This window comes from Actinacidiphila epipremni, from assembly GCF_012034175.1.
In the GTDB taxonomy this organism is placed as follows: domain Bacteria; phylum Actinomycetota; class Actinomycetes; order Streptomycetales; family Streptomycetaceae; genus Actinacidiphila; species Actinacidiphila epipremni.
This window is the reverse complement of the sequence record NZ_JAATEJ010000007.1, coordinates 55,044-112,376: the sequence shown is the minus strand read 5'-3', so window position 1 is coordinate 112,376 and position 57,333 is coordinate 55,044. Positions and strand designations below refer to the sequence as shown.

The window sequence follows — 57,333 nt, the reverse complement described above, 5'->3', positions numbered from 1 at the left end:
AGACCGCGCAGGTCAGGGACCGGTCGGACCTTTTCGGCTTGACGAGCGTGGATTACGCTGCGTAACCTCACAGTGAGTCACCGAGATTACGTCCGGGGAGCTATATGTCCAGCGATTACGCCAAACAGCTCGGAGCGAAGCTCCGCGCCATCCGCACCCAGCAGGGGCTCTCCCTGCACGGTGTCGAGGAGAAGTCCCAGGGCCGCTGGAAGGCAGTGGTCGTGGGCTCCTACGAGCGCGGCGACCGTGCCGTGACCGTGCAGCGCCTGGCCGAACTCGCCGACTTCTACGGCGTGCCGGTGCAGGAGCTGCTGCCGGGCTCGACGCCTGGTGGTGCGGCGGAGCCGCCGCCGAAACTCGTTCTCGACCTGGAGCGGCTGTCGCAGGTGCCGCCGGAGAAGGCGGGGCCGTTGCAGCGGTATGCCGCGACGATCCAGAGCCAGCGGGGCGACTACAACGGCAAGGTGCTGTCGATCCGGCAGGACGATCTGCGCACGCTCGCGGTGATCTACGATCAGTCGCCGTCCGTTCTGACGGAGCAGCTCATCGGTTGGGGTGTGCTCGACGCGGATGCACGGCGTGCGGTCCAGCACGAAGAGGGCTGACGCCCGGGCCTGAGCAGAAACGTCCCGCCGCGCTGCCCCTCCGGGGGGGTGGTCCTGTCGTCGTGGGACCTTCCGGGGGTGGTGGGCTGGTCGCGCAGTTCCCCGCGCCCCTCGCCGGCGGTGGTCGGTGGGGGCGGGGGCCACTCCGGGGGCACCTCCTCGGAATGCGCGTTCCCCCTCCCACCACCCCGGCACCCCCCTACCAGCGCATTCCTGCGGGGGCACCCCCGGATCGTCCCCCTTGTGCTGCACGGCGACTTCCCGCCCGGTGGTGCATCCCACAGAGGGACTACGGCTCGCCGCCAACACCAACCTCGCCCCGCCGCCCATCCACCCGGACGGCTCCCCTCCGCCGGCAGCCTTGCCCAGCGGGCGAGCAAAAGCCGACCGTCCACCCGCACGGGCGGTTCGCCGCCGATGGCGATGTAGCCCCACGGGAGGACGGAGAGCCGATCTCCTATCTGCACGGGTGGTGCGGGTGGGAAACACCCCGCGCCGCAAGGCGCGGGGTGTTTCCCACCGGCGGGTCGCCGCCGACGGCGGTGCAGCCCCGCAGGGGAGGGCGGGGGGGCCGCAGGCGCGGGGGCTACGTCGGGGTGTAACCCGCGGAGCGCGTCGTGAAGGTCGCGCGGCCTTGCGTGCGGCTGCGGAGGGTACCGGCGTAGCCGAAGAGCTCGGACAGGGGGACGCTCGCCGTCAGGGCGGTCGCGCCCGGGAGGGAGCGCTGCGCGCTGACGCGGGCCCGCCGCGAGGCGAGGTCGGCGAGCACGGAGCCCACCGTGGCGTCCGGGGTGGTGACCGTGACCTCGGCCACCGGCTCCAGCAGCACCATCTCGCAGGCCCGCAGCGCCGCCCGCAGGGCATCCCGGCCGGCGATGCGGAAGGCGAGCTCCGAGGAGTCCTTGGAGTGCGTCGCCCCATCGGTGAGGGTGACCCGCAGGCCCGTCACGGGGTGGCCGCCGAGCGGTCCCTCCAGCAGCGCGTCGGCGCAGCCGAGACCCACCGCCGCCGCGTACTCGCGCGGCACCCGGCCCCCGGTCACGGCGGACGTGAACACGAACTCCTCCTCTCCCTCGTAGGGCGCCACGTCGATCACGACGTGCGCGAACTGCCCGGCGCCGCCGTCCTGCTTGACGTGCCGGTGGACGTAACCGGTGACGCCGCGCCGTACGGTCTCGCGGTACGCGACCTGCGGGCGGCCGACCGCCACCTCGATGCCGTGGTCGCGGCGGACCTTCTCCACCGCGACCTCCAGGTGCAGCTCGCCCATGCCGGCGAGCACCAGCTGCCCGGTCTCCGGGTCGGTGCGCAGGCCCAGCGAGGGGTCCTCCTCGGTGAGCCGGGTGAGCGCGGCGACCAGCCGCTCGGTGTCGGCACTGCGCGCCGGCTCGACGGCGGCCGAGATGACCGGCGCGGGCGCCGCCGGCGGCTCCAGTACCAGCGGGGCGCCGGGCGCGCACAGCGTGGCGCCGGGCCGGGCGGCCTTGGGTCCGACGACGGCGACGATGTCGCCGGCGACGGCCTGCTCGACCTCGGCGTGCCGGTCGGCCTGCACGCGCAGGATGCGCCCTGCGCGCTCGGTGCGCCGCGAGGTCGCGTCCAGCATGCTGTCCCCCTTCCGCAGGGTCCCGGAGTAGATGCGCAGGAACGTCAGCCGCCCGGTGGCCGTCGCGGTGACCTTGAAGACCAGCCCCGCGAAGGGCGCCGCCGGGTCGGCGGGCCGCTCGTCGCCGGACAGCCCCCGTACCGGCGGGACGTCCAGCGGCGAGGGCAGGTAGGCCGTCACCGCGTCGAGCAGCGGCTCGATGCCGCGGTTGCGGTAGGCCGAGCCGCACAGCACGACCACCGCCTCGCCGCCGCGGGTGAGGTCGCGCAGCACGCCGGTGAGCGCCTGGGGGCTCAGCGGCCGGCCGGCGCAGAATTCCTCCAGCGCGACCGGGTGCAGCTCCGCCGCGGCCTCCTCCAGCTGCCGGCGCCGCCGCGCGGCCTCGGCGGCCAGCTCGGCCGGAATCCCGGTCTCGGTGTACGTGTCGCCGTCGGCCCAGGTCAGGGCGCGCATGCCGACCAGGTCGACCACGCCGGTGAAACCGTCCTCGCGCCCGATCGGCAGCTGCACCACGAGCGGCACGGTGTGCAGCTTGCGGCGCAGGGAGTCGGCCGCGGTGTCGAGGTCGGCGCCGGCCCGGTCCAGCTTGTTGACGAACGCGATGCGCGGCACGCCGTAGCGGTCGGCCTGCCGCCACACCGACTCGCTCTGCGGTTCCACGCCGGCGACGGCGTCGAAGACGGCGACCGCGCCGTCCAGGACGCGCAGCGAGCGCTCGACCTCGTCGGCGAAGTCGACATGGCCCGGGGTGTCGATCAGGTTGACGCGGTGGCCGCGCCAGTCGCAGCTGACGGAGGCGGCGAAGATGGTGATGCCACGGTCGCGCTCCTGCGGGTCAAAGTCGGTGACGGTGGTGCCGTCGTGGACCTCACCGCGCTTGTGGGTGGCGCCGGTGAGGTAGAGGATCCGCTCGGTGACGGTGGTCTTGCCGGCGTCCACATGGGCGAGGATGCCGAGGTTGCGTACGTCGGCGAGCGGGTTGGCGGTGGTGGTGGTCGTCCGGTGGTCGCGGGTGCGGGTGCTGCGCACGGCCCTGGGCCTTTCGGGTGATCCGGGAAAGGGCGGGCGCGATTGCCCGGGCGCACCGTGCCCCGGCGTCGCGGGGCGCACCGCTCCCCCGGCATCTGGCCGCGGTGCGGCGGGACGGCGTATGGGGTGGCGGGCGAGGTGCGTCAGGGAGTCCGGGGCCGGCCGCGCAGCCGGCGCCGGAGCCGCGGAGACACCAGGATCACCCGGTGCCGCGACGCGGGGATGACGGCGACGCTGCGACTGCGCATGGCCGTCCCTCCCCCGGTTCGTCAACGGGCGCGCCGCTCACTGCCGTTCTGTCATCCGCCAGCAGCCGGCGCGCGATTCCAGGCGTGAGCGTAGCCCTCGCCAGGGCGTCCCCGCATCGGATTTCCCGCATCGGACTTCCCACGCTGCACCGCCGCTGCTGCTGCACCGCCGCGTGGCCGTCGCACCACCGCTGCCGCCGTAGCCGCCGCACCGCCGCTGTGGCCGTCGCATCACCGCTGCCGCCGCGACCGCTGTAGCCGCCGCACCGCCGCCGCCGTGGCCCCCGCCCCGCTCACAGCGCGTAGAGCCGGGAGATCACCTCGGGCAGCAGGCGTTCCGTCAGCGGCGCGGGGAGCGCCTGGAGGACGGCCAGCACCGGCGCCATCCGCAGCGGCAGGACGCCGTCCGCGGCGACGCCGGCGACCTCCAGCGCGAAGGCGACCTCCTCGGGGGTGAGGGTCGCCGGGTCCAGGGTCGCGGCGGCCTGGGCGATGGCCGGGTCGGGGGTCGCCGGGCCGAGGGTGCGGGCGCGGGCCACCGCGGCGGCGAGTTCGGTGAGCAGTTCGGCGATACGGGCCGGGTCCGCGACGGCCGCGGTCACCGTCAGGTGCAGGTTCGCCGGTGACGGGCCGTACGCGGGCTGCGGCTGGAGGTACCAGCCGCGCAGCCGCATCTCGTCGGCGACCACGAAGGGGTCAAGGCCCTCGCCGTCCGCGGCGACCGCGACCAGCGAGGCGTCGGGGCGGCCCAGCACCCGCAGGCCGTCGATCCGGCCGATCCCCTCGACGAGGGCGCCGGTCGCCTCGTGCACCCGCCGCGCCAGCTCCACGTAACCCGCCGTGCCGACCTTCTGCAGCACCGCCCACGCCGCGGCGAGCGGCCCCGCGGACTTGGTGCCCTGGAGGGTGGCGTTGACGACCGGGTAGCCGGGCCAGGAGCGGTGCGCGAACCAGCCGTGCCGGCGCAGCTCGGCGTCCCGGAAGAGCAGCACGGACGCGCCCTTGGGCGTGTAGCCGTACTTGTGCAGGTCCACCGACAGCGAGGTGACGCCGGGCACGGCCAGGTCGAAGGGCGGCGGCGCGGAGATGCCGTCGGCGAGCCGGCGGTGGCCGAGGTACCAGCCGCCGATGCAGGCGTCGACGTGGCAGAGCACTCCGCGCTCGGCGGCGGCAGCCGCGATCTGCTCCACCGGGTCGATGACGCCGTGCGCGTACGAGGGCGCGGAGCCGACGACCAGCGCGGTGCGCGGCCCGATCGCGGCGGCGACGTCGGCGGGGTCGGGGCGGAAGGTCGCGGGGTCGACGGGGACGGTGACCGGGGTGAGGCCGAAGAGGGCGGCGGCCTTGTGGAAGGCGGGGTGCGCGGTCTGCGCCAGGACGATCTCGGGCGCGTCCACGCCGCGGGTGCGGGCGGCGTGCCCGCGGGCGGTGAGCACCGCGAGCAGGCAGCTCTCGGTGCCGCCGCTGGTGAAGGTGCCGGCGGTGCCGGGGCCGCCGCCGAGCAGCCGGGCGGCCTGGCCGACGATGTCGTTCTCCAGCGCCACGACGCTGGGGAAGGCCGTCATGTCCAGGCCGTTGACGCCCGCGAAGGCGGCGTGCGCGCGGGCCGCCAGCTCGTCGAGGCCGGCGAGCCCCGCGTCGTAGACGTAGGCCATGGTGCGCCCGCCGTGCACCGGCAGGTCGGCGGCCCGCAGCCGGTCCAGGTGGGCCAGGATCATGTCGTCGCCGCCGCTGCCCGCCGCTTCGTCCATGCGCGGGAATCTAGGCCACTGCCCGTGGCATACGCCAGGCCCGAAGCAGAATATTGTTCACCTTCTGCTGTCGGGCCTGGTCGGGGGCCTGCGGGAGCGCCTGCGGGGGGGTGCTGTGTCCGCTAGCGCGGCAGGGTGGGCTTGAGCTCCATGAGCTTGCCCAGCAGGCCGTTGACGAAGGACGGCGACTCGTCGGTGGAGAACTCCTTGGCCAGCTCCACCGCCTCGTCCAGCACGACCGCGTCCGGGACGTCGTCCTCCCAGATCAGCTCGTACGCGCCGAGCCGCAGCACATTGCGGTCGACGGCCGGCATCCGGTCCAGCGACCAGCCCACCGAGTGCCGCGACAGCAGCTCGTCGATCGGCTCGGCGTGCGCCGCGTACCCCTCGACCAGCTGTGTCGTGTACTCGGTGACCTGCGGCTGCCGGTCGTCGGTGCGGGCGAGCCGGATCCAGTCCGCCATGACGGTCACCGGGTCGGCGCCCCGCTGCTCCGCCTCGAAGAGGATCTGGAAGGCCCGCTTGCGGGCCCGGTTCCGGGCAGCCACGGTTAGCTGTTCACCCGGCCGAGGTAGTCGCCCGTACGGGTGTCGACCTTGACCTTCTCACCCGTGGTGATGAAGAGCGGCACACCGATCTCGTGGCCGGTCTCCAGCCGGGCCGGCTTGGAGCCGCCGGTGGAGCGGTCGCCCTGCACACCGGGCTCGGTGTACTCGATGACCAGCTCGACGGCCGCGGGCAGCTCGACGTACAGCGGCGCGCCCTCGTACATCGCGACGACGGCCTCGAAGCCCTCCAGGAGGTACTTGGCGGCGTCGCCGACGACCTCGGGGGTGATGGTGATCTGGTCGTACGTCTCGGTGTCCATGAAGACGAAGTCGGCGCCGTCCTTGTAGGAGAACTGCATGCCGCGCTTGTCGACGTTGGCGGTCTCCACCTTCACGCCCGCGTTGAAGGTCTTGTCGACGACCTTCCCGGAGAGCACGTGCTTCAGCTTCGTGCGCACGAAGGCGGGGCCCTTGCCGGGCTTGACGTGCTGGAACTCGACTACGGTCCAGAGCTGACCGCCGTCCAGCTTGAGCACGAGGCCGTTCTTGAGGTCGTTCGTGGTGGCCACGGTTGCGGATCTCCTGAATGTGCTGCTTCGGGGACCGCGGAAGCCGCCGCGCCCGTCACAGGGCGAGGAGTTCCTTGGTCGTGATGGTGAGTAGCTCGGGCCCGCCGTCCGCCACGGGACGTACGACGAGTGTGTCGTCGATGCGGACACCGCCGCGGCCCGGAAGGTGGACCCCCGGCTCGACGGTGACCGGCACGCAAGCGTCCAGTTTACCCATGGCCGCAGGTGACAACTGAGGGTCCTCGTCGATTTCCAGGCCCACCCCGTGCCCCGACCACTGTGCCACGCCCTCGCCGTGCCCGGCGGCCAGCAGCGGGCCGCGGGTCGCCCCGTCCACGTCCCGGCAGGCCACCCCGGGTGCCAGCGCCTCCCGGCCGGCCCGCTGGGCGTTGAAGACCAGATCGTACAGGTCGATCTGCCAGCCGGCCGGCGCGGTGCCGATCACGAAGGTGCGGCCCACCTCGCAGCGGTAGCCGCGGTAGCACGCGCCGAGCCGCACGGTGAGGAAGTCGCCCTCCTCCACCCGCCGGTCGGTGGGGATGTGCCGGGCGGTGCCCGAGTGCGGTCCGGTGCCGACCGAGGTGGGGAAGGCGGCGCAGTCGGCGCCGTGGTCGACCAGCCGCCGCTCCAGCTCCAGCGCCAGGTGCCGCTCGGTGCGGCCGACCAGGATCGACTCCAGCAGCTCGCCGAGGGCCTGGTCGGCGATCTCCGCGGCGATCCGCAGCGCCGCGATCTCGTGCTCGTCCTTGACCAGCCGCAGCTGCTCCACGGCCCCGCCGAGGTCCGACATGGGCATGCCGTCGGTGACCGAGCGGATCGCGCGGTGCCGGGCGACGGTCAGATGGTGCTCCTCGACGGCGAGCGAGCCGGCGTGGCTCTCGCGCGCCAGGGTCGCCGCCGCCACCGCGGCGTCGCCGTCGGGCGCCGGGAGCACGGTGGAGCGCAGGTCGTCGGGCGCCGTCTGCGGGCCCGCCCCGCCGCGCTGGCCGCCGTCGTCGTCCGGCGGCGGTCGCAGGTGCACCAGGATGTCGTCGCCCCCGGGCCCGACCAGCAGCGCGGAGCCGGGCGGCGCGCAGCCGGTCAGGTACCGTACGTTCGCCGGTCGCGTGACCAGCGCGGCACCCACGCCTGCCGCCGCGCACCGCTCGCGCAGCCGGTCCCTGCGGGTCGCATGCACCTCCGCCATGCGGCGAGCCTAAGTCGACATCCGCCGGGCCGCTTCTTTTCGCCGCCCGTCGGAGGCGCAGCCGGCCGGGACCGCCGGGGGCGCGGCCCGCTACCAGGTCGGGGGCCCCTGGAGGCTGCGCAGCACCACCCGGTCCAGGGCCGCGGCGGCGGCGGCGACATCGAGCTGGGAGTTGTCGATGATCGGCAGCCCCGAGCCGTACCAGCCGGCCATCCGGCCGTGGATGCGGGCGACCTCCTCGTCCGAGAGCCGGCGGTTGCCGGTGCGCTCGGCGTTGCGGGTCAGCACGACCTCCAGGCCCGGCAGCAGCACGACCGGGACCAGCCCGGGACCCACATGCCGCTTCCAGCCGCCGAGGCCGACCGCGGGGCGGTCGGGGAAGACGGCGTCGTCGATGATGCAGGACACCCCGTTGGCCAGGAAGTTCCGGGCGGCGAAGCCGCACGTGCGGCGGGCCAGCCGGTACTGCGCCTCGGAGCGCTCGTTCCAGCCCGCCTGGGGGTCGGCGAAGCCCGAGCGCACCCATTCGCGGACGTCGTCCAGGCTGATGTGGGCGGTCGGGGCGGTACGGTGCTCGGCCCAGTGCCGGGCGATGGTCGTCTTGCCCGCGCCCGCGGCCCCGATGAGCAGGACCGCGACCGGGCCGTGGACGCCGCCGCCGAGCGAGCCGCCCCCGTCCGGCGCCTCCCGCTGCACCGGCGCGGCTGCCGGCAGCGGGAAGTGCCCGGTGACGCCGGCGGCCGGGGGCGTCGGTCCCCCGCCGGGCTGCGGCGACCCCACAGCGTGCTGCATGTCGGCCGACTCCATCTTCTCCGGTTGCGCGCCCGCGCCTGCCGCGCGGGCTGACACGGAACGCTACCCTGCCCGGGGCCTGCTCAGCGGGAGCTTGTGTCCTCTTGGCTGCTGCCCTCGGCGATCGCCTGCAAGGCCAGGAGGTACGAGGTGAGGCCGAAGCCGGCGATCGTGCCGGTGGCGACCGGCGCGACGACCGACTCGTGGCGGAAGGCCTCACGGGCGTACGGGTTGGAGATGTGGACCTCGATCAGCGGTGCGGTGCGCTGCGCCGCCGCGTCGCGCAGGCCGTAGGAGTAGTGGGTGAAGGCGCCGGGGTTGAGGACGACCGGGGTGCGGGCGTCGGCGGCCTCGTGGAGCCAGCCGATGAGCTCGCCCTCGTCGTTGGTCTCGCGCACCTCCACCTCGAAGCCGAGCTTCGCGCCGAAGCTCTGGCACTGGTCGACGAGGCCGCCGTAGGAGGTGGAGCCGTAGACGTCGGGCTCGCGGGAGCCGAGCCGGCCGAGGTTGGGGCCGTTGAGGACCAGCACCCGGCGGCTCACGCGGAGACCTCCCCGTAGGCGGCGAGCAGGACGGCCGGGTCGGGGCCCTCCAGGACGGCGGGCTTGGCCAGCCCGTCCAGGACGATGAAGCGCAGCAGGTCGCCGCGGGACTTCTTGTCGACCTTCATGGTCTCCAGCAGCCGCGGCCACTGGTCGCCGCGGTAGGTCAGCGGCAGCCCGACCGCGCCGAGCACCGCCTTGTGCCGGTCGGCGGTGGCGTCGTCGAGCCGCCCGGCGAGCCGGCCGAGCTCGGCGGCGAAGACCATGCCGACGGACACGGCCGCGCCGTGCCGCCAGCTGTAGCGCTCGTTCTTCTCGATCGCGTGGCCGAGGGTGTGGCCGTAGTTGAGGATCTCCCGCAGCCCGGACTCCTTGAGGTCGCTGGAGACCACCTCGGCCTTGACCCGGATCGCCCGCTCGACCAGTTCCGCGGTGTGCGGGTAGCCGGGGCTGCGGGCGCCCTGCGGGTCGGCCTCGATGAGGTCGAGGATGGCCGGGTCGGCGATGAAGCCGGCCTTGATGATCTCGGCGAGCCCGCTGACGTAGTCGTGGACGGGCAGCGAGTCCAGCGCGGCGAGGTCGCACAGCACGCCGGCCGGCGGGTGGAAGGCGCCGACGAGGTTCTTGCCCTCGGCGGTGTTGATGCCGGTCTTGCCGCCGACGGCCGCGTCGACCATGCCGAGCACGGTGGTGGGCACGGCGATCCAGCGCACCCCGCGCAGCCAGGTCGCCGCGACGAAGCCGGCGAGGTCGGTGGTGGCGCCGCCGCCGACGCCGACGACGACGTCGGTGCGGGTGAAGCCGGTCTGCCCCAGCGCCTTCCAGCAGTAGGCGGCGACCTCGGCGGTCTTGGCCTCCTCGGCGTTGGGCAGCTGGATGGTGATGGCCTCGTAGCCCTGCTCGGCCAGGTCCTCGCGCAGCGCCTCACCGGTGCCGGCCAGCGCCTCGGGGTGCAGCACGGCGACCCTCTTGGCCTTCTCGCCGATGAGCCCGGGCAGTTCGCCGAGCAGCTGGCGGCCGATCAGCACGTCGTACGGCGCGGTGCCGGCGCTGCCGGCGATGGCGATACGGACCGGGGGCGCGGCCGGGTCGGCGGCCGGTGCGGCGGCGTGCGCGGCTGTCTGCTCGGGTGCGGGGGTGTCGCTCATGCGTCCTTCAGCTGGAGTGCGTCGAGGATGGCGTCGGCCACGTCCTCGGGGGTGCGGTCGTCGGTGCCGACGACGGCCCTGGCGACCTCGGTGTAGAGCGGGCGGCGGGCCTCCATCAGCTCGCGCCAGCTCTGCCGCGGGTTGACGGCGAGCAGCGGGCGGGGCGCGTCCAGGCCCACCCGGTGGACGGCGGCATGCAGGCCGACCTCCAGGAAGACCACCGGCATCCCGGCGAGCAGCGCGCGGGTGCCGTCGTCCATGACGGCGCCGCCGCCGAGTGAGAGCACCCCGTCGTGGCCGGCGAGCGCATCGCGTACGGCGGCCCGCTCCAGCGCGCGGAAGTGCGGTTCGCCCTGGTCGATGAAGATGTCCGGGATGGGCTTGCCGGCGCCCGCCTCGATGTCGGCGTCGGTGTCGCGGTAGCCGACGCCGAGCCGGTCGGCGAGGATCCGGCCCACGGTGGTCTTGCCCGCGCCGGGCGGGCCGACCAGGACCACGGCCGGGGCGGTCACCGGACCACCAGGTGGTCGAGGTAGTCCTGGACGTTGCGGCGGGTCTGGGCGACCGAGTCGCCGCCGAACTTCTCGGCGACGGCGTCGGCGAGCACGAGCGCGACCATGGCCTCGGCGACGATGCCGGCGGCCGGCACCGCGCACACGTCGGAGCGCTGGTGGTGGGCCTGCGCGACCTCGCCGGTGCTGACGTCGATGGTGGCCAGCGCCCGCGGCACGGTCGCGATGGGCTTCATCGCGGCGCGCACCCGCAGCAGTTCGCCGGTGCTCATGCCGCCCTCGGTGCCGCCGGAGCGGCCGGTGGCGCGGCGGATGCCGTCCGGGCCGGGCACGATCTCGTCGTGCGCCCGGGAGCCGGGGACGCGGGCGAGGTCAAAGCCGTCGCCGACCTCGACGCCCTTGATCGCCTGGATGCCCATGAGCGCGCCGGCGAGCCGGGCGTCGAGCCGGCGGTCCCAGTGGACGTGGCTGCCCAGGCCCACCGGCACCCCGTAGGCCAGCACCTCGACGACGCCGCCGAGGGTGTCGCCGTCCTTGTGGGCCTGGTCGATCTCCTCGACCATCGCCTCGCTCGCGGCGGCGTCCAGGCAGCGAACCGGGTCGGCGTCCAGCCGCGCCTGGTCGGCGGGCACCGGCAGCACGCCGTAGGGCGCCTTGGCCGCGGCGAGCTCGACGACGTGGGAGACGATCTCGATGCCGGTGGTCTCCTTGAGGTAGGAGCGGGCGACGGCGCCGAGTGCGACGCGGGCCGCGGTCTCCCGGGCGCTGGCGCGCTCCAGCACCGGACGGGCCTCGGGCAGGTCGTACTTCTGCATGCCGGCGAGGTCGGCGTGGCCGGGGCGGGGCCGGGTCAGCGGGGCGTTGCGGGCGAGGCCGGCGAGCACGTCGGGGTCGACCGGGTCGGCGGCCATGACCTGCTCCCACTTGGGCCACTCGGTGTTGCCGACCATGATGGCGACCGGGCTGCCCATGGTCAGTCCGTGCCGCACCCCGCCGAGGAAGGTGACCTCGTCGCGCTCGAACTTCATCCGCGCGCCGCGCCCGTAGCCGAGCCGCCGCCGGGCGAGCGCGTCGGCCACCAGGTCGGTGGTCACCGGCACCCCGGAGGGCAGCCCCTCCAGCGTCGCCACGAGTGCGGGTCCGTGCGACTCCCCCGCGGTCAGCCAGCGCAACCTGCTCAACGGTGCTCCTAAAGAAAACGCCTGCCGTCTCTGGTCCCGATCCTCCCACGTTCCCCGCCGCGCCCGGACCGCCGTCCAGGTCCCGGACGCGGGGCCGCGCGGTCAGCGGGCGGCGAGGGCCGCCTCGCCGGCCGCGCGCATCGCGGCCAGCGGGACGCCGGTGCGGCCGGTGAACTGCTCGATCTGCAGGACGGCCTGGTGCACGAGCAGGTCGAGGCCGCCGAGGACCGGGCCGCCGCGGGCGGACCAGGCGGCGGCCAGCGGCGTCGGCCAGGGGTGGTAGAGGACGTCGAAGAGGGCGCCGGGCCGGTCGGGGACGGCGGCGGCGAGGTGGTCGGCGGCGCCGGCCGGGGTGGTGGCGACCACCAGCGGCTCGTGCAGCGCGCGCCCCGCGTCGGCCCAGTCGGCGGTGCGGACGGCGACGCCGAGGCGCTCGCCCCACTGCCGCATCTGCGCGGCGCGCTCGGGCCCGCGGACGTACGCCGTCACCTCGCCGGTGCAGATCCGGGCGAGCGCGGCGAGCGCGGAGGAGGCGGTGGCGCCGGCGCCGAGGACGGCAGCCGACGGCACGGTGGTGATGCCGCGTTCGTGCAGCGCCGCGAGCAGCCCGGGGATGTCGGTGTTGTCGCCGCGGCGCCGGCCGTCCGCGCCGAAGACCACGGTGTTGACGGCCTCGACGGACGCGGCGGTCGGCGTGATGTCGTCGAGCAGCGGGATCACCGCGCGCTTGAGCGGCATCGTCAGCGACAGCCCCGCCCACGCGGCCCGGTCCAGGCCGTGCAGGAAGCCGGGCAGCGCGGCCTCGTCCACCTCGAAGCGGTCGTAGCTCCAGCCGGGCAGGCCCATCGCCGCGTAGGCGGCGCGGTGCAGCACGGGTGAGAGCGAGTGCGCGATGGGCGCCCCGAGCACGGCCGCCCGGTGGGCGGCGGCCGGTGGTGCGGTGGGGTTCACTCGTTCTTGACCTTCTCGAACTGCGCGGAGGTCTCCATGAACTGCGTGGTCTTGCCGTCCTTGGAGATGAAGAAGTACCAGTCGCCCGGGTCCGGGTCCATTGCGGCCTTGAGCGCGACCTCGCCGGGGTTGCCGATCGGGCCGGGCGGCAGGCCCTTGTTGGTGTACGTGTTGTACGGGCTGTCCAGCGAGTAGATCTCCTTGGTGGAGATCTTCTCCTGGGAGGTGTTCTTGACGTAGTTGTACGTCGAGTCGAACTGGAGCTTGAAGTTGGTCTGCTGCTTGTTGTCGGGCTTGAGCCGGTCGTAGATGACCTTGGCCATCTTGCGGAAGTCGTCGTCGCTCTTGCCCTCGGCCTGGACGAGGCTGGCGACGGTGAGCAGCTGGTAGGGCCCGGTGAGGTTCTGCTTCTTCGCCTCGGCCACCAGGTCGAACTTCGCGAACTCCTCGTTGGCCTGGCCGACCATCTGCTTGAGCACGTCCTCGGGCTTCATGCCCTTGGCGACGCTGTAGCGGGACGGGTAGAGGAAGCCCTCCAGCGGGTCCAGGACGTTGTGCCCGCTGACGGCCCAGTCGGGCAGGCCCAGCGTCTTGTACTTCGTCTTGGCGATGTTCTCGGTGGTGCCGGCCTTGAGGCCGAGCTTGCCGTCGATGGCGGCGTAGATCTGCTTGTCGCGCATGCCCTCGGCGATGATCATCGCGTTCTGCGACTTGGGGTCGAGCATCATCGCGACGGCGGCGTCCGCGGACATCTCCTTGTTGAGCGCGTAGACGCCGGCCTGGATGCTCTGGCCCTTGGGGTTCTTGTTCGCGGCGGTGGTGAAGGCCTCGACGCTCTTGACCACGCCGGCGTCCTTGAGCAGGTTGCCCATGATGGTCAGGGTCGCGCCCTTGGGGATGGTGACCTGGACGGTGGCGCCGGTGCCCTGGCCGGAGTAGTCGGGGGCGGGGCCGAAGTGGTCCTGGTAGACGCCGTAGCCGAAGTAGACACCGCCGCCGAGGCCGCCGAGCAGCACCGCGGCCACCACGAAGCAGGCGCAGCCGCTGCGGCGCTTGCGGGGGGCCTGCTGGCTGCGGCCGGAGCGGCGCCCGGAGCTCTCGTGCGCGGCGGGGGCGTCGTCGTCATCGTCGTCGTCGCGGCCGGCGAAGAAGGCGTGCTCGCGCGGGTCGCCCTCGTCGTCGGCGTCCCAATCACCGGTGGAGGGAGCGGAGGGGCCGGTGGGAGCGGCCGGGGCGGCGGGGGCGGTACGCGGGCGGGTGCCGGGCGCCTGGCCCTGCCCGGGGGCGGGCATCGGCCGGCCGCCCTGCTGCGGGTACTGGCCGGTCTGGTGCTGGGGCTGCTGGGGCTGCTGCGGTTGCTGGGGGTAGCCGCCCTGGCCGTAGTAGCCCTGCTGCTGGTGCTGTCCTGTGGCGTAGGGGTCCTGCGGGGCGTGGCCGCCGTACGGGTCCTGGCCGCCGTAGCCGCCGGTCTGGTGCGAGCCGGTGTCGTACGTCCCGTGCGAGCCGGTGTCGTAGCCGTCGTAGCCGCCCTGCTGCGGATAGCCCTGCTGCTGCGGGTACTGGCCGGTGTGCTGCTGGGGGTGCTGCGGGTAGCCCTGCTGGGGGTACTGCTGCGGGTACTGGCCCGTGCCGTGCGGGTGCGGGTACTGCTGCTGGTGCTGGCCGGTGGCGTACGGGTCCTGCCACTCGCCGCCGTACTGCTGCTGCGGCTGCTGTGGCTGCTGGTAGCCCTGACCCTGGCTCGCGTCGTACGTGTCGCCGAAGAGCGGGTCGTCCGGGTGCCACGGTTCGGAGCCTGAGCCCCGGCCATAGTCAGTCATCGGTCCCCTTGGTACGCGGTCGGCGGCGGTTCTGCCGACCTTGCGAAACGGGCGGCGCCATCAGGCGCCGCCGTGTCGCGCGGAACGTTACCGTATCGCGATCAGACCGAGGATTGGACGCCCTCCCCGGGAGCTTTACCCGACAGCCGTTCGGCCTCCAGGGCGCTCTGCAGAATGATGACGGCCGCCGCCTGGTCGACTACGGAGCGTCCCTTCTTGGCCCGTACGCCCGACGCGCGCAGGCCCTGCGCGGCGGTCACGGTGGTCATCCGCTCGTCCACCAGCCGTACCGGCACCGGTGCGATGACTTTGGCCACACCCTGCGCGAAGCCGCGCACCTTGGCCGCGGCCGGCCCCTCGGTCCCGTTGAGGGAGCGGGGCAGGCCGACGACGACCTCGATCGGCTCGTACTCGGCGACGATCTGCGCCAGCCGGCGCAGCGCGGCCGGCACGTCGCGGCCCGGCACCGTCTCGACGGGGGTGGCCAGGATGCCGTCCGGGTCGCAGGAGGCGACGCCGATCCTGGCGTCGCCGACGTCGACGCCGAGCCGGCGGCCACGCCGCATGGCGGGCCGGGGCGGCTCGGCGCCCTCGTCGCGGGTGTCCGGCACGCTCACGCCTTCTCGGCGACGAGCCGGCGCACGGCCTCGACGGCCTCCGGCACGGCGGCCGGGTTCTGGCCGCCGCCCTGGGCGACGTCGTCCTTGCCGCCGCCGCCGCCGCCGAGGGCCTTGGCGGCGGTCCGCACCAGCTCGCCGGCCTTGGCGCCGCGCTCACGGGCGGCCTCGTTGGTGGCGATCACGGTCAGCGGGCGGCCGTTCGCGACGGTGAACAGCGCCACGACGGCCGGCCGGCCGCCGGTGATGCGCTGCCGCACGTCCAGCACCAGCTTGCGCAGGTCGTCGGCGCCGGTGCCGTCCGGGACCGTTCCCGTCACCAGGGCGACGCCCTTGACGTCCTCGGCGCTCTCGGCGAGGCCCGCGGCGGCCTGGAGCACCTTCTCGGCGCGGAAGCGCTCGATCTCCTTCTCGGCGTCCTTGAGCCGGGCGAGCATGCCGGAGATCCGCTCGGGCAGCTCGTCGGGCCGGCCCTTGACCAGCTCGGTGAGCTGGGCGACGACGGTGTGCTCGCGGGCCAGGAAGTGGTACGCGTCCACGCCGACCAGGGCCTCGACGCGGCGCACGCCGGAGCCGATGGAGGACTCGCCGAGCAGCTTGACCAGGCCCAGCTGGGCGGTGTTGTGGACGTGCGTGCCGCCGCACAGCTCCTTGGAGTAGTCGCCGATGGTGACGACCCGGACCTGCTCGCCGTACTTCTCGCCGAACTCGGCGATGGCGCCCTGCCGCTTGGCCTCGGCGATCGGCAGGACCTCGGCGGTGACGTCGAGTTCGCGGGCGAGCACCTCGTTGATCTTCTGCTCGACGTCGGTCAGCACGGTGCCGGGCACGGCGGTCGGCGAGCCGAAGTCGAAGCGGAAGCGGCCCGGGGAGTTCTCCGAGCCGGCCTGGGCGGCGGTCGGGCCGAGGGCGTCGCGCAGCGCCTGGTGGGTCAGGTGGGTGGCGCTGTGGGCGCGGGCGATGGCGCGGCGGCGGGTGAGGTCGATCTGGGCGTGCGCGGTGGCGCCCACGGTGACCTCGCCGACCTGGACGACGCCCTTGTGGACGGTGACGCCGGGCACCGGCTGCTGCACGTCGCGGACCTCGACGACGGCGCCGCCCTCGACCCGGATCCGGCCGGTGTCGGCGAGCTGGCCGCCGCCTTCGGCGTAGAAGGGGGTGCGGTCGAGGACCACCTCGACGTCGTCGCCCTCGCTCGCGGCCGGCGACGGCAGGCCGTCGACGAGCAGGCCGACGACGCTGGCCTCGTTCTCGTCGAGGGTGTAGCCGGTGAACAGGGTGCCGCCGGTGCGGTCGGCGACCTCGCGGTAGGCGGACAGGTCCGCGTGGCCGGTCTTCTTGGCGCGGGCGTCGGCCTTGGCGCGGTCGCGCTGCTCCTTCATCAGCCGGCGGAAGCCGTCCTCGTCCACGGACAGGCCCTGCTCGGCGGCCATCTCCAGGGTGAGGTCGATGGGGAAGCCCCAGGTGTCGTGCAGCAGGAACGCCTGGTCGCCGGCCAGCACCTTGCCGCCGGCGGCCTTGGTCTCGGTCACGGCGGTGTCGAGGATGTTGGTGCCGGCCCTCAGCGTCTTGAGGAAGGCGACCTCCTCGGCGAGCGCGACGGTCTCGATGCGCCCCCGGTCGGTGACCAGCTCCGGATACTGCTCGCCCATGGTGCGGATGACCACGTCGACCAGCTCGCCGACGACCGGCTCGTGGGCGCCGAGCATGCGCATGTTGCGGATGGCGCGGCGCATGATGCGGCGCAGTACGTAGCCGCGGCCCTCGTTGCCGGGGGTGACGCCGTCGCCAATGAGCATCACGGAGGTGCGGATGTGGTCGGCGACCACCCGCAGCGAGACGTCCGAGGCGTCGGCCTGCCCGTAGCGGACGCCGGTCAGCTCGGTGGCCTTGTCGATCACGACGCGCAGGGTGTCGGTCTCGTACATGTTCTGCACGCCCTGCAGGATCATCGCCAGGCGTTCCAGGCCGAGGCCGGTGTCGATGTTCTTGGCGGGCAGGTCGCCGAGGATCGGGAAGTCCTCCTTGCCCTCGCCGGCGCCGCGCTCGTACTGCATGAAGACCAGGTTCCAGATCTCCACGTAGCGCTCGTCGTTGACGGCCGGGCCGCCCTCGGCGCCGAACTCCGGGCCGCGGTCGTAGTTGATCTCCGAGCAGGGGCCGCACGGCCCGGGCACGCCCATGGACCAGAAGTTGGGGCCCTTGCCGAGCCGTTGGATGCGCTCGGCGGGCACGCCGATGACGTCCCGCCAGATCCGCTCGGCCTCGTCGTCCCCCTCGTAGACGGTGATCCAGAGCTTGTCCGGCTCCAGGCCGTAACCGCCGCTGTCCCGGGGCGAGGTGAGCAGCTCCCAGGCGTAGCGGATGGCGCCTTCCTTGAAGTAGTCGCCGAAGGAGAAGTTGCCGCACATCTGGAAGAACGTGCCGTGCCGGGTGGTCTTGCCGACCTCCTCGATGTCGGGGGTGCGCACGCACTTCTGCACGCTGGTGGCGCGCGCGAAGGGCGGCTTGACCTCGCCGAGGAAGTACGGCTTGAAGGGGACCATGCCCGCCGGGACCAGCAGCAGCGTGGGGTCGTCGGCGATGAGGGACGCCGACGGCACAACGGTGTGCCCGCGCTCCTCGAAGAAGCGCAGCCAGCGGCGGCGGATTTCTGCCGACTCCATCAGTTCTCGTCCTTCCGGTCGTACGCGTTGTACGTCAGGCCCCGGCGCGGTGCCGGGAGGTCGGTGTCCGCTTCCAGTTCCAGCGGTTGCGGGCGGCGCGCCGGGTCGCCGCCGGTCAGGCCCAGCGCGTCCTGCAGCTCGCCCTCGCGCTGCGCCATGCCGGCCCGTACGTCGTGCGCGAAGGCCCGCATCCGCGCGCCGGTCTCCAGCGCGCGGTCCGCCGCGGTCGCCGCGAGGCTGTCGGGGCTGAGCCGGCGCACCGCGCGGGTGACCTTCGTGGTGGCCCACACCCCGGTGGCGGCACCGGTGAGGAACCAGAACAGTCGGCGGAACATGGGCCTCAGTCCTTCGAGCGGTTGCGGCGCCGGCCGCGCCGGGCGGCGGGCAGGTCGGTTCCGGTGCGGGCCTGCCGTCCGACGGCGCGCCGCACTCCGTAGCCGAAGGCCGCGACCTTCACCAGGGGGCCGCCGAAGGTGCTGGCGACGGTGGAGGACAGCGCGGAGGCGTTGGCCGTCACCTCCGCCACGTCCGCGGTGATGGTGTCGACCCGCTCCAGCTGGTCGTGCGCCGAGCGCAGCGCGTCCGTGGCCTCGCCGAGCAGCGGTACGGCCTGCTCGGTGATCCCGGCGACCAGCTCCGCGGCGCGCCGCAGCGTGGCCGCGAGGCGTGCGAGGGCGACGGCGAGGAAGGCGACGAGGATCGCCCAGAACACCGCGACGACGAGGCCGGCTACGCCGGCCAGCTCTCCACCGGACACCTTGCCGTACCTCTCCCTCTGCGCCCAGGTCACTGCCCACCGACCTTACCGCCCCGACGCGCCTGCCCCGCACCGCATTACCCCCCGGGGTGCCCCTTACTCCCGCCCCGGGACCTCCCCCCGGTGGTCGGCTGGTCGCGCAGTTCCCCGCGCCCCTGGTTGGTTGCCCTCCGCGCCGGACGGTGAGCGCCTCAGGGGCGCGGGGAACTGCGCGACCAGCCGGGACGGCGGGAAGGTCCGCAGACGGCCGCAAGGGGCTGTTCGGCCGGCGCACAGGGCCGGGCGCGGCGGCGCCCGGGGCCGGGGCGGGGCGGGCGTCCGGCGGGGGCGCAAGCGCCGTTGAACCGAGCGCAGCCGGGCGAGTACGCTCCGCACATATGAGCATCGCGGGGAACCTCCCGGCGGAACTGTCCGGGTTCGTCGGCCGGGAGGCCGACGTCGAGCGGGTGGCGCGTACCCTGCGCGCCGCGCGGCTCGCGACGATCACCGGCGCCGGCGGCGTCGGCAAGAGCCGCCTCGCGCTGCGTGCCGCCGCGCGCCTGCAGGACCGTTTCCCCGACGGGGTGTGGCTCGTGGAGCTCGCCGGCCTGCCCGGCCCCGACCTGCTGGAGCACACCGTCGCCGAGGCGCTGCGGCTGCCGGACCACACCTGCCGGCCGCCGCGCGCCGCGCTCACCGAGCATCTGGCCGACCGCGAACTGCTGCTCGTCCTGGACGGCTTCGACCGGCTCGCGGCGGGCTGCGCGGGCCTGGTCGCGGCGCTGCTGCGGCGGGCGCCGGGGCTGCGGGTGCTGGCGGTGGGCCGCCGGGCGCTGGGCATCACCGGCGAGCGGCTGCTGCCGCTGGAGCCGCTGGAGCCCGGCACCGAGGGGGTGCGGCTGTTCGCCGAGCGGGCCGCCGCCGTCCTGCCCGGCTTCGCCGTGACCGCGGCCAACCGCGCGGCCGTCACCGAGCTGTGCGCCCGGCTGGACGGCCTGCCGCTCGCGCTGGAGCTGGCGGCGGTGCGGTTGCGGGCGCTGTCGGTGGAGCAGGTGCTGGACCGGCTCGGCGACCGCTTCCGGCTGCTGACCGGCGGTGATCCGAGCGCGCCCGAGCGGCACCGGGCGCTGCGCACCGCGATCGGCTGGAGCCACGAGCTGTGCAGCCCCGCCGAGCGCCTGCTGTGGGCGCGGCTGTCGGTCTTCGCCGGCCGCTTCGACCTGGAGGCGGCCGAGTACGTGTGCGCGGGCGGCGGCATCGCCGAGGAGGAGGTCGTGGACGCGCTGGGCTCCCTGGTCGCGCAGTCCGTGCTGAGCCGGGAGGCCGACGGGGACGACACGGACGGCGGGAGCGGCGGGGCCCGCTACCGGATGCTGGAGAGCGTGCGCGAGTACGGCGCCGGCTGGCTCGCGGCCCTCGGCGACGAGCCGCGGCTGCGGCGCCGGCACCGCGACTGGTACCTGGGCCTTGCCACCTGGTGCGAGCTGGACTGGTTCAGCCCGCGGCAGGCGGAGGTGGCCGCCCGGATCGCCGCGGACCTGCCGAATCTGCGCCTGGCGCTGGAGTTCAGCCTGGACGGCATGCCGGGCGAGCCGGCCGAGGACCCGGCGGTGGGCCAGTATCTGGCGGGCACGCTGTGGTTCTGCTGGGTGGGCTGCGGGCGGCTCGCGGAGGGGCGGCACTGGCTGGGCCGGGCCCTGGAGCTGTCGGCGGAGCCGTCGGACTCCCGGGCGAAGGTCATGTGGGTGTACGGCTATGTCGCCCTGCTCCAGGGCGACTCGGCGGCGGCGCTCGCGGTGCTCCAGGAGTGCCGCGACCAGGCCCGCGCGGCGGGCAACGCGGTGGCGGAGGCGTACGCGGTGCACCGGCTGGGCTGCCTGGCGCTGGTCTCGGACGACATGCCGCGCGCCGAGCGCTTCATCGACGAGGCGCTGCTGCGCTACCGCAGCGTCGGCGAGCTCAACAGCAATGTGCTGATGGCGCAGGTGGAGCTGGCGATGTCGGTGGCCTTCCAGGGCGACGTGGCGCACGCGGTGCGGCTGGTGGAGGAGGTCAGGGACATCTGCCGCGACCACGGCGAGCGGTGGACGCTGGCGTACGCGCTGTACGTGCTGGGGTACGCGGCCTGGCTCGGCGGGGAGCCGGAGCGGGCCCGGCGGCTGGCGGAGGAGTCGCTGGCGATCGACCACGGCTTCGACGACCTGGTGGGCGCGGTGCTGGCGCTGGAGCTGCTGGCGCTGATCACCGAGGGCGAGGGGGCCCCGTACGAGGCGGCGGTGCTCCAGGGCGCGGCCGGGCGGCTCTGGGAGTCGGTGGGCCTGCGGCTGTTCGGCTCGCGGTACTTCAACGCCCCGCACGCGGTGTGCGAGCAGCGGGTGCGGGCCGCGCTCGGCGACACCGCCTACGCGGCGGCGGTCGGCGAGGGCGCGCGGCTGGGCCTGGACGCGGCGGCGCACCGGGCGTTGAACCGGCCGGGCGGCGGCCCGGCCGCCGGGGAGCAGCGGGGACGGCCGCCGGTGCCGCGGACGCACGAGCCCGCCGCCTCTCCCGAGGCGGCGGGCTGAGGGTCGCGCGGGGGCCGCGGATCAGCGGGCGTAGTACTCGACGACCAGCTGCTCGTCGCAGATCACCGGGATCTCCTTGCGGTTCGGCGCGCGGTCCAGCCGGAACGCCAGCGCCTGGAGGTTGACCTGGAGGTAGCGCGGGGTCTCGCCGTCGCCGGCCCAGCCGCCCTCGCGGGCGACGAGGAAGGGGGTCTTCTCCCGGGAGCGCTCGCGGACCTGGACGACGTCGTCGGGGCGGACCCGGAAGGACGGCTTGTCGACCTTGCGGCCGTTGACCTCGATGTGGCCGTGCACGACCATCTGGCGGGACTGGTAGATGGTGCGGGCCAGGCCCGAGCGCAGCACCAGCGCGTCGAGCCGGCGCTCCAGCTCGATGATCAGCGCCTCGCCCGTGCGCAGCCCCGCGACCTTCTTGGCCCGGTCGTACGCGCGCTGCATCTGCCGCTCGCTGATGTCGTACTGGGCGCGCAGCCGCTGCTTCTCCAGCAGCCGGGTCTTGTAGTCGCTGTTCTGCTTGCGGCCTCGGCCGTGCTCGCCCGGCGGGTAGGGGCGGGCCTCGAAGTACTTGACCGCTTTCGGGGTCAGCGCGATGCCCAGTGCCCTGGACTTCTTGACCTTGGGACGCGACTGGTTCACGTGCGTCGAACCTCCATCGGGATTAGGTAAGGCTTACCTTAACTGAGGAGTGCGCAGGTTTCGACCCGGGAACCCCGTTCGCCGACGGCGCGTTGCGCTGCGCCGGTGTCACGGTCAGCCGCGTCCCGATGCGGAAGCTTCACCCCCGGCGCTTACGGCCAGGGCACACGCACTCCACCCGAGCGTAACCCGGCGGCAGGGCCGCCGGTTCCACCGTGCGGCCCGCCGCCCGCGGCTGTGCCGCATATCACGTGCGCGCCTACGGCGGCGCGGCCCGGCGCGCGGCGAAGCCCGCGCGACGCCGCGTCGCCCCGCCGCTCGCCGGGCGGAGCCCGGCAGCGGCGGTCCGGCCGGCGCTACTCCGTGCCGCCGCCCTCCAGGCGGGTGCGGACCCAGTCGAGGACGTCGGCGTAGCGGGACTCGGTGCCGTAGCGGGTGGGTTCGTAGTAGCGGCGGCCGGCGAGTTCGTCGGGAAGGTACTGCTGGGCGGCGACGGCGCCGGGGACGTCGTGCGGGTAGACATAGCCCTGCGCGTGGCCGAGCTTGGCGGCGCCCTTGTAGTGGCCGTCGCGCAGGTGCGGCGGCACCGGGCCCGCCTTGCCGGCCCGTACGTCGGCCAGCGCCGCGCCGATCGCGGTGGTCGCCGCGTTGGACTTCGGGGCGAGCGCGAGCGCGATCGTGGCGTGCGAGAGGATCAGCGACGCCTCGGGGAAGCCGATCATCGCGACCGCCTGCGCCGCGGCGACCGCGGTAGGCAGCGCGGTGGGGTCGGCGAGCCCGATGTCCTCGCTCGCGGAGATCATCAGCCGGCGGGCGATGAAGCGCGGGTCCTCGCCCGCCTCGATCATCCGCGCCAGGTAGTGCAGCGCGGCGTCCACGTCCGAGCCGCGGATGGACTTGATGAGCGCGCTCGCCACGTCGTAGTGCTGGTCGCCGTCCCGGTCGTAGGTGACCGCGGCCCGGTCGACGGCCTCCTCCAGCGTCGCCAGCGTGATCGCGTCCTCGCCCTTGGCCAGCGCCGAGCCCGCGCCCGCCTCCAGCGCGGTGAGCGCCCGCCGGGCGTCACCGCCGGCGATCCGCAGCAGATGCTCCTCGGCGTCCTGCGGCAGGCTCACCGCACCCGCCAGGCCCTGCTCGGCGGCCAGCGCCCGGCGCAGCACCCCGCGCACGTCGTCGTCGGTGAGCGGCTCCAGCGTCAGCAGCAGGGAGCGGGACAGCAGCGGGGAGATCACCGAGAAGTACGGATTCTCCGTGGTGGCCGCGATGAGCGTCACCCAGCGGTTCTCCACCGCGGGCAGCAGCGAGTCCTGCTGGGCCTTGCTGAAGCGGTGGATCTCGTCGAGGAAGAGCACCGTCTCGCGCTGGTACCCGCCGGCTTGGCGCTTGGCGCTCTCGATGACCGCGCGGACCTCCTTGACGCCGGCGGTGATCGCCGAGAGCTCCACGAAGCGCTTGTTGGTGGCCTTGCTCACCACATACGCCAGCGTCGTCTTGCCGGTGCCGGGCGGGCCCCACAGGATCACCGAGGACGGCCCGGCGGGGCCGCCGCCGCTCTCCCCCACCAGCCGGCGCAGCGGTGAGCCGGGCCGCAGCAGATGCTGCTGCCCGACGACCTCGTCCAGTGTGCGGGGGCGCATCCGCACGGCGAGCGGGCTGGCCCCCGGGTCGCGCTCACGGCGCTCCTCGGCGGCGGCGGTGAAAAGATCTGGCTCCACGCTTCGAGCCTAGGTCACCGCACCGACACCGCGGACGGCCGGAGTCGCGGACGGCCGGCGCCGCCGGCCACCGAGGGTGGTCAGATGACGGTCTTCCAGTAGTACCAGAAGTGCGTCAGGATCAGCAGGATGATCACGCCGTACCACAGCACCGGCACGACCCAGTGGAACTCCAGCACCAGCGCACGGGCCTTGGCCGGCACCCGGTACAGGCCGTGCCGGATGTTGTGCACCGCGGTGTACCAGAACGTGGCGATGGTCACGACCCACGCCAGGCAGCACCACAGGCAGATGGCGTTGATGTTGTAGATCGTCTGGTACTGCAGCCAGGACACGAAGACCACGCCGAACAGCCCGCCGGCCTGCAGCCCGTACCAGAACCACGCCTTGTAGCGGGCGCCGGCGAGCATCCCGGCGGCCAGGGTGATGAGCACCGGGTAGGCGACCAGTCCGATGATCGGGTTCTGGAACCCGAAGACGTGCGCCTGGTCGCTCTGCATGACGTTGCCGCACGAGATGATCGGGTTGAGGCTGCACGCCGGGGTGTACGTCTTCCCGTCGACCTTCGCCTGCAGCAGCTTGAACTTGTCGTCGGTGATGATGAACGACGCGAGCAGGCCGAGCGCTCCGCAAATCAGCAGCAGCCACGTGAAGGCCTTGCCCGCCACGATGCCTTCTGCCGGCTGCGGCGCGCTCTCGCCGTCGGTGCGCGTCTCGTCCAGGGCGGAAGTCGTCATGGTCGCCGATCTCTCAGGTCGGTGGGGCGGGCACACTCATTGTGCACCAGGGTGGTCAGGACGGAATAAGCCTGCGCCACCCTGGTACACGGACGAGCGGTTTACGCCAGCAGCTCCTTGACGGCCGCGACGATCCCGTCGAGCGGCACCGCGGTCTGCTCGCCACTCTCCATGTCCTTGACCTGCACCACCGCGTCGGCCAGATCGCGGTCGCCGGCGACCAGCGTGAAGCGGGCACCGGAACGGTTGGCCGATTTCATGGCGTTCTTCACGCCCTTGCCGCCGAAGGCGAAATCGGCGGCGACCCCGGCCCTGCGCAGCTCGGTGACCACGGCGAACAGCGTGCGCCTGGCCTCCTCGCCCAGCGGCACCGCGAAGACGTCGGTGCCGGCGGGCAGCGGCAGTTCCACGCCCTCCGCGCGCAGCGCGAGCACCGTGCGGTCCACGCCGAGCGCCCAGCCCACCGACGGCAGCGACGGGCCGCCGATCATCTCCGACAGGCCGTCGTAGCGCCCGCCGCCGCCGACCGCGGACTGCGAGCCGAGGCCGCCGTGCACGAACTCGAAGGTGGTGCGGGTGTAGTAGTCCAGGCCGCGCACCAGCCGGGGGTCGTCCTCGTAGGCCACACCCGCGGCGGCCAGCTGCTCGCGCACCTGCTCGTGGTACGCCTTGCACGCCTCGCACAGGTGGTCGGTGATCAGCGGCGCGCCGGCCAGCTGCCGCTGCACCGACTCGCGCTTGTCGTCCAGCACCCGCAGCGGGTTGATCTCGATCCGCCGCCGGGTGTCCTCGTCGAGGTCCAGGCCGCGCAGGAAGTCCTGGAGCGCGGCCCGGTAGACCGGCCGGCACGCGCGGTCGCCCAGCGAGTTGAGCAGCAGCCGCACATTGCGCAGCCCCAGCGCGCGGTACGCGTCCGCGGCCAGGATGATCAGCTCCGCGTCCAGCATGGGGTCCTCGGCGCCCAGCGCCTCGGCGCCGACCTGCGAGAAGTGCCGGTAGCGGCCGGCCTGCGGCGCCTCGTAGCGGTAGTAGGAGCCGGAGTACCACAGCTTGACCGGCAGGTTGCCGGCGCGGTGCAGGCTGCCCTCCAGGGCCGCCCGCAGCACCGAGGCGGTGCCCTCGGGGCGCAGCGCCAGCTGCGTGCCGCCCTTGGTGGTGAGGGTGTACATCTCCTTGGTCACGATGTCGGTGGACTCCCCGACACCGCGGGAGAACAGCTCGACGTGCTCAAAACCGGGGGTCTCGACATAGCCGTAGCCGGCCCGGCGGGCCGGGGCGGCGATGGCCTCGCGGACGGCGAGGAAGACCGCGGAGTCCGGCGGCAGCAGGTCGTAGGTGCCCTTGGGGGCCTGGATGGTGCTCACGTCAGCAGTCGTCACAATCCTCGTCGGGGAGCCGCGTCGGGGGCTCCCTGGCCGCGGGCCGCCTCGCCCAGGAAGGGGTTGGTGGCGCGCTCGCGGCCGATGGTGGTCTGGGGGCCGTGCCCGGACAGCACCACGGTGGAGTCGTCGAGCGGCAGGCACACGCGGGCCAGCGACTCGTACAGCTCGGCCGTGGAACCGCCGGGCAGGTCGGTGCGTCCGACGGAGCCGGCGAACAGCAGGTCGCCGGAGAACAGCACGGACGGGATGTCCGCGGCCTCCGGCAGCCGGTAGGTCACCGACCCCTTGGTATGGCCGGGCGCGTGCGCGACGCGCAGTTCCAGACCGGCGAGCTCCAGCGTGCCGCCGTCGGTCAGCTCCCGCAGGTCGTCGGGCTCGCCGATGGTCAGCTCGCCCAGCAGCCGCTGCCCGATGCCGCCGCCCAGCGCCTTCTCCGGGTCGGTCAGCATGTAGCGGTCCTCGGGGTGCAGATAGGCCGGCACGCCGTGCGCGCCGCACACCGGGACCACGGAGGCGACATGGTCGATGTGGCCGTGGCTGAGGATGACGGCGACGGGCTTGAGGCGGTGCTTGGCGAGCATGTCCTCGACGCCCTGGGTCGCGAGGTGGCCCGGGTCGATGATCACGCACTCCTCACCGGCGGCGGGGGCGACCACGTAGCAGTTGGTCCCCCAGGCCCCGGCGGGGAACCCGGCAATGAGCACGTTCGTCCTTCTGTCGTCCGCGATCGGTGTCGGCAGCTCACGAGCCTACCGGCGAGCACATCGCGGTCGCGAACCCGTATCGGGCGTGCATCGGCGCGTTTGCGGACTGGACTCCACCCGCCGCAGGACGCGAAGATCTGCGCACACACGCTCGTACGGATCCGCGCCCGCGGCGCGGACGCACAGTAAACGCACAGCTCACACGGCCTGCGGCACAATACGCAAGCGGGTCGGGTCAGTATCGCAACGACACGCACCACAGACGTATCCGACAGACGACCGGGAGCAGGCGAAGTGGTCACCAAGGATCAGCGGCGGCGGCAGCTCGCCCGGGAGAAGTTCGAGCGGCAGCAGGCACGCAGGGTCGATCACCAGCGCAAGGCCCGCACGCGCAACGCGGTCATCGCGTCGGCGGTCGTGGTCGTGCTGGCCGCGGGCGGCATCTCCTGGGCGGCGGGCGCCTTCGACAGCGACCCGAAGAAGAAGGACACCGCCTCGGACCAGGCGGCCGGCGACAGCAGCGCGTCGCCGTCGGCGAGCGGCGCGCCCACCACGGCGCCGGACCCGTGCGAGAAGCCCGCCGCGGGCAACCCGGGGACGCAGCAGTGGAAGAAGGCGCCGGCGATGGCGATCGACAAGGGCGGGAAGTACACCTTCACGCTGTCCACCACGTGCGGCACGATCCCGATCAGCCTGGACGCGGCCAAGGCCCCGCAGACGGTCAACTCGTTCAAGTTCCTGGCGGACAAGGGCTTCTTCGACCACACCAAGTGCCACCGCCTCACCACGGCCGGCATCTACGTGCTGCAGTGCGGCGACCCGACGGCCTCCGGCAGCGGCGGCCCGGGCTACTCGCTGCCGGACGAGAACCTGACGGCCTTCGGCAAGGCCGACGCCAACGGCTCGGTCACGTACCCGGCCGGCACCGTGGCGATGGCCAACAGCGGGCCCAACACCGGCGGCAGCCAGTTCTTCCTGGTCTACAAGGACAGCCCGCTGCAGCCCAACTACACTCCGTTCGGCACGATGAGCGCCGACGGCATGAAGGTGCTGACGAAGATCGCCGGCGCCGGTGAGAACAGCGGCGGCCAGGGCGACGGGGCGCCCAACGCGACCGTCGTGATCAACAAGGCGACCGTCACCAAATCCTGAATCCCGCCGCACCGGATGCGGACAGCCGGGGCGCAGGTCGCCTATGTTGGCGTTGGACCGGTCGTCGCGGAAAGCCCGGCCGGAGAGACACTGTGGACGATGCCCGCGAGCCGCCACCCGGCCGGGTATCACGTGGAGGAGGCGCTGTGAGCAGCGACCCGTGGGGCCGCGTCGATGAGACGGGGACCGTGTACGTGCGTACGGCCGACGGGGAGAAGGAGGTCGGTTCGTGGCAGGCGGGCTCCCCAGCTGAGGCGCTGGCCTACTTCGAGCGCAAGTACGAGGGGCTCGTCGTGGAGATCGGCCTCCTCGAACGGCGGGTGCAGACCACCGACCTCGCCCCGAAGGAGGCGCTGGCGGCGATCGAGCACCTGCGGACGCAGGTGACCGAGGCGCATGCGGTGGGCGACCTGGCGGCGCTGGGCGTCCGGCTGGACGCGCTGGTGGCGCTGGTGGACTCCCGGCGCGAGGAGCGCCGGGCGGCCAAGGCCAAGCAGAGCGAGGAGGCCAGGACCGCCAAGGAGCAACTGGTCGCCGAGGCCGAGCAGTTGGCGGAGAGCGAGCAGTGGCGCACGGCCGGTGAGCGGCTGCGGGCGCTGGTGGACACCTGGAAGGGCCTGCCGCGTCTCGACCGCAAGTCCGACGACGAGCTGTGGCACCGTTTCAGCCATGCGCGCTCGGTGTTCTCCAAGCGCCGCAAGGCGCACTTCGCGTCGCTGGACGCGCAGCGCGAGCAGGCCAGGCGCACCAAGGAGAAGCTGGTCGCCGAGGCGCAGTCGCTGTCGGACTCCACGGACTGGGGCGCGACGGCGGCCCGCTACCGCGAGCTGATGACGGAGTGGAAGGCGGCCGGGCGCGCGCAGCGCGAGGCCGAGGACGACCTGTGGAATCGTTTCCGCGGTGCGCAGGACGTCTTCTTCGCCGCCCGCGCCGAGGTGTTCGCCGAGCGTGACGGTGAGCAGCGCGACAACCTCGCGGCCAAGGAGCAGCTGGTCGTGGAGGCCGAGAAGCTGCTGCCGGTGACGGACCTGAGGGCGGCGCGGGCCGCTTTCCGCTCCATCAACGAGCGCTGGGAGGCCATCGGCCATGTGCCGCGGGACGCCCGGCCCCGGATCGAGGGCCGGATGCACGCCGTGGAGCGGGCGCTGGCGGAGTCCGAGGAAGCCGAGTGGCGGCGCACCAACCCGGAGGTGCGGGCCCGTGCCGCGGGCCTGACCGGGCAGCTCCAGGCCGCTGTCGACAAGCTGCGGGCGCAGATCGACGCGGCGAACGCGGCGGGCAACACCGCCAAGGCCGACAAGCTCACCGCCGAGCTCGAAGGCCGCCAGGCGCTGCTGGACCAGGCCCTGAAGGGCCTGCAGGAGTTCGGGGGCTGACCCCGGGGGGCTGCCGCCCCCGCCGGCGCTGACGTACGGCCCTGTGCGGGCCGTACGTCAGCGCTGGCGACCCGAGGTGACCCGGTAGACGTCGTAGACGCCCTCGACGCCGCGTACGGCCTTCAGGACGTGCCCGAGGTGCTTGGGGTCGCCCATCTCGAAGGTGAAGCGCGAGGTCGCCACCCGGTCGCGGGAGGTCTGCACCGCCGCCGACAGGATGTTGACGTGCTGGTCGGACAGCACCCGGGTGACGTCCGACAGCAGCCGGGAGCGGTCCAGCGCCTCGACCTGGATCGCGACCAGGAAGACCGAGGACTGCGTCGGCGCCCACTCCACGTCGATGATCCGCTCGGGCTGCTGCGACAGCGAGTCGACGTTGACGCAGTCGGCGCGGTGCACCGACACCCCGTTGCCGCGGGTGACGAAGCCGATGATCGGGTCGCCGGGCACCGGGGTGCAGCACCGCGACAGCTTGACCCACACATCGCTCGCGCCCTTGACGACGACGCCCGGGTCGGCGATGCCGCGCCGCTTGCGGCCCTGCGGCGGCGCCGCGATCTCCTCGACGTCCTCGGTCGCGCCCTCCTCGCCGCCGAGCGCGTCGACGAGCTTGTGCACCACCGACTGGGCGGTGATGTGGCCCTCGCCGATCGCCGCGTACAGCGCGGAGATGTCGGGGTAGCGCATCTCGTGCGCCAGGGTGACCAGGGAGTCGCCGGTGAGCACCCGCTGGATCGGCAGGTTCTGCTTGCGCATGGCCCGCGCGATGGCGTCCTTGCCGTGCTCGACGGCCTCCTCGCGGCGCTCCTTGGAGAACCAGGCGCGGATCTTGTTGCGGGCCCTGGGCGACTTGACGAAGCCCAGCCAGTCGCGGGAGGGGCCGGCGCCGGCGGCCTTGGAGGTGAAGACCTCCACCAGGTCGCCGTTGTCGAGCGTGGACTCCAGGGGGACCAGCCGCCCGTTGACCCGGGCGCCTATGGTGCGGTGGCCGACCTCGGTGTGCACCGCGTACGCGAAGTCCACCGGGGTGGCGCCGGCCGGCAGCGCTATGACGTCGCCCTTGGGCGTGAAGACGAAGACCTCGCTCTGCGACAGGTCGAAGCGCAGCGACTCCAGGAACTCGCCCGGGTCCTCGGTCTCCTTCTGCCAGTCCAGCAGCTGCCGCAGCCACGCCATGTCGTTGACCGCGTCGTCCTTCTTGTCCGAGCGCGGGCTGTCGGTGCGCACCTTGGAGGCGCCGGCGACGGCGTCCTGCTTGTACTTCCAGTGCGCGGCGATGCCGTACTCGGCGCGGCGGTGCATGTCGAAGGTGCGGATCTGCAGCTCGACGGGCTTGCCGCTGGGGCCGATCACCGTGGTGTGCAGCGACTGGTACATGTTGAACTTCGGCATCGCGATGTAGTCCTTGAACCGGCCGGGGACCGGGTTCCATCGCGCGTGGATCGTGCCGAGCGCCGCGTAGCAGTCACGGACGGTGTCGACCAGCACCCGGATGCCGACCAGGTCGTAGATCTCCGCGAAGTCCCGGCCGCGGACGATCATCTTCTGGTAGACGCTGTAGTAGTGCTTGGGGCGGCCGGTGACGGTGGCCTTGATCCGGGCGGCCCGCAGGTCCTGCTGCACCTGGTCGGTGACGATCGCCAGGTACTCGTCGCGCTTGGGGGCGCGCTCGGCGACCAGCCGGACGATCTCGTCGTACATCTTGGGGTAGAGGATGGCGAAGGCCAGGTCCTCCAGCTCCCACTTGATGGTGTTCATGCCCAGCCGGTGGGCCAGCGGGGCGTAGATCTCCAGCGTCTCGCGGGCCTTCTTCTCCTGCTTGTCCCGCTTGAGGTAGCGCATCGTGCGCATGTTGTGCAGCCGGTCGGCGAGCTTGATCACCAGGACCCGGGGGTCCTTGGCCATCGCCACGACCATCTTGCGGACCGTCTCGGCCTGCGCGGCCTCGCCGAACTTGACCTTGTCCAGCTTGGTGACGCCGTCCACCAGCAGCGCCACCTGGTCGCCGAAGTCGCGGCGCAGCTGGTCCAGCCCGTACTCGGTGTCCTCGACGGTGTCGTGCAGCAGCCCGGCCATCAGGGTGGCCGGGTCCATGCCGAGCTCGGCCAGGATGGTCGTGACGGCCAGCGGATGGGTGATGTACGGGTCGCCGCTCTTGCGCTTCTGGCCCCGGTGCCAGCGCTCGGCGACCTGGTAGGCGGCCTCGATCTGCCGCAGCTGGGCACTGTCGCCCTTGGGGTCGTTGCCCCGCACGACCCGCAGCAGCGGCTCCAGGACGGGGTTGTACGGGCTGGAGCGCTGCACGCCGAGCCGGGCCAGCCGGGCGCGTACCCGGCTGGAGGACGCGCCGGGCCGGGTCGGCGCGACGCTGCCCGGGGTGCGGACCGGCCGTACGGCGGGCGGTGCGGGCTTGGGCGCGGAGTCCGCGGGGGTGTGCGCGGGCGCGCCGGTGCCTGCCGGGCCGCCGTGCGCAGGGCTGCCCCCCGCGGGGGCGGTGGGTTCGGTGCCGCCCGCGGCGTCGAGTGGCTGGGCCTTGTCCGGCAAGTGCACTCCTCACGCGGGGTAGAACTTCCATGGTATCGACCTGCGCCGGTACCCGGGCGTGCGCCGTCGGCGGGCGCCCCCCGCCGGGGTGGCGGCGGGGGGCGGGCGCGTCAGACGGTGATCAGGGCGTCCAGTGGGGCGTCGGCGAGCACGGGCGCGAGCCGTTCGCGCCCCCCGAGGAAGCTCAGCTCCAGCAGCACCGCGAGCCCGGCGATGGTCGCGCCGGCCCGCCGGATGAGCCCCAGGCTCGCCTCGGCGGTGCCGCCGGTGGCCAGGACGTCGTCGATGACCAGGACCCGGTCCTCGGGGGCGAAGGCGTCGGTGTGCACCTCGATCTCGGCGGTGCCGTACTCCAGCTGGTACGCCTGCCCGTGCACGGCCCCGGGGAGCTTGCCGGCCTTGCGGATCGGCACAAAGCCGACGCCGGCCCGTACCGCCGCCGGGGCGGCCAGGATGAAGCCGCGCGCCTCCAGGCCGACGACCTTGGTGGCGCCGTGCCGGGCGCACAGCGCCGCGAGCGCGTCGACCAGGGCGCCGAAGGCCGGCGGGTCGGCCAGCAGCGGCGTGATGTCCTTGAACACCACGCCGGGCTCCGGATAGTCCGGCACGTCCCTGATGTGGGCGAGCAGCAGCTCGCGCAGCTCGGTGGACGCGGACTCGGTGGTGGTCATCGCGGTGTCTTCCTCGGCTTTCCTGTGTCCCGGTGGGGTCCGGCCGGGCGGTGCGCCCGGGCGGTGCCGCCGGGAGCCCTTGCGGGCCGTCGTCCCCGGTCGTCGTGGTGCGGTCATTGTCCCCCGTGATTGTTTCGCGCACGTCGGTGCCCCGGCACGCCGGAGCCGCCCGGTCGTGGTGACCGGGCGGCTCGCGGTACGGGTGGTGCGCCGGGCGCGGCCGGCTCAGCGCCTGCGGCCCGAGGGGCGTCCGCGTCCGCCGCGTCCGCCGGGCTGGGTGCGGGTGCTGCGGGTGCCGGTGCCGCGGGTGCCGCTCTGGCCGCGCGGGGCGACCACACCGGCGCCGGCGGAGGCGGTGGCCCCCGCCTCGTCGGCCGGCTCGTCGCCGTCCTCGGCGGTGTCCGCGCCGGGGGTGTCCGCCGGCTCGTCCTTGGCGTCCTTGCCCTTCGCCGCGTCGGAGGCGCGCTTGGCCAGCACGCGCTTGCGCAGCGCCTTCATCTGCGGCTCGCGCTCCTTGAACTCGGCCACGATCGGGGTGGCGATGAAGATCGAGGAGTACGCGCCGGCGGTCAGGCCCACGAACAGCGCGAGCGCGATGTCGTTGAGCACGCCGGCGCCGAGCAGGCCGCCGCCGATGAACAGCAGCGCGGCGACCGGCAGCAGCGCCACCACGGTGGTGTTGATCGACCGCACCAGGGTGCTGTTGAGGCTGCGGTTGGCGATGTCGCTGTAGGTGTGCTGGTTCTGCTTGGTGATGCCCTTGCTGGCTTCCTTCAGGCCGTCGAAGACGACGACGGTGTCGTAGAGGGAGTAGCCGAGGATGGTCAGCAGGCCGATCACCGTGCCCGGGCTGACCTCGAAGCCGACGATGGCGTAGACCCCGGTGGTGATCGTCAGGTCGTGCAGCAGGGCGACCAGGGCCGCCGCGGCCATCCGCCACTCGAAGGCGATCGCGAGGTAGACGACCACCAGCACCAGGAAGATGATCAGGCCCTCGATCGCCTTGTGGGAGATCTCCTTGCCCCAGCTCGGGCCGACGATCTCCGCGTCGATCTTCGACGGGGTGATCTTCAGTTCCTGGCCGATGTTCTGCTGGATCTGCTTGGAGGTGTCGGTGGCGATGTCGCTGACCTGGATGCGCAGCCCGCCGTTGCCCAGCTTCTGGACGGTGGCGGTGTGCCCCAGCGTGTGGCCGTCGAGGGCGTCGTGCGCCTGGTTGACGCTGTACGTCGTCTTCGGGGTGGTGAAGACGGCGCCGCCGGAGAACTCGATGCTGAACTTCAGGCCGTTGACGACCAGGCCGACGACGGCCGCGAGCGTGATCAGGATCGAGACCCCGTACCACAGCTTGCGCTTGCCCACGAAGTCGTAGCTGACCTCGCCCCGGTGCAGCCGGTGACCGAGAGTGCCGAGTTTGGACATCAGGCTTCCTTCGTCTCCGTGCTGTGGTTACGGCGGACTCGGCGCAGGGGCGCCTTGACGCCGAGGCTCTTGGGGTCCAGACCGGACCACTTGTGGCCCTCGGCGAAGAACCGGCGGCGGGCGAGGATCGTCATGAGCGGCTTGGTGAACAGGAACACCACCGCGACGTCGAGCAGCGTCGTCAGGCCGAGCGTGAAGGCGAAGCCGCGGACCTTGCCGACCGTCACCACGTAGAGCACGGCGGCGGCCAGGAAGGACACGAAGTCCGACACCAGGATGGTGCGCCGGGCGCGCGGCCAGCCGCGGGCGACCGCGGGCTGCAGCGAGCGGCCCTCGCGCAACTCGTCCCTTATGCGTTCGAAGAACACGATGAAGGAGTCCGCGGTGATACCGATGGCGACGATCGCACCGGCGACGGCCGGCAGGTTCAGCGCGAAGCCGATGGCCCGGCCGAGCAGGCACATGATCGTGTACGTGAGCGCAGCCGACACCATGAGGCTCAGGATGGCCACGAAGCTCAGTCCGCGGTAGTAGGCGAACATGTAGAGCACGACCAGGGCGAGGCCGACCGCGCCGGCGATCAGGCCGCCGCGCAGCTGCTCGCCGCCGAGCGCGGCGGACACGGTGGTGCGGTCGGACGTCTCGAACGCCAGCGGCAGCGAGCCGTACTTGAGCACGTTGGCGAGGTCCTGCGCGTCCTTCTGCTGGAAGCTGCCGGAGATCTGGGCGCTGCCGCCGGGCAGGGCCTCGTGCACCGAGGGCGCGGACTCGACGTTCCCGTCCAGGACGATCGCGAAGCGGTTGTTCGGGTCGGTCTGGCTGGCCAGGTCGCCGGTGACCTTGGTGAACTCGCCGGCGCCCTTGGAGTCGAAGGTCAGGTTGACGACCCACCCGTTGCCCTGCTGGGTGTCGAAGGCGGCGTTGGCGCCGGAGACGCGCTTGCCGTCGATCAGGGAGGGGCCGAGCACGTACTTGGCCCAGACGCCGCCCTCCTTGCCGCACGCGACGATGGTGTCGGTGGGCTTGGAGCCCTCGTTGGCCTTGGCGCGCTGGTTGGCATCGGTGCAGTCCAGCGCGGCGAACTTGGCCTGGACGTCGGCCGGGATCGAGGTGGCGGCGCTGCCGCCGGCGCTCGGGTCGCTGGTGGCCGGGTCGCTGGGCGCCGGGGTGGGCAGCGGGGTCGGCGCCTTGTCGACCGAGGAGGTCAGGGCGCCGGTGACGGCGCGGCCCTGGGTGGCGCTGGTCGACGGGGTGCTGGACGCGCTGCCGGTCGCCTTCGGGGTGGCCGTACCGCTCGGGGTGGACTTCGGCGTACCGGAGGGCGAGGGGGTGGCGCTGCCCGAGGGGGTCGGGGTGGTGGCCGGCGCCGGGGCGCCGTCGGCGACCGTGAGGACCTGGCGGAAGTACATCTGCGCCGTGGTCCCCACCTGCTTCTCCGCCTGGTCGGCGTTGGTGCCCTTGGGGATGTTGACGATGATGTTCTTCGATCCCTCGGTCTGCACCTCCGCCTCGGAGACGCCGAGGCCGTTGACCCGGTTGCTGATGATGCTGGCCGCGGTGTTCATGTTGGCCTTGTTCACCGCGTCGCCCTGGCCCGGCTTGGCCGTCAGGGTGATGCTGACGCCGCCGGCGAGGTCGATGCCCAGCCGGGGCGTCCTGTCACCGGAGAGGAAGATTCCTCCGGTCATCGCCACCAGGGCGATGAGGATGACGGCCAGAGCACGCCCGGGGTACCCCTGGCTCCCCGGGGACCTGCGGCCCTTCTTGGCTGCTGCCACCTTCTTGTGTCTCCCTGTCCGACCACACCGCGGCCTGCGCGCCTACGGGTGGTGACGAGTTGTGCGCGAACCTGACCCTTACTTGGTGGTGGAGTCCGAGCCGCCCGCCCCCGGCCCGTCCTCGGTCTTCTTCAGCTCCACCCGGTCCTCGTCCGACTCCGGGGCGTCACCGTCGACCGGGTCCGCGGCGAGGGTGGCGCCGTCGTCGTGGCCGTCGTGCGCCGCGTCGTGCGCGGTGTCGCCGTCCTCGCCGTCCTCCAGGTCGTCCGGCTCGATGCCGTGCACGATCCGGTTGAACTCCTCCTCGCTGAGCACGGCGGAGATGGCGCCCTTGGTGAAGTGCGCGTGCACGCCGTCGGTCAGCTCCAGCAGGACCGTCTCCTGGTTGACCTCCTTCACCACGGCGTACATGCCGCCGATGGTGCGGATCCCGGTGCCGGGCTCCATCTTCTCGCGCATCTCCAGGGCCTGGCGCTGCTTGTTCTTCGCGGACCTGGTCATGAGCAGCATGCCGAGGATGAGGACGATGAAGACGAAGATCAGGGGATTCACGGTGTGGACGTTCCTTCGCACGGCCAACGGGGCTGGCCTGGTTTCCGGGATATGGATGCCGCTCCAGAGGAAGGGCGTCGGCGGAGTCTAAGCGCTGGCTCGCCGCTGGAACAACGCCAAGCATGGCACTGAGGTTCCTGACGGGGCGAGTTCGGCCGTTGTCACGGCCCGAACAGCCCGGTCTGTCCCGGTCCCGCCCCGCCGGTGGGGTGCGGAGGTGCGAGGCCGAGGTGTGCCCATGCGGCGCCGGTGGCCACCCTGCCCCGCGGAGTGCGGGCCAGGAGCCCCTCCCTCACCAGGAAGGGCTCGGCCACCTCCTCAACAGTCTCACGCTCCTCCCCCACTGCGACAGCAAGTGTGGACAAACCCACAGGACCGCCGCCAAAAAGGGTGAGCAGGGCATGCAGGACGGCCCGGTCCAGCCGGTCGAGGCCGCGGGCGTCGACCTCGTAGACCTCCAGGGCCGCGGCGGCGGTCTGCCGGGTGATCGTCCCGTCCGCCCGGACCTGCGCGTAGTCGCGGACCCGGCGCAGCAGCCGGTTGGCGATCCGCGGGGTGCCGCGGGAGCGGCCGGCGATCTCGGCGGCTCCCGCGGCGTCGACCACGACGTCCAGCAGGCCGGCCGAGCGGTGGATGACCCGCTCCAGCTCGGCGGGGGCGTAGAACTCCATGTGGCCGGTGAAGCCGAAGCGGTCGCGCAGCGGCGGCGGCAGCAGGCCGGCCCGGGTGGTGGCGCCGACCAGGGTGAAGGGCGGCAGCTCCAGCGGGATCGCGGTGGCGCCGGGGCCCTTGCCGACGATCACGTCGACCCGGAAGTCCTCCATCGCCATGTACAGCATCTCCTCGGCCGGCCGGGACATCCGGTGGATCTCGTCGAGGAAGAGGACCTCGCCCTCGGTGAGCGAGGACAGGATCGAGGCGAGGTCGCCGGCGTGCTGGATGGCGGGCCCGGAGGTGATACGGATCGGGACGCCCATCTCGGCGGCGATGATCATCGACAGGGTCGTCTTGCCCAGGCCCGGGGCGCCGGACAGCAGCACGTGGTCGGCGGTGCCGCCGCGCTTGCGGGCGGCCTGGAGGACCAGTCCGAGCTGCTCGCGGACCCGCTCCTGGCCGACGAACTCGTCGAGGTCGCGGGGCCGCAGCGCCGCCTCGACGGCCTGGTCGTCGCTGTCGGCCACGGCGCCGACCAGCCGGTCGGCTGCGGCGTTGTCGGCGTCGTCCCAGTTCATGGATGGTCTCTCGGGTCTCTCGGCTCGGACGGTGGGCGGATCGGTCGGTGCCTGACGGTCGGGGCGGTCGGGCGGTTTTACGGTGGCCGGTACGGGCGGGCCGTGGGTGGTGGGCGGTGGGCGGTGGCGGGGCCGACGCGGCGTCAGCGGGTGCGGTTGAGGGACTGGAGGGCGCTGCGCAGCAGGGCGCCGACGTTGGGCTCGGGCGCGGACTCGGCCTGCGGGGTGACGGCGGTCACCGCCTCGTCCGCCTCGCGGGCGGCGTAGCCGAGGCCGAGCAGCGCGGCGTGCAGCTGCTCGCGCCAGGACGCCGGGGCCGCGGGGGCCGCGCCGGCGACGGCGGCGGTGCCGAGCGGGGCGCCGAGCCGGTCCTTCAGTTCCAGCAGCAGCCGCTGGGCCCCCTTCTTCCCGATGCCGGGCACGGCGGTCAGCGCCTTCTCGTCGCCCGCGGCGACCGCGGCCCGCAGCGCGTCGGGCGCGTGCACGGCGAGCATGGTCTGGGCCAGCCGCGGGCCGACCCCGCTCACGGTCTGGAGCAGCTCGAAGACCTGCCGCTCGTCGTCGTCGGCGAAGCCGTAGAGGGTCAGGGAGTCCTCCCGGACGACCAGTGAGGTGGCCAGCCGCGCGGGCTCGCCGATCCGCAGCGCGGCGAGGGTGCCGGGCGCGCACTGGACGGCCATGCCGATGCCGCCGACCTCGATCACGGCGGCGTCGGGCGCGAGGGCGGCGACAGGGCCGCTGACGAAGGCGATCACGTGGCGGACTCCCGGGTGCGTACGGCGGTGTCTCGGGCGGCGGGGCGGTCGGCGGCCGGGCGGGCGGCGACCGCGGAGGACGAGGACGAGGCGGCGGAGGCGGACGGGGCGGCGGCCGTGCCGTTCTGCCGGGCGGCGGCCTGGCGCAGGCGGTCGGTGGCGGGGCCGCGCCAGATGTGGCAGATGGCCAGCGCCAGCGCGTCGGCGGCGTCGGCCGGCTTGGGCGGGGCGTCCAGCCGCAGCAGCCGGGTCACCATCGCGCCGACCTGGGCCTTGTCGGCCCGGCCGCTGCCGGTGACGGCGGCCTTGACCTCGCTGGGGGTGTGCAGGTGGACCGGCAGCCCGCGGCGGGCGGCGCACAGGATCGCCACCGCGCTGGCCTGGGCGGTGCCCATCACCGTGCGCACATTGTGCTGGCTGAAGACGCGCTCCACGGCGACGGCGTCCGGCCGGTGCTCGTCGAGCCATGCCTCGATGCCCTGCTCGACCAGCACCAGGCGCTCGCCGACCGGCGCGTCGGCCGGTGTCCTGACGACCCCGACGCCGACCATCGCCAGCCGCCGGCCGGCCGTGCCGTCGACCACGCCGATGCCGCACCGGGTCAGCCCCGGGTCCACGCCGAGCACGCGCACCGCCGCCCCCTTCCCTCGCCCGTTCGACCACCCGTTCCCGCAGGCTATCGGTTCGCACCGACAACGCCAGGACAGCAAAACGCCAGGACGGCAAAGGGCGGGCCGGGCAGGTGTGTTCCCGCCCGGCCCGCCCTGTGCCGCCGTCAGGCGTCGACCTTCTCCATGACCTCGTCCGAGACGTCGAAGTTGGCGAAGACGTTCTGCACGTCGTCGCTGTCCTCCAGCGCGTCGATGAGCTTGAAGATCTTGCGGGCGCCGTCCTCGTCCAGCTCCACCTGCATGGTCGGCAGGAAGTTCGCGTCCGCGGAGTCGTAGTCGATGCCCGCCTCCTGGAGCGCCTTGCGCACCGGCACCAGGTCGGTGGCCTCGCTGATCACCTCGAAGGACTCGCCGAGGTCGTTGACCTCCTCGGCGCCGGCGTCCAGGACCGCGCCGAGCACGTCGTCCTCGGTCAGCTCCGCCTTGGGGACGATGACCACGCCCTTGCGGTTGAACAGGTACGACACCGAGCCCGGGTCGGCCATCGAGCCGCCGTTGCGGGTCATGGCGACCCGGACGTCGGAGGCGGCGCGGTTGCGGTTGTCGGTCAGGCACTCGATGAGGACGGCGACGCCGTTCGGCCCGTAGCCCTCGTACATGATCGTCTGGTAGTCGGCGCCGCCGGCTTCCAGGCCCGCACCGCGCTTGACCGCGCTGTCGATGTTCTTGTTCGGGACCGAGCTCTTCTTGGCCTTCTGGATCGCGTCGAAGAGCGTCGGGTTGCCGTCGGGGTCCGCGCCACCGGTCCTGGCGGCGACCTCGATGTTCTTGATCAGCTTCGCGAAGAGCTTGCCGCGCTTGGCATCGATCACGGCCTTCTTGTGCTTCGTCGTAGCCCATTTAGAGTGGCCGGACATCCGACAGTCTCCTTCGCGTCACCCAGTGCTGTTCTTCGGCTCGGTCGATCCTACCGGGACGGGATCACCCCGCGGCGCGCACGGCGGACACGAAGAGTTCATGCACGCGGTGGTCGCCGGTCAGCTCCGGATGGAACGAGGTGGCCAACAGGTTGCCCTGCCGCACCGCCACGATGTGGCCGCGGTGCTCGGCCAGCACCCGCACCTGCGCGCCGACCGACTCGACCCAGGGGGCGCGGATGAAGACGCCCTCGACGGGGCCGCCCTCGACGCCGGCCACGTCCACGCCGGCCTCGAAGGACTCGTTCTGCCGGCCGAAGGCGTTGCGGCGCACGATCATGTCGATGCCGCCGAAGGTCTCCTGCCCGGACCTGGGGTCGAGGATCTTGTCGGCGAGCATGATCAGGCCCGCGCACGTGCCGTAGACCGGCAGCCCGCCCCGTATCGCGGCGCGCAGCGGCTCCGTGAGGCCGAACAGCGCGGCGAGCTTGGAGATGGTGGTGGACTCCCCGCCCGGCACGACCAGGCCGTCGATCCCGGCCAGTTCCTCGGCGCGGCGGACCGGGCCGGCCGCGGCGCCCGCCGCGGCCAGCGCCGCGAGGTGTTCGCGTACGTCGCCCTGGAGGGCGAGCACGCCGATGGTGGGACGGGTCATCGGTGGCTCCGGCCTCACCAGCCGCGCTTGGCGTAGTGCTCGGACTCCGGCAGCGTGTCGATGTTGATGCCGACCATGGCCTCGCCGAGGTTGCGGGAGGCGTCCGCGACGACCTTGGGGTCGTCGAAGAAGGTGGTGGCGCGGACGATCGCGGCGGCGCGCTTGGCGGGGTCGCCGGACTTGAAGATGCCGGAGCCGACGAAGACGCCCTCGGCGCCGAGCTGGCGCATCAGAGCCGCGTCCGCGGGGGTGGCCACACCGCCGGCGGAGAACAGCACGACGGGCAGCTTGCCGAGCTCGGCGACCTCCTTGACCAGCTCGTACGGGGCGCGCAGCTCCTTGGCCGCGGCGAACAGCTCGTTGTTGTCCAGCGAGCGCAGCCGGCCGATCTCGCCCTTGATCTGCCGCAGGTGGCGGACGGCCTCCACGACGTTGCCGGTGCCGGCCTCGCCCTTGGAGCGGATCATGGCCGCACCCTCGGCGATCCGGCGCAGTGCCTCGCCGAGGTTGGTGGCGCCGCATACGAAGGGGGTGGTGAAGGCCCACTTGTCGGAGTGGTTGACCTCGTCGGCGGGGGTCAGCACCTCGGACTCGTCGATGTAGTCGACGCCGAGCGACTGCAGGACCTGCGCCTCGACGAAGTGGCCGATGCGGGACTTGGCCATCACCGGGATGGAGACGGCGCCGATGATGCCCTCGATCATGTCCGGGTCGGACATCCGGGCCACCCCGCCCTGCACGCGGATGTCGGCGGGGACCCGCTCCAGCGCCATGACGGCGACGGCTCCGGCGTCCTCGGCGATCCGCGCCTGCTCCGGCGTGACGACGTCCATGATCACGCCGCCCTTGAGCTGCTCGGCCATGCCGCGCTTGACGCGCGCGGTGCCGGTCTCGGGGGTGCTGCCGGTGGACGGTGTGGTGGACACGTGTGACCTCACTCGCTGACGTGGACGGATGGGTACGCAAAGGGGCGGTTGCCACCCCGGTCTACCACCGGGGCCTCAAGAATGGTCCGGCCGGACGGGGCGGCGGAAAAGGGCCAATTCGCCGCGGGTGGCTCCCGCCACAGGTCAGGGCGCGGGGGCGCCTTCTGCGGTCAGCGGCGCGGGCGGCTCGTCGTCCATCTCGAAGGCCAGCGGGAAGGGCGCGTGCCCGGCCAGCCGCAGCCAGCGCACCACCCGGTGCTCACGGACGGCGCGGGCGGCGCGTACCGCGTCGTTGTGGAAGCGGCGGGCCATCGGCACCCGGCGCACCGCCTGGGTCAGCTCGCCGATCGCGGCGGTCCCGCCGGGGGCCGCGCCGACCTCGGCGACCGCCTCGGCGTCGGCGAAAACCGCCCGCAGCGCCTGGCTCAGTTCACTCTCGGCCACTTCGCGCTGCTCGGGCTCGGCCTGCCGGGCGGCGTGCGCGGACTCGTACAGCACGATCGAGGCCGCCGGGTCCAGGACGCCCGCGGTCGCGAGCTCCTGCGCGACCGAGGCGCGGCGCAGCAGCTGGGCGTCCAGCGCGGCGCGGGCGGCGTCGATACGGGCGTGCAGCCGGTCCAGGCGCCCCGCGGTCCAGCTCAGGTAGAGGCCGACGGCGACGAGCGCGACCGCGATCCAGATGATGGTGGTGGTCACGGGCGGCAAGGCTACCGGCGTGTCGGGCCGAAGAAGCCGCGCAGCCGGGTGCGCTCGTCGGTGGCCACGCGCGCGGCGCCGTCGGCGACGGTCTCGTACACCGCGAGGATGTCGGCGCCGACCGAGGACCAGTCGAAGCGCCGTACGTGCGCCCGGCCCCGCTCGCTGAGCGCGGCGCGCCGCTCGGGGTCGGCGAGCAGCCGCAGCGCGGCGGTGGCGAGCGCGTCGGCGTCCTCGTTGGCGAACAGCTCGCCGGCGGTGCCCTGCGCGAGGACCTGCGCGAAGGCGTCGAGGTCGCTGGCGAGCACGGGGGCGCCGGCCGACATCGCCTCGACCAGGATGATGCCGAAGGACTCGCCGCCGGTGTTGGGGGCCACGTACAGGTCGACGCTGCGCAGCAGCCGCGCCTTGTCCTGGTCGCTGACCATGCCGAGGAATTCGACCCGGCCGCGCATGTGCTCGGGCAGCGTGGCGACGGCCTCCTCGGTGTCGCCGCGGCCGGCGACCAGCAGCCGGGTGTCCGGCCTGGCCCGCAGGATCGCCGGCAGGGCCCGCATCAGCACGGGCAGGCCCTTGCGGGGCTCGTCGATACGGCCCATGAAGCCGATGGTCCCGCCCTGCCATTCGGGGCGGGGCTCGGCGCGGGCGAAGAAGTCGACGTCGACGCCGTTGGGGATGACGACCGCGTCGCCGCCGAGGTGTTCCACCAGCGTGCGCCGGGCGTACTCGCTCACCGCGATACGCGCCCTGATCTTCTCCAGCGCGGGCTGCAGGATCGGGTAGGCGGCGATCATCGCCCGCGAGCGCGGGTTGGAGGTGTGGAAGGTCGCCACGATCGGCCCCTGCGCGGCCCAGCAGGCCAGCAGGCCGAGCGAGGGCGAGCTGGGCTCGTGGATGTGCACGACGTCGAAGCCGCCGTCGTGCAGCCAGCGCCGCACCCGGGCGGCCGACAGCACGCCGAAGTTCAGCCGGGCGACCGAGCCGTTGTACGGCACCGGCACCGCGCGGCCGGCGGAGACGACGTACGGGGGCAGCGGTGTCTCGTCGTCGGCCGGGGCGAGGACGGACACGTGGTGGCCGAGCCCGATGAGGTGCTCGGCCAGGTCGCGGATGTGGAACTGGACGCCGCCGGGGACGTCCCAGGAGTACGGGCAGACGATCCCGATCCTCACGCGCTCCCCGCTTCCCCGGTTCCGCGGGCCTCCTGCGCCGGCTGCGCGCCGGCCTCCGCGGGCGGTGCCTTCGGCGTACGGGGCCGCAGGTCGTCCAGCCACAGCCGCTGGAGCATGTGCCAGTCCTGCGGGTGCGCGGCGATGCCGGCGGCGAACGCGTCGGCGAGCTGCTGCGTCATCACCGCGGTGCGCCGCGCCCGGTCGCCCTCCGCGGGCACCACCACCGGCTCGTGCACGGTGCCCTGCATGACGGGCGAGTCGTCGTACCACAGCGTGACCGGCAGCAGCAGCGCGCCGGTCTGCTGGGCCAGCAGCGCGGGTCCGGCCGGCATGCGGGCCCGGCCGCCGAAGAAGTCGACCTCGACGCCGGAGGTGGACAGGTCCCGGTCGGCGACCAGGCACACCAGGCCGCCGTCGCGCAGCCGCCGGGCCAGCGTGCCGAAGGCGCTGCCCCCGGTGTGCGGCAGCACCTCCATGCCCAGGCCCTCGCGGTAGGCGACGAAGCGGTCGTAGAGCGTCTCGGGCTTGAGGCGCTCGGCGACCGTCGCGAACGGTGTCTCCAGCTTGGTGGTGACCCACGCGCCGGCCAGGTCCCAGTTGGCCATGTGCGGCAGGGCGAGTATCACGCCCTTGCCGGCGGCAAGGCCCCCGGTGAGGTAGTGCACGTTGGAGGGCGCGAAGCCGCCGCGGATGCGGTCCTTGCTCCAGGCCGGCAGCCGGAAGGACTCCATCCAGTACCGCAGGTAGGAGCGCATCCCGGCGCGCGACAGCTCCCGCAGCGCAGCGGCGTCGGCGTCCGGCACGACCCGCGCCAGGTTGGACTCCAGCCGCAGCACGCCCTTGCCGCGCCGCCGCCAGGCCGCGTCGGCGACGGTACGGCCGAGGGCCCGGGCGGCGGGTTCCGGCAGCGTCTTGACGGCGCTCCAGCCGGCTCCGTACAGGCCGTCGACCAGGCTGCCCCGGAGCGCGGCGGCCCGGGAGGGGCCGTCGCCGGTCATACGCCGCTCCGCTGCTCGCGGCCGGCCGGCGGCGACGCGGCGTCCGCCTCGGCGGCCTCGCGGCGGACGGTGACCACGCGCTGGATGAGGGTGACGAAGCTGCCGGCGGCGACGACCCACAGCGCGACCGGCAGCAGGTACTGGATGCCGGGCACGCCGAAGGTGCGGTGGAAGCCGGACAGGCCGCACAGCACCAGCGTGATGACCAGCCGCTCGGACCGCTCGACCAGGCCGTTGACGTCGACCGGCAGCCCGATGGCCTCGCCGCGCGCCTTGGTGTACGACACCACCTGGCCGCTGGCCAGGCAGAACAGCGTGACCGCGCACAGCGTGAGGTTGTCGCCGTCGCCCGCGTACCACAGGGCGAGGCCGCCGAAGACGGCCCCGTCGGCGACCCGGTCGAGGGTGGAGTCCAGGAAGGCGCCCCAGCGGCTGGAGCGGCCCATCTGGCGGGCCATGTTGCCATCGACCAGGTCGGAGAAGACGAACAGGGTGATCACGACCGTGCCCCAGAAGAACTGGCCCCTGGGGTAGAAGGCCAGCGCGCCGGCCACCACGCCCGCGGTGCCGACCAGCGTCACCGCGTCCGGGCTCACCCCCCTGCGCAGCAGGAACGCGGCGAACGGCGTGAGGACACGCGTGAAGAAAGCACGCGCGTACTTGTTCAGCATGGTCTTCCCGACAAGGTCGCAGGACGTGAGCGCGGCGGCCTGGGCCGCCGCCGGTGGCAGCGAGGGTCCGCCGCCGGATGGCCCATCGTAGCCAGCCCCCGCCGGCCCGACGCGCCAGGCACCGCCGGGACCCCCGCACCCCCCATACAGCACGCCGCGGCGACCGCCCGGCGACCGCCGCCGGTACGACGTATGGACGCGACCTGACCGGCGTGGGAAGGTCGAAGGACCGCGGGCGTCGTCGAGGCCGCCTCGGCACTGCGCGGTCCTTCCACGGCGTCCTGGAGCGCGCCCCCTCGTGAGGGCGCGGACCGGTGAGCGAGCAGGACCCGGGAGGCGAGTGCACATGGGTGCAGCCGACAGGAAAGACGGACAGCCAGGGGCCGCCGGAAGGGCACCGGCGGCCGACCGCCCCGGCAAGGTGCGCAACGTGGTGCTGGTCGGCCACAGCGGAGCAGGCAAGACGACCCTGGTGGAGGCGCTGGCGCTGGCCACCGGCGCGGTCAACCGGGCCGGCCGGGTCGAGGACGGCGGCTCGGTCTCCGACCACGACGAGATCGAGCAGCGGCAGGGCCGCTCGGTGCAGCTGTCCCTCGTGCCCGTCGGCTGGGACGGCATCAAGATCAACCTGCTGGACACCCCCGGCTACGCCGACTTCGTCGGTGAGCTGCGGGCCGGGCTGCGCGCCGCCGACGCGGCCCTCTTCGTGGTCTCCGCCGCGCAGGACGGCGAGGGCGTCGGCGGCCCGACGCGCATGGTGTGGGACGAGTGCGCGGCCGTCGGGATGCCGCGGGCGGTCGTCGTGACGCACCTGGAGTCGGCGCGGGCCGGCTTCGAGGAGACCGCGGCGCAGGTCGCCCGGGAGCTCGGCGGCGACGACCCGGACGCGGTGCTGCCGCTCTACCTGCCCGTCCACGGCCCCGAGGGCCCCGACGGCCACGCGCCCGTGACGGGCCTTGCCGGGCTGCTCAGCCGGCGCGTCCACGACTACTCCTCGGGCGAGCGCACCGAGCGCGACCCGGAGGACGGCCTGCTGCCGCGGCTGGCCGAGGCCCGCAACCGGCTGATCGAGGGGATCATCGCCGAGAGCGAGGACGAGACGCTGATGGACCGCTACCTCGGCGGTGAGGACGTCGACGTCGGCACCCTGGTCGGCGACCTGGAGCGGGCCGTCGCCCGCGGCAGCTTCCACCCGGTGCTCGCCGCCGCCCCCGCCGCCCCGCACGCCCGGCAGGGCCTGGGCACGGTGGAGCTGCTGGAGCTGGTCACCGGCGGCTTCCCCACCCCCCTGGAGCGGGCCGTGCCGCCGGTCACCACCCCGGACGGCGAGCGCCGCGAGCTGGCCTGCGACCCGCAGGGCCCGCTGGCCGCCGAGGTCGTCAAGACCACCTCCGACCCGTACGTCGGGCGGCTCAGCCTGGTGCGGGTCTTCTCCGGCACGCTGCGGCCCGACGACACCGTGCACGTGTGCGGGCACGGCATGGAGGACCGCGGGCACCAGGACCACGACGTGGACGAGCGGGTGGGCGCGCTGTCGTCCCCGTTCGGCAGGCAGCAGCGCCCGGTGCCCTCCGCCGTGGCCGGGGACCTGGTGTGCGTGGCCAAGCTGGCGCACGCCGAGACCGGCGACACCCTGTCGGACAAGGACCACCCGCTGCTGATGGAGCCCTGGCAGATGCCCGACCCGCTGCTGCCGGTGGCGATCGAGGCGCACAGCAAGGCCGACGAGGACAAGCTCTCCCAGGGCCTGGCCCGGCTGGCCGCCGAGGACCCCACGATGCGCCTGGAGCAGAACCCGGCGACCGGCCAGGTCGTGCTGTGGTGCCTGGGCGAGGCGCATGCCGATGTCGCCCTGGAGCGCCTGCGCGGGCGCTACGGCGTCCAGGTCGACGCGGTGCCGTACAAGGTGCCGCTGCGCGAGACGTTCGGCGCGACCGCCACCGCGCGCGGCCGGCACGTCAAGCAGTCCGGCGGGCACGGGCAGTTCGCGATCTGCGACATCGAGGTGGAGCCGCTCCCGGTGGGTTCCGGCATCGAGTTCGTCGACAAGGTCGTGGGCGGCTCGGTGCCCCGGCAGTTCGTGCCGTCCGTCGAGAAGGGCGTACGCGCCCAGGCTGCCCGCGGGGTCGCGATGGGCTTCCCCGTCGTCGACATCAGGGTGACGCTGTCGGACGGCAAGGCGCACTCCGTCGACTCCTCCGACGCCGCCTTCCAGACCGCGGGCGCGCTCGCCCTGCGGGAGGCCGCCGCCGGCTGCCGCATCGACCTGCTGGAGCCGGTCGACGAGGTCGGCGTGCTGGTGCCGGACGCGTATGTGGGCCCGGTGATGAACGACCTGTCCTCGCGCCGCGGCCGGGTGCTGGGCACCGAGCCGGCCGGCCCCGGCCGCACCCTGGTGCGCGCCGACGTGCCCGAGCTGGAGATCGGCCGCTACGCGGTGGACCTGCGGTCGCTGTCGCACGGCACCGGCCGGTTCAGCCGGCACTACGCCCGGCACGAGCCGATGCCGGCCGCACTCGCGGCCAGGATGCGGGCCCGCGAGGACGCCTGACGGTCCGTCGCCCGGGTACGGCGGCCCGCGGGCGACCCCCGCGGGCCGCCGTACGCCGCTAATCTGGTGACTGCTCCGAACGTGTGAGGCCGTTCCCCACGGGGAATGGGCCGGTCGGAGCCGGCGTGTGCGGCGTGACGGCGGACTGGGGGCATTGGTGACGAGCGGCTTCGACTTCAGCCCCGGGGCGCAGGTCCCGCTCACGGGCTCCGACGGCGAGACCGGCGCGACGCAGGCGCTGTCCTCGGTGGCGTACCGCGACTCCGCGATGACGACGCTGGTCGAGATCAACGAGGACACCAAGATCAAGGGCCCCCGGCTGTCGCTGTTCGAGCCGAACCTCGGCGAGGCGTGGTCCCGCGCCATCACGGTGCGGATGCTGGGGGCCGCGCGCGGCGAGCTCGTGCAGTCCTTCGGCATCGAGCCGCAGACCGTCGTCGAGCACTGCCTGGCCGCCAACCGCATCCGGCAGGAGCGCGACACCCGGCTGACCGTCCTCATGGGCGTCTTCGGGGTGCTCTTCCTGCCCGGCGTGCTGCTGTGGCTCGGCGCGTTCCAGCTGCGCAAGTCGCTGGCCAGCGCCAGGGCCGGCGGCAAGCGCTACGGGGTGCTCGGCGGCGCCGTGCTGGCCGTCACCGTGGTGCTGGCCGCGCTGTTCGCGATCCGGCCGCCGTTCTCCGGCTTCTGGCAGCTGTACTTCCGGATCATGATGATCGCCCCCGTCATCGGCTGGTTCTGGGCCAAGCGGATCTGCGAGCGCACCGCGAAGGACCTGCGCGACCGCTGGGGGGGCCTGGCCGGCGGCAGCGGCGTCGCCGCGAAGATCCCCGAGGCGGTGCCGCGCAACCCCAACCAGGTGCGCGCCGAGAAGCTGCGGCAGGCGCTGGTGAAGCTGGGCACCGAGCAGGCCAGCAACGTCGTCTTCTACGCCGGCGGCACCAAGGGGATACTCGGCATGGGCAGCCGCTGGGGCAGCTGGCACATGGCCGAGGAGCTGGTGCCGGCCGAGGGCGTCACCGACATCAACCCCTTCCGCAGCTGGGACGTCATCCGGGCGATCCACGACCGGCTGCGCATGCTGGAGCGCACCCCGCTGCACACCGGCGGATTCACCAAGCCGTCGATACGGCACTGGGTCGTCGTCCAGACCACCGAGAAGGCCGGCAAGATCTCCCGGCCCACCGGCACCGAGGTCGAGGGCTACACCGTCAAGGACTTCGAGATCCAGCGGATCTGCAACACCCAGCAGTTCGGCAAGGGCAACCGCCACTACCTGGGCATCCAGTTCACCTTGTGGGACGGCAACCTCGTCATCACCTTGATGACCACCGTCACCGTGCTCGCCCACACCCTGCGGGTGGATGTCACCGCGCACGCCCTCGGCCCGATCAACGGGCTGTTCACGTCGGGCCCTTCGGCCAAGACCAAGACGGTCAGCAAGCCGGTGAAGTTCTGGGAGACCAAGTCGGTCAACCTGCCGCTGATCGACTCCACCGAGGTCGTCCGGCTCGCCGCCCGCGCCCCGCTGACCTGGTTCCCGTCGATCCTGGACCACCTCGGCGGCACCCTGACCCTGCCCGAGCCGTTCGGCCTGCGCCACACCTGGGCCGAGAAGCTGTGGCCGCACCGCTTCATGGCCGACGACGCGCTGCGCGCCGCGACCCCCGTACTGCGCGCCGTGCACGCCGCGGCGATCCAGGTCATGGCGGAGAACGGCGTGGACACCTCGCACTTCACCAGCCGCTCCTCCGGCCTGAGCGGCGCGGTCCAGGACGCGGCGCCGAAGAAGGCCGACGTCTACGACGCGTAGCGGCGGCGCAGGTGCCGGGAGAGGTCAGCGCGGCCAGGAGTCGGCGAGCATCTTGCGGGTGTCGGCGAGCAGTTGGGGCAGCACCTTCGTCGCGCCGACGACCGGCATGAAGTTCACGTCGCCGCCCCACCGCGGCACCACGTGCTGGTGCAGGTGCGCGGCGATACCGGCGCCGGCCACCGCGCCCTGGTTCATGCCGATGTTGAAGCCCTGCGCGCCGGACGCGGTGCGCAGCGCCGTCATCGCCCGCTTGGTCAGATCGGCGAGCTCCAGCGTCTCCGGCTCGTCCAGCTCGGTGTAGTCGGCGACATGCCGGTACGGCACGAGCATCAGGTGGCCGCTGTTGTACGGGTAGAGGTTGAGCACCGCGTAGACATGCGTGCCGCGCGCGATGACCAGCCCGTCCTCGTCCGACTCGGCCGGGATCGCACAGAACGGACATCCGTCGCCGGCCCCGGGACCGGTGGGCTTGTTCTCGCCCTGGATGTACGCCATACGGTGCGGGGTCCACAGCCGCTGGAAAGCGTCCGGCGCCCCCGCTCCGTTCCTGTGCTCCGGCTCACTCGTCATGCCGCTCAGCATAGGACTTCCCCCCGGGGGCGCGTGTCGCCGGGCCCGGCGCCGGGCTCGTACCGCGATCCTGGGCCGATGGAGGAGGACGTCCGGCTGCTGCGCTGGGAGAACCGCACCGAGATCCCGCTGTTCGTGCTGGGCCTGGTCTACCTCGCCGCCTACGCCGTGCACGTCCTGGCCCACGGGCTGCCGGGGGCCGCGCACGCCACGCTGCTGGCGGTGATCGGGGCGGCCTGGGCGGGCTTCCTGCTGGATTACGTGGTGCGGGTCCGGCTCAGCGGGCGGCGCTTCGGGGTGCGCTATGTCGCGACCCATCTGCTGGACACCGTCGTCCTGCTGCTGCCGCTGCTGCGCCCGCTGCGGGCGGTGGAGATCTACCAGGTGGTCCAGCGCCGCCGCGAGCAGCCGCGGATGAGCCTGTACGGCCGGGTCATCGCGTACGCGGGGATGGCGGCGCTGCTGCTGGGCTTCTCCGGCGCGCTCGCGGTCTACCAGCAGGAGCGCGGGGCGCCGCACGCCACGATCCGCACCTTCGGGGACGCGGTGTGGTGGGTGTGCGAGACGCTCACCACGGTCGGCTACGGCGACGTCACGCCGGTCACGGTGGGCGGGCGGGTCATCGCGGGTTTCCTGATGGCCATGGGCCTGGCCCTGCTCGGCGCGGTGACCGGCTCCTTCTCCTCCTGGCTCTACCAGGTCTTCGCCCGCGAGGGCGAGGTACCCCCGGGCCGCTGAGGGCCCGGGGGCGTCCGCTGCCCGCGGTCAGACCTGGACCCGGCGCTCGACGATGTCGACGAGCTTGGCCAGCGCCTGGTCACGCGGGATGCCGTTCTCCTGCGAGCCGTCGCGGTAGCGGAAGGACACCGTGCCGTTCGTCATGTCCTCATCGCCCACGATGATCATGAACGGCACACGCTGCTTCTGGTGCGTACGGATCTTCTTCTGCATCCGGTCCGAGGACGCGTCGACCTCGACCCGCAGCCCCTTGCGCCTGGCCTCGCCGGCGAACTCCTGGAGGTACGGCACATGCGCGTCGCCGACCGGGATGCCGACCGCCTGCACGGGCGCCAGCCACGCCGGGAACGCGCCCGCGTAGTGCTCCAGCAGCACCGCGAAGAACCGCTCGATCGAGCCGAACAGCGCCCGGTGGATCATGACGGGCCGCTGCCGTGAGCCGTCGGCCGCGGTGTACTGCAGGTCGAAGCGCTCGGGCAGGTTGAAGTCCAGCTGCACCGTGGACATCTGCCAGCTGCGGCCGATCGCGTCCTTGGTCTGGACGGAGATCTTCGGCCCGTAGAAGGCGGCACCGCCCGGGTCCGGGACCAGCGGCAGGCCCTGCTTCTCGGCGACCTTGCGCAGCGTCTCGGTGGCCTCCTCCCACGCCTCGTCCGACCCGACGTACTTCTCCGGGTCCTTGGTGGACAGCTCCAGGTAGAAGTCGGTGAGCCCGTAGTCGCGCAGCAGGCCCAGCACGAAGGTCAGCGTCCGGTCGAGCTCGTCGGCCATCTGCTCGCGCGTGCAGTAGATGTGCGCGTCGTCCTGCGTGAAGCCGCGGGCGCGGGTCAGGCCGTGCACCACGCCGGACTTCTCGTAGCGGTAGACCGTGCCGAACTCGAACAGCCGCAGCGGCAGTTCGCGGTACGAACGGCCGCGCGCGTCGAAGATCAGGTTGTGCATCGGGCAGTTCATGGGCTTGAGGTAGTAGTCCGTGCCCTCGTCCAGCTGCATGGGCGGGTACATGCCGTCGGCGTACCAGTCCAGGTGGCCGGAGATCTCGAACAGCGTGCCCTTGGTGGCGTGCGGGGTGTAGACGAACTCGTAGCCCTCCTCCTCGTGCCGGCGGCGCGAGTAGTCCTCCATGACCCGGCGGACGATGCCGCCCCTGGGGTGGAAGACCGCCAGGCCCGAGCCGATCTGCTCGGGGATGGAGAACAGGTCCAGTTCGGTGCCGAGCTTGCGGTGGTCGCGCTTGGCGGCCTCCTCCAGGAAGTCCAGATACGCCTTGAGCTCTTCCTTGGTCGGCCACGCGGTGCCGTAGATGCGCTGGAGCATCGGGTTCTTCTCGCTGCCGCGCCAGTACGCGGCGGCGTTGCGCATGAGCTTGAACGCCGGGATGTACCGGGTGCTGGGCAGGTGCGGGCCGCGGCACAGGTCCTTCCAGCACAGCTCGCCGGTCTTGGCGTCGAGGTTGTCGTAGATGGTCAGCTCGCCGCCGCCCACCTCGACGTCCGCGCCGTCGTCGCTGCCGGCCGCGCTGCCCTTGAGGCCGATGAGCTCCAGCTTGTACGGCTCGGCCGCCAGCTCCTCGCGGGCCTGCTCGTCGGTGACGACCCGGCGGGAGAAGCGCTGGCCGCGCTTCTGGATCTCCTGCATCTTCTTCTCGATGGCCTTGAGGTCATCGGGGTGGAAGGGCTTGTCGACGTCGAAGTCGTAGTAGAAGCCGTCCTTGACCGGCGGGCCGATGCCGAGCTTGGCCTCCGGGAACAGCTCCTGCACGGCCTGCGCCATGACGTGCGCGGTCGAGTGCCGCAGGATGTCGAGCCCGTCCTGGCTGGTGATCTCCACCGGCTCGACGGTGTCGCCGTCGGCGAGGACGTGCGCGAGGTCGCGCAGCTCGCCGCCGACGCGGGCGGCGACCACCGAGCGCTCGCCCTCGAACAGACCGGCGGCCGTCGTGCCCGTCGTGACCGTCCGCTCTTCCGGTTCGGCGGAATCGCGTCTGATGATCACACGGAGGTCTGACACCGGTCTGCTCCTGACTGAAGTCCTCGGACGGCGGCGGACGTCGCCGCACGGCTGAATCGTACCGAGCCGGAGGGTGAGCGCGGGGCGCAGGCGGGCCGTGGAGGGGCCGCGGGTGAGCTGCGGGTGGCCCGCAGCGAGGTGAGGCTCAGGGGCAGGAGGTGCGGCCCGCGACGCCGGGGCGGGTGTTCAGCGTCCACATGTGCGTGCAGCCCGGGCACTGGAGGTGGACGACCGGCCCCTTGCTGGCCAGCAGGTAGCGCCAGTGCTCGGCGCAGGTGCGGCGGCCGGCGCAGGTGGCGCAGCCGCGGGCGTCGTCGCAGCCGGGGCAGGGCACCCAGGCGCGGCGGGCGGGGTCGGCGTGCGGGTCAATGGGCAGCCGCACGGCCCGGCCCCTCCCCCGGCAGTACCCCTGCCGCGACCAGCTCGTCGTACGTGCGCCGCTGCTCCTCGTCGAGCCCGGAGTAGAGCAGGGCGTACGCCTCCTGCTCGCCGCGCAGCACCTCCACCGGGTCCCAGTCCGGGCCGAGCGCGGCCATCACCTCGGCGCGGCGCCTGGCCTCTTCCACGGTCAGGTCGATCGCGAAGGGTATGAGGCCGGCGGAGTCGTCCTGGTTCGGGGCGTTCACGGCGTTCATGGCGGGACTTCCGATCTGCGGGTTCCCTTCCATCTGTACCAGGCGGCGGCGCCACAGGGAAGGGTGGCCTAAGTCGGCGTGACGGAGATCATCCCGGGTGCCGCCGCGCGCCGGCTCAGGGTGTCCGCTGCGGCGGCAGCCGGTGGCCGGCGCCCCAGGTCAGCAGCAGGACGGCGATGTCGTCCAGGTGCCGTCCCGCGTCCATCCGCCGGGAGACGGCGGTGAGGTGGTCGATGAGGGCCTGGCCGTGCGGTTCTGGGGCCGAGCCGATGACCGAGATCAGGCCGTCGGTGCCGAGCCGCTCGGGTCCCGGCCCGGTGTGCCCCTCGGTGAGGCCGTCGGTGTGCAGCAGCAGCGCGCCGGCGGCGGGCAGCGCGATCCGGGTGGTGTGCCAGTCGTCGGTGCCGGGCAGCAGGCCGAGCGCGATACCGGGCCGGGCCTCGACCGGGGTGGCCTGGCCCTTGGCGATGAGCAGCGGCGCGTCGTGCCCGGCCAGCGTGATGTCGGCGCTGCCGGCGGCCGGGTCCAGCCGCAGGGTCGCGACGGTGGCGAACATCGCGGTGTAGGTGCGCTCGGCGACCAGAATGCGCTCCATGAGGGCGAGCAGCCCGGCGTCGCGGTGGCCGCCGAGCACCAGGGTGCGCCAGGCGATGCGCAGGCACACCCCGATCGCGGCCTCGTCCGGGCCATGGCCGCTGACGTCGCCGATGACGGCGTGCACGGTGCCGTCGGCGGTCTCGACGACGTCGAGGAAGTCGCCGGCGAGCAGCGCGCCCTCCCGCCCGGGCAGGTAGCAGGAGGTGGGCAGCACCTGCGGGTCGTCCGACAGCATCGGGACCGGCAGCAGGCCGCGCTCCAGGCGCTGGTTCTCCTGCGCGCGGTGCTGGTTGACCCGCAGCTGCGTCGCGGTCTGCTCGGCCTGCTTGCGGTGGACGGCGTAGCGGACGGCGCGGTCCAGCAGTTCGCCGGAGACCGAGCCCTTGACCAGGTAGTCCTGGGCGCCGGAGGCGACCGCCTCGGGGCCCGCGCTGTCCTCGGCGAGCCCGGTGAGCACGATCACGGCGGCGGCGGGGCAGGCCTCCTGGACCCGGCGGACCGCGCCGATGCCGGTGGCGTCGGGCAGGTGCAGGTCCAGCAGGACGCAGTCGGGCGTGGCGCGGGCGGCCTCGGCCAGGCCGTCGGTCAGGCGCTGCACCCAGTGCAGCTCGACGGTCAGGGTGGAGTCGGCGAAGTATTCCTCGACGAGCAGCGCGTCACCCGGGTCGTCCTCGATGAGCAGGACGCGCACGCTGCGGATGGCCGGGGCCGGCGCCGGCCCGGGTTCTGCGTGGTTCACCGCTGGTTCTCCTGTGCCGCGGCGGCGACCGCTGCGGGGGCCGGCCCGGGCAGCGTGAAGGCGATACGCGTCCCGGGGCTGTGGGCGGGGTCGACGGCGATGGTCCCGCCGTGGAACTCGACGATCTTCTTGCACAGGGCCAGGCCGATGCCGTTGCCGGGGTAGGCCTCGCGGGTGTGCAGCCGCTGGAAGATGACGAAGACCTGCTCGGCGAACTCCGGGCTGATGCCGATGCCGTTGTCGGCGACGGCGAAGTGCCACAGGCCGTCGTCGTCGGCGCGGGCGCTGAGGTGGATCCGCGGCGGGCGGTCGGGGCTGCGGAACTTCAGGGCGTTGGAGAGCAGGTTCTGCAGCAGCATGCCCAGCTGCGTGGCGTCGCCGGTGATGGTGGGCAGCGGGTCGTGGGTGAGCTCGGCGCCGGACTCCTCGACGGCGACGCTGAGGACGTCGGCGGTGCGCGCGTACAGCTTCTCCAGGTCGACCGAGGCCAGTTCGGTGTGCAGCCGGCCGACCCGGGAGAAGGCCAGCAGGTCGTTGATGAGGGTCTGCATGCGGTTGGCGCCGTCGACGGCGAAGCCGATGTACTGCCCGGCGCGGTCGTCGAGCTGGTCGGCGTAGCGGCGCTGGAGCAGCTGGCAGAAGCTGGCGACCTTGCGCAGCGGTTCCTGGAGGTCGTGCGAGGCGACGTAGGCGAACTGCTCCAGCTCGGCGTTGGAGCGGCGCAGCTCGGTGGCCTGCTCGTCCAGTTGCAGCCGGGCGGCGTCGGAGAAGGCGAGCTCGTGGACGAGCCGGCGGCGCATGGATTCCACGTCGCCGGCCAGTTGCCGCATGTCGGCGGGGCCGGTGGGGGTGACGGGGTGGTCGAACATGCCGTCGGCGACCAGGCGTACGTCGCTGGAGACCTGCTCCAGGGGCCGGCTGACGCCGCGGCGCAGGCCGGTGACGACGCCGGCGGTCAGGACGAGGATGACCGCGGCGATGGCGCTGAAGATCGCGTTGCGCTCGGTGTAGGCGGTGCGCAGCTGCGCGCGGGAGTGGTCGCGGGTGGTCTGGAGGGTCTGCTGGAGCCGGGTGGTGGCGGCGCGGATCCGGTCGAAGTCGCGCTTTCCCTCGTCGGCGCGCTGGGTGGCCAGGGCGACGGGCGCGCCGGGCGGGGTGGCGGCCACCGGCAGGGCGATCCGCTGCTGCCACGCCTGGGCCTGCCGCTGGAGGGCGTCGAGGTCGCGCAGGACGTCGGGCCGGTCACTCATGGTGGTGCGCAGCCGGGTGGTGTACGCGCGCTCGTCGGTGACGCCGCTGCGGTAGGGGTCGAGGAAGTCGGGCTGGCCGGTGAGGCCGTAGCCGCGGATGCCGGTCTCCTGGTCGGTGAGCGCGGACTCCAGGCGTACGGCGGTGACCAGGGAGGAGTCGGCGTCCAGGACCCGGCCGGACAGCGTCGAGGAGCGGGCGAGGACCCAGCCGCCGGCGATGCCGAGCACGAGCAGCACGGCGAGGGAGGCGGCGACGCCGGCGGTGAGCCAGCGCCGCGTGGTCCAGCGGCCGGCGGCGGGGCGGCGCGGGGGCCGCGCGGGGCGGGCTGCGGGGAGCGGGGCGGGGTCGCCGTGCGCGGCGGGCTTGGCCGTGGGAGCGGGGTCGCCGGCTGCGGCGGGCTTGGCCGCCGGGGCGGGGTCGCCCGTCGGGGCGGGCTTGCCGGCCGGGTCCGGCTGCGGCGGGGTGCCGGCGGCCGGCTCGTCCGCCGCCTGCCGCGGCGTACCGGCGTGCGGCGTGCCGGTGTGCGGTGCGGCGGCCTGGTGCGGTACGCCCGCCCGCCGCCGTACGGCGTCCGCCGCCGTCTGCTCGTCCGAGGTTGACATCCTGCCCCCATCACGGCCCGTCGTCACGTGTGTGCCGTCCTCACGGGGGTGCCGTCAGCCCTGCTGGGGGCCGTGCCCGAGGACGCCGCCGCTCCAGCTTGGCCGCGCCATCGTACCTGGACGGCGGTCGCGGTTGTCGCCGGTCGGCGGTGCTGCGTATTCTCCTTTGGCCGAGCCGGGCGGTACGGCGTACAGACCCCGAGGAGCACCGCTGTGAACTCCCTTCTTCCGCAACGCGCCTACCACGTCCTGCTGGTCGAGGACGACGCGGCCGACGCGCTGCTGATCGAGGAAGCCCTGACGGACCGGGGCATCGCCCGTGCCATAGGGCGCGCCGACGACGGCGTGGAGGCGCTGGAATACCTGCGTGACGCCTCCAACCCGCGGCCCGACCTGATCGTTCTCGATCTCAACATGCCCCGGATGAACGGCCGTGAACTGCTCGGCGTGCTCAAGCAGGACGCGGAGCTGCGCAGCATCCCGGTTGTGGTCCTCACCACGTCCTCCACGCCGGACGACGTGAGCGCGGCCTACCAGCGGCACGCCAACGCGTACGTGACCAAGCCGGTGAACCTGGACGACTTCCTGGAGTCGGTGCGCAGCATCGACCAGTTCTTCCTGGAGACCGCGACCGTGCCGCTCCAGGAGGACTGAGCCGGGGGCCGGATTCCGCGCGGCCGGTGCGCGGGCACGTAAAAGCGGACCGCTGCGGTTCTTCGCGGCGGTCCGCTTCTTACGTGGCTCCGGATGCGGTCAGGCGGTGACGGTGAGCGTCGTCCGGTAAGTGAGGACGCCGCCCTTCGTCGAGTAGACGTATACCGTCCACTTGCTGCCCTCGGTGAGGTTGCCGGTGTTCCACGGGCTCGTGTACGGCGAGTTGTGGCCGGCGGTGGTGGCCACCCGCACCGGGTTGGTCAGCAGCTCCGCCCGCAGGCCGACGCCGTCGGCGACGGTGTCCCGCACGCGGAAGGCGTCGCCGGGGTTGCTGCCGTTGGGGTTCGCGCTCCACTCGAAGTCGCCGAGCCAGGTGCTGCCGTTGTAGATCGGCACGGTCAGGATGCCGCTGGCCGCGGGGGCGACCGCCTTCGGCGTGGCGGCGGAAGCGTTTACGGTACCTGCGGTCAGAGCCAGTCCCGAGACCGCGGCGACCGTCGCGACCAGGGCGATTCCCTTTTTACGAACTTCGAAGTTCATATTACTCCTCCGTTGCGTTCTGGCGTGCGTTGCCGGCACCACGCACCCTAGGTGAACGTTTGGCACGCGACCAATGAACTTCGAGCTTCGTATGATCTTTTCCGGCCAGCAGCGGAACGCCGCGAGAATTCACATATCGCCCGCGCAAATATCCGCACATCCGGCGAAGCGTCCATTGCGCCTGGCCGAAACCCGCCCTTGGCGCTGCTCCCCTAGTCCGACATCGGGGCGCCCGGCGCGTCGGCGGTGCTGACCCGGGGCAG

The 57,333-nt window shown here is 73.2% G+C and carries 52 protein-coding genes (1 of these 52 cut by a window edge); 8 read left to right on the top strand and 44 right to left on the bottom strand.

The features are described 5' to 3' along the window. Positions 1-104 precede the first annotated feature (104 nt). Positions 105-605 carry a transcriptional regulator BldD gene (bldD, locus tag HCN08_RS11955; protein ID WP_031515395.1) on the top strand — a complete coding sequence of 167 codons (501 nt, stop codon included), beginning with the start codon at positions 105-107 and terminating at the stop codon, positions 603-605. A 586-nt stretch (positions 606-1,191) separates the two neighbouring features. Here bldD and fusA read toward each other — a convergent pair. From fusA to HCN08_RS11875, 16 genes are all read right to left on the bottom strand, one after another. Continuing rightward, the gene (gene fusA, locus HCN08_RS11950) at positions 1,192-3,240 is read right to left on the bottom strand and encodes an elongation factor G (RefSeq protein WP_167982972.1); all 2,049 of its coding nucleotides are present in this window, start codon (positions 3,238-3,240) and stop codon (positions 1,192-1,194) included. A gap of 541 nt (positions 3,241-3,781) precedes the next feature. After that, positions 3,782-5,239, bottom strand: coding sequence for a pyridoxal phosphate-dependent decarboxylase family protein (locus tag HCN08_RS11945; RefSeq protein WP_167982971.1), 1,458 nt, complete (start codon positions 5,237-5,239; stop codon positions 3,782-3,784). 122 nt (positions 5,240-5,361) lie between these two features. Beyond that, positions 5,362-5,787 carry a transcription antitermination factor NusB gene (gene nusB / locus HCN08_RS11940; protein ID WP_167982970.1) on the bottom strand — a complete coding sequence of 142 codons (426 nt, stop codon included), beginning with the start codon at positions 5,785-5,787 and terminating at the stop codon, positions 5,362-5,364. 2 nt (positions 5,788-5,789) lie between these two features. After that, entirely contained in the window at positions 5,790-6,356 is a 567-nt protein-coding gene (gene efp / locus HCN08_RS11935; protein WP_167982969.1) for an elongation factor P, read from the bottom strand. A 55-nt stretch (positions 6,357-6,411) separates the two neighbouring features. Beyond that, complete coding sequence (locus HCN08_RS11930) at positions 6,412-7,542, bottom strand: M24 family metallopeptidase (RefSeq protein ID WP_167982968.1); 1,131 nt, start codon at positions 7,540-7,542, stop codon at positions 6,412-6,414. A 90-nt stretch (positions 7,543-7,632) separates the two neighbouring features. Then, positions 7,633-8,334, bottom strand: a complete 702-nt coding sequence (locus HCN08_RS11925; RefSeq protein ID WP_167982967.1) for an AAA family ATPase — start codon at positions 8,332-8,334, stop codon at positions 7,633-7,635. 83 nt (positions 8,335-8,417) lie between these two features. After that, the gene (gene aroQ / locus HCN08_RS11920; RefSeq protein WP_167982966.1) at positions 8,418-8,876 is read right to left on the bottom strand and encodes a type II 3-dehydroquinate dehydratase; all 459 of its coding nucleotides are present in this window, start codon (positions 8,874-8,876) and stop codon (positions 8,418-8,420) included. Continuing rightward, positions 8,873-10,024, bottom strand: coding sequence for a 3-dehydroquinate synthase (aroB, locus tag HCN08_RS11915; RefSeq protein WP_240970015.1), 1,152 nt, complete (start codon positions 10,022-10,024; stop codon positions 8,873-8,875). Before aroB ends, aroQ begins: the two co-directional genes overlap by 4 nt. Next, entirely contained in the window at positions 10,021-10,536 is a 516-nt protein-coding gene (locus HCN08_RS11910; RefSeq protein ID WP_167982965.1) for a shikimate kinase, read from the bottom strand. The genes aroB and HCN08_RS11910 overlap by 4 nt, the downstream gene beginning before the upstream one ends. Next, positions 10,533-11,717, bottom strand: coding sequence for a chorismate synthase (aroC, locus tag HCN08_RS11905; protein WP_167982964.1), 1,185 nt, complete (start codon positions 11,715-11,717; stop codon positions 10,533-10,535). Before aroC ends, HCN08_RS11910 begins: the two co-directional genes overlap by 4 nt. Before the next feature lie 102 nt (positions 11,718-11,819). Beyond that, entirely contained in the window at positions 11,820-12,668 is an 849-nt protein-coding gene (locus HCN08_RS11900; protein WP_167982963.1) for a shikimate dehydrogenase, read from the bottom strand. After that, a complete protein-coding gene (mltG, locus tag HCN08_RS11895) occupies positions 12,665-14,488 on the bottom strand; it encodes an endolytic transglycosylase MltG (protein ID WP_167982962.1) in 1,824 nt (607 codons plus the stop codon). The genes HCN08_RS11900 and mltG overlap by 4 nt, the downstream gene beginning before the upstream one ends. A 101-nt stretch (positions 14,489-14,589) precedes the next feature. Next, entirely contained in the window at positions 14,590-15,054 is a 465-nt protein-coding gene (ruvX, locus tag HCN08_RS11890; protein ID WP_167983104.1) for a Holliday junction resolvase RuvX, read from the bottom strand. Between the two features lie 47 nt (positions 15,055-15,101). Beyond that, a complete protein-coding gene (gene alaS, locus HCN08_RS11885) occupies positions 15,102-17,771 on the bottom strand; it encodes an alanine--tRNA ligase (protein ID WP_167982961.1) in 2,670 nt (889 codons plus the stop codon). Next, complete coding sequence (locus HCN08_RS11880; RefSeq protein WP_167982960.1) at positions 17,771-18,106, bottom strand: DUF6167 family protein; 336 nt, start codon at positions 18,104-18,106, stop codon at positions 17,771-17,773. Before HCN08_RS11880 ends, alaS begins: the two co-directional genes overlap by 1 nt. A gap of 5 nt (positions 18,107-18,111) precedes the next feature. Further along, positions 18,112-18,528, bottom strand: coding sequence for a DUF948 domain-containing protein (locus tag HCN08_RS11875; RefSeq protein WP_167983103.1), 417 nt, complete (start codon positions 18,526-18,528; stop codon positions 18,112-18,114). A 377-nt stretch (positions 18,529-18,905) separates the two neighbouring features. Here HCN08_RS11875 and HCN08_RS11870 point away from each other — a divergent pair, with 377 nt between their 5' ends. Then, a complete protein-coding gene (locus tag HCN08_RS11870; RefSeq protein ID WP_167982959.1) occupies positions 18,906-21,071 on the top strand; it encodes an ATP-binding protein in 2,166 nt (721 codons plus the stop codon). Between the two features lie 21 nt (positions 21,072-21,092). Here HCN08_RS11870 and rpsD read toward each other — a convergent pair whose 3' ends face one another. The 5 genes from rpsD to HCN08_RS11845 form a co-directional block, all read right to left on the bottom strand. Beyond that, on the bottom strand, positions 21,093-21,707 hold the full coding sequence (gene rpsD / locus HCN08_RS11865; protein WP_167982958.1) for a 30S ribosomal protein S4: 615 nt from the start codon (positions 21,705-21,707) through the stop codon (positions 21,093-21,095). A gap of 356 nt (positions 21,708-22,063) precedes the next feature. Further along, positions 22,064-23,422, bottom strand: a complete 1,359-nt coding sequence (locus HCN08_RS11860; protein WP_167982957.1) for a replication-associated recombination protein A — start codon at positions 23,420-23,422, stop codon at positions 22,064-22,066. An 80-nt stretch (positions 23,423-23,502) separates the two neighbouring features. Beyond that, on the bottom strand, positions 23,503-24,159 hold the full coding sequence (locus tag HCN08_RS11855; RefSeq protein ID WP_167982956.1) for a vitamin K epoxide reductase family protein: 657 nt from the start codon (positions 24,157-24,159) through the stop codon (positions 23,503-23,505). A gap of 101 nt (positions 24,160-24,260) precedes the next feature. After that, positions 24,261-25,523, bottom strand: a complete 1,263-nt coding sequence (gene hisS, locus HCN08_RS11850; protein WP_167982955.1) for a histidine--tRNA ligase — start codon at positions 25,521-25,523, stop codon at positions 24,261-24,263. 11 nt (positions 25,524-25,534) lie between these two features. Further along, on the bottom strand, positions 25,535-26,245 hold the full coding sequence (locus tag HCN08_RS11845) for an MBL fold metallo-hydrolase (RefSeq protein WP_167982954.1): 711 nt from the start codon (positions 26,243-26,245) through the stop codon (positions 25,535-25,537). A 294-nt stretch (positions 26,246-26,539) separates the two neighbouring features. Between HCN08_RS11845 and HCN08_RS11840 the strand changes: the two genes are divergently transcribed. Together HCN08_RS11840 and HCN08_RS11835 are read left to right on the top strand one after the other, a co-directional pair. Then, positions 26,540-27,397 carry a peptidylprolyl isomerase gene (locus HCN08_RS11840; RefSeq protein ID WP_167982953.1) on the top strand — a complete coding sequence of 286 codons (858 nt, stop codon included), beginning with the start codon at positions 26,540-26,542 and terminating at the stop codon, positions 27,395-27,397. Positions 27,398-27,543: 146 nt separating this feature from the next. Beyond that, a complete protein-coding gene (locus tag HCN08_RS11835; RefSeq protein WP_167982952.1) occupies positions 27,544-28,773 on the top strand; it encodes a DUF349 domain-containing protein in 1,230 nt (409 codons plus the stop codon). A gap of 57 nt (positions 28,774-28,830) precedes the next feature. On the opposite strand, the gene HCN08_RS11830 is transcribed toward HCN08_RS11835, so the two are convergent. The 15 genes from HCN08_RS11830 to pgsA all read right to left on the bottom strand — a co-directional run bounded on the left by HCN08_RS11830 (position 28,831) and on the right by pgsA (position 44,373). Next, complete coding sequence (locus HCN08_RS11830; RefSeq protein WP_167982951.1) at positions 28,831-31,317, bottom strand: RelA/SpoT family protein; 2,487 nt, start codon at positions 31,315-31,317, stop codon at positions 28,831-28,833. A 110-nt stretch (positions 31,318-31,427) separates the two neighbouring features. Then, entirely contained in the window at positions 31,428-31,988 is a 561-nt protein-coding gene (locus HCN08_RS11825; RefSeq protein ID WP_167982950.1) for an adenine phosphoribosyltransferase, read from the bottom strand. 225 nt (positions 31,989-32,213) lie between these two features. After that, positions 32,214-33,410: a protein translocase subunit SecF gene (gene secF / locus HCN08_RS11820; protein ID WP_167982949.1), complete on the bottom strand. Its 1,197-nt coding sequence runs from the start codon at positions 33,408-33,410 to the stop codon at positions 32,214-32,216. Next, complete coding sequence (secD, locus tag HCN08_RS11815) at positions 33,410-35,188, bottom strand: protein translocase subunit SecD (protein ID WP_167982948.1); 1,779 nt, start codon at positions 35,186-35,188, stop codon at positions 33,410-33,412. Before secD ends, secF begins: the two co-directional genes overlap by 1 nt. Before the next feature lie 78 nt (positions 35,189-35,266). Further along, positions 35,267-35,740, bottom strand: coding sequence for a preprotein translocase subunit YajC (yajC, locus tag HCN08_RS11810; RefSeq protein ID WP_322974392.1), 474 nt, complete (start codon positions 35,738-35,740; stop codon positions 35,267-35,269). A 161-nt stretch (positions 35,741-35,901) separates the two neighbouring features. After that, positions 35,902-36,972, bottom strand: coding sequence for a Holliday junction branch migration DNA helicase RuvB (gene ruvB / locus HCN08_RS11805; RefSeq protein WP_167982947.1), 1,071 nt, complete (start codon positions 36,970-36,972; stop codon positions 35,902-35,904). Positions 36,973-37,115: 143 nt separating this feature from the next. Further along, complete coding sequence (gene ruvA / locus HCN08_RS11800) at positions 37,116-37,727, bottom strand: Holliday junction branch migration protein RuvA (RefSeq protein ID WP_167982946.1); 612 nt, start codon at positions 37,725-37,727, stop codon at positions 37,116-37,118. Continuing rightward, positions 37,724-38,359, bottom strand: coding sequence for a crossover junction endodeoxyribonuclease RuvC (gene ruvC, locus HCN08_RS11795; protein WP_167982945.1), 636 nt, complete (start codon positions 38,357-38,359; stop codon positions 37,724-37,726). Before ruvC ends, ruvA begins: the two co-directional genes overlap by 4 nt. Positions 38,360-38,502: 143 nt before the next feature. After that, complete coding sequence (locus tag HCN08_RS11790; RefSeq protein ID WP_167982944.1) at positions 38,503-39,255, bottom strand: YebC/PmpR family DNA-binding transcriptional regulator; 753 nt, start codon at positions 39,253-39,255, stop codon at positions 38,503-38,505. A 64-nt stretch (positions 39,256-39,319) separates the two neighbouring features. After that, entirely contained in the window at positions 39,320-39,910 is a 591-nt protein-coding gene (gene pdxT, locus HCN08_RS11785; protein ID WP_167982943.1) for a pyridoxal 5'-phosphate synthase glutaminase subunit PdxT, read from the bottom strand. 14 nt (positions 39,911-39,924) lie between these two features. After that, complete coding sequence (gene pdxS, locus HCN08_RS11780) at positions 39,925-40,836, bottom strand: pyridoxal 5'-phosphate synthase lyase subunit PdxS (protein WP_167982942.1); 912 nt, start codon at positions 40,834-40,836, stop codon at positions 39,925-39,927. A gap of 144 nt (positions 40,837-40,980) precedes the next feature. Further along, a complete protein-coding gene (locus HCN08_RS11775) occupies positions 40,981-41,532 on the bottom strand; it encodes a LemA family protein (protein ID WP_167982941.1) in 552 nt (183 codons plus the stop codon). Between the two features lie 11 nt (positions 41,533-41,543). Then, positions 41,544-42,704, bottom strand: coding sequence for a glycosyltransferase family 4 protein (locus HCN08_RS11770; RefSeq protein WP_167982940.1), 1,161 nt, complete (start codon positions 42,702-42,704; stop codon positions 41,544-41,546). After that, positions 42,701-43,702 (bottom strand): phosphatidylinositol mannoside acyltransferase, encoded by a 1,002-nt coding sequence (locus HCN08_RS11765; RefSeq protein WP_167982939.1) that lies wholly within the window; start codon positions 43,700-43,702, stop codon positions 42,701-42,703. Before HCN08_RS11765 ends, HCN08_RS11770 begins: the two co-directional genes overlap by 4 nt. Beyond that, the gene (gene pgsA / locus HCN08_RS11760; protein ID WP_167982938.1) at positions 43,699-44,373 is read right to left on the bottom strand and encodes a phosphatidylinositol phosphate synthase; all 675 of its coding nucleotides are present in this window, start codon (positions 44,371-44,373) and stop codon (positions 43,699-43,701) included. Before pgsA ends, HCN08_RS11765 begins: the two co-directional genes overlap by 4 nt. A 346-nt stretch (positions 44,374-44,719) precedes the next feature. Here pgsA and HCN08_RS11755 point away from each other — a divergent pair, with 346 nt between their 5' ends. Then, the gene (locus HCN08_RS11755; RefSeq protein ID WP_167982937.1) at positions 44,720-46,924 is read left to right on the top strand and encodes an elongation factor G-like protein EF-G2; all 2,205 of its coding nucleotides are present in this window, start codon (positions 44,720-44,722) and stop codon (positions 46,922-46,924) included. 157 nt (positions 46,925-47,081) lie between these two features. After that, positions 47,082-48,734: a hypothetical protein gene (locus HCN08_RS11750; protein ID WP_167982936.1), complete on the top strand. Its 1,653-nt coding sequence runs from the start codon at positions 47,082-47,084 to the stop codon at positions 48,732-48,734. Between the two features lie 24 nt (positions 48,735-48,758). On the opposite strand, the gene HCN08_RS11745 is transcribed toward HCN08_RS11750, so the two are convergent. Beyond that, positions 48,759-49,316 carry an HIT family protein gene (locus tag HCN08_RS11745; RefSeq protein WP_167982935.1) on the bottom strand — a complete coding sequence of 186 codons (558 nt, stop codon included), beginning with the start codon at positions 49,314-49,316 and terminating at the stop codon, positions 48,759-48,761. Positions 49,317-49,382: 66 nt separating this feature from the next. Between HCN08_RS11745 and HCN08_RS11740 the strand changes: the two genes are divergently transcribed. After that, positions 49,383-50,042, top strand: coding sequence for a potassium channel family protein (locus HCN08_RS11740; protein ID WP_167982934.1), 660 nt, complete (start codon positions 49,383-49,385; stop codon positions 50,040-50,042). 27 nt (positions 50,043-50,069) lie between these two features. On the opposite strand, the gene thrS is transcribed toward HCN08_RS11740, so the two are convergent. The 5 genes from thrS to HCN08_RS11715 all read right to left on the bottom strand — a co-directional run bounded on the left by thrS (position 50,070) and on the right by HCN08_RS11715 (position 55,876). Then, on the bottom strand, positions 50,070-52,052 hold the full coding sequence (thrS, locus tag HCN08_RS11735) for a threonine--tRNA ligase (protein ID WP_167982933.1): 1,983 nt from the start codon (positions 52,050-52,052) through the stop codon (positions 50,070-50,072). Between the two features lie 145 nt (positions 52,053-52,197). After that, positions 52,198-52,434 (bottom strand): hypothetical protein, encoded by a 237-nt coding sequence (locus HCN08_RS11730; protein ID WP_167982932.1) that lies wholly within the window; start codon positions 52,432-52,434, stop codon positions 52,198-52,200. After that, positions 52,418-52,687 (bottom strand): DUF6400 family protein, encoded by a 270-nt coding sequence (locus HCN08_RS11725; protein WP_167982931.1) that lies wholly within the window; start codon positions 52,685-52,687, stop codon positions 52,418-52,420. Before HCN08_RS11725 ends, HCN08_RS11730 begins: the two co-directional genes overlap by 17 nt. A 115-nt stretch (positions 52,688-52,802) precedes the next feature. Beyond that, entirely contained in the window at positions 52,803-54,023 is a 1,221-nt protein-coding gene (locus tag HCN08_RS11720; protein ID WP_167982930.1) for a PP2C family protein-serine/threonine phosphatase, read from the bottom strand. Further along, on the bottom strand, positions 54,020-55,876 hold the full coding sequence (locus HCN08_RS11715; protein ID WP_240970014.1) for a sensor histidine kinase: 1,857 nt from the start codon (positions 55,874-55,876) through the stop codon (positions 54,020-54,022). Before HCN08_RS11715 ends, HCN08_RS11720 begins: the two co-directional genes overlap by 4 nt. Positions 55,877-56,089: 213 nt before the next feature. Between HCN08_RS11715 and HCN08_RS11710 the strand changes: the two genes are divergently transcribed. Next, positions 56,090-56,530 (top strand): response regulator, encoded by a 441-nt coding sequence (locus tag HCN08_RS11710; protein ID WP_322974390.1) that lies wholly within the window; start codon positions 56,090-56,092, stop codon positions 56,528-56,530. A gap of 99 nt (positions 56,531-56,629) precedes the next feature. Here the strand turns inward: HCN08_RS11710 and HCN08_RS11705 are convergent, their stop codons facing one another. Both HCN08_RS11705 and HCN08_RS11700 read right to left on the bottom strand, forming a co-directional pair. Beyond that, positions 56,630-57,070 (bottom strand): hypothetical protein, encoded by a 441-nt coding sequence (locus tag HCN08_RS11705; protein WP_167982929.1) that lies wholly within the window; start codon positions 57,068-57,070, stop codon positions 56,630-56,632. Positions 57,071-57,282: 212 nt separating this feature from the next. Then, positions 57,283-57,333: the 3' portion of a mechanosensitive ion channel family protein gene (locus HCN08_RS11700; RefSeq protein ID WP_167982928.1), read on the bottom strand. Its footprint extends 996 nt past the window's final position; the window shows 51 of its 1,047 coding nt (coding positions 997-1,047); its start codon lies off the right edge, out of view; the stop codon is at positions 57,283-57,285.

Bases quoted from the DNA above. Each gene is read 5' to 3' on its own strand.
- HCN08_RS11855 (WP_167982956.1), bottom strand. From the start codon at position 24,159: ATGACGACTTCCGCCCTGGACGAGACGCGCACCGACGGCGAGAGCGCG.
- HCN08_RS11725 (WP_167982931.1), bottom strand. From the start codon at position 52,687: ATGAACGCCGTGAACGCCCCGAACCAGGACGACTCCGCCGGCCTCATA.
- HCN08_RS11870 (WP_167982959.1), top strand. From the start codon at position 18,906: ATGAGCATCGCGGGGAACCTCCCGGCGGAACTGTCCGGGTTCGTCGGC.
- ruvB (WP_167982947.1), bottom strand. From the start codon at position 36,972: ATGAACTGGGACGACGCCGACAACGCCGCAGCCGACCGGCTGGTCGGC.
- HCN08_RS11740 (WP_167982934.1), top strand. From the start codon at position 49,383: ATGGAGGAGGACGTCCGGCTGCTGCGCTGGGAGAACCGCACCGAGATC.
- aroB (WP_240970015.1), bottom strand. From the start codon at position 10,024: ATGAGCGACACCCCCGCACCCGAGCAGACAGCCGCGCACGCCGCCGCA.
- HCN08_RS11945 (WP_167982971.1), bottom strand. From the start codon at position 5,239: ATGGACGAAGCGGCGGGCAGCGGCGGCGACGACATGATCCTGGCCCAC.
- HCN08_RS11790 (WP_167982944.1), bottom strand. From the start codon at position 39,255: ATGTCCGGCCACTCTAAATGGGCTACGACGAAGCACAAGAAGGCCGTG.
- pdxT (WP_167982943.1), bottom strand. From the start codon at position 39,910: ATGACCCGTCCCACCATCGGCGTGCTCGCCCTCCAGGGCGACGTACGC.
- secF (WP_167982949.1), bottom strand. From the start codon at position 33,410: ATGTCCAAACTCGGCACTCTCGGTCACCGGCTGCACCGGGGCGAGGTC.
- HCN08_RS11930 (WP_167982968.1), bottom strand. From the start codon at position 7,542: ATGGCGGAGGTGCATGCGACCCGCAGGGACCGGCTGCGCGAGCGGTGC.
- HCN08_RS11755 (WP_167982937.1), top strand. From the start codon at position 44,720: ATGGGTGCAGCCGACAGGAAAGACGGACAGCCAGGGGCCGCCGGAAGG.
- HCN08_RS11925 (WP_167982967.1), bottom strand. From the start codon at position 8,334: ATGCAGCACGCTGTGGGGTCGCCGCAGCCCGGCGGGGGACCGACGCCC.
- pgsA (WP_167982938.1), bottom strand. From the start codon at position 44,373: ATGCTGAACAAGTACGCGCGTGCTTTCTTCACGCGTGTCCTCACGCCG.
- bldD (WP_031515395.1), top strand. From the start codon at position 105: ATGTCCAGCGATTACGCCAAACAGCTCGGAGCGAAGCTCCGCGCCATC.
- mltG (WP_167982962.1), bottom strand. From the start codon at position 14,488: ATGACTGACTATGGCCGGGGCTCAGGCTCCGAACCGTGGCACCCGGAC.
- HCN08_RS11825 (WP_167982950.1), bottom strand. From the start codon at position 31,988: ATGACCACCACCGAGTCCGCGTCCACCGAGCTGCGCGAGCTGCTGCTC.
- HCN08_RS11880 (WP_167982960.1), bottom strand. From the start codon at position 18,106: ATGTTCCGCCGACTGTTCTGGTTCCTCACCGGTGCCGCCACCGGGGTG.
- HCN08_RS11765 (WP_167982939.1), bottom strand. From the start codon at position 43,702: ATGACCGGCGACGGCCCCTCCCGGGCCGCCGCGCTCCGGGGCAGCCTG.
- ruvX (WP_167983104.1), bottom strand. From the start codon at position 15,054: ATGCGGCGTGGCCGCCGGCTCGGCGTCGACGTCGGCGACGCCAGGATC.
- HCN08_RS11745 (WP_167982935.1), bottom strand. From the start codon at position 49,316: ATGCTGAGCGGCATGACGAGTGAGCCGGAGCACAGGAACGGAGCGGGG.
- HCN08_RS11715 (WP_240970014.1), bottom strand. From the start codon at position 55,876: ATGTCAACCTCGGACGAGCAGACGGCGGCGGACGCCGTACGGCGGCGG.
- alaS (WP_167982961.1), bottom strand. From the start codon at position 17,771: ATGGAGTCGGCAGAAATCCGCCGCCGCTGGCTGCGCTTCTTCGAGGAG.
- HCN08_RS11705 (WP_167982929.1), bottom strand. From the start codon at position 57,070: ATGAACTTCGAAGTTCGTAAAAAGGGAATCGCCCTGGTCGCGACGGTC.